At 72.0% G+C, this 43,528-nt stretch carries 27 protein-coding genes, 2 pseudogenes and 3 riboswitches; of the genes and pseudogenes, 19 read left to right on the plus strand and 10 right to left on the minus strand.

The features are described 5' to 3' along the window. The first annotated feature begins 127 nt into the window (after positions 1-127). The 7 genes from AB0H32_RS23540 (at position 128) to AB0H32_RS23570 (ending at position 7,072) form a co-directional block, all read left to right on the plus strand. Entirely contained in the window at positions 128-820 is a 693-nt protein-coding gene (locus AB0H32_RS23540; RefSeq protein WP_361123952.1) for an ABC transporter ATP-binding protein, read from the plus strand. Positions 821-1,044: 224 nt separating this feature from the next. Then, positions 1,045-3,600 (plus strand): sensor histidine kinase KdpD, encoded by a 2,556-nt coding sequence (locus AB0H32_RS23545; RefSeq protein WP_361123954.1) that lies wholly within the window; start codon positions 1,045-1,047, stop codon positions 3,598-3,600. Next, entirely contained in the window at positions 3,597-4,283 is a 687-nt protein-coding gene (locus AB0H32_RS23550) for a response regulator (protein WP_361123956.1), read from the plus strand. The genes AB0H32_RS23545 and AB0H32_RS23550 overlap by 4 nt, the downstream gene beginning before the upstream one ends. Positions 4,284-4,472: 189 nt before the next feature. Then, on the plus strand, positions 4,473-4,871 hold the full coding sequence (locus AB0H32_RS23555) for an OB-fold nucleic acid binding domain-containing protein (protein ID WP_361123957.1): 399 nt from the start codon (positions 4,473-4,475) through the stop codon (positions 4,869-4,871). A gap of 3 nt (positions 4,872-4,874) precedes the next feature. After that, entirely contained in the window at positions 4,875-5,642 is a 768-nt protein-coding gene (locus AB0H32_RS23560; protein ID WP_361123959.1) for a DUF3159 domain-containing protein, read from the plus strand. A gap of 278 nt (positions 5,643-5,920) precedes the next feature. Beyond that, complete coding sequence (locus tag AB0H32_RS23565) at positions 5,921-6,838, plus strand: hypothetical protein (protein ID WP_361123961.1); 918 nt, start codon at positions 5,921-5,923, stop codon at positions 6,836-6,838. Positions 6,839-6,874: 36 nt separating this feature from the next. Beyond that, positions 6,875-7,072: a hypothetical protein gene (locus tag AB0H32_RS23570; protein ID WP_361123963.1), complete on the plus strand. Its 198-nt coding sequence runs from the start codon at positions 6,875-6,877 to the stop codon at positions 7,070-7,072. 66 nt (positions 7,073-7,138) lie between these two features. On the opposite strand, the gene AB0H32_RS23575 is transcribed toward AB0H32_RS23570, so the two are convergent. Beyond that, positions 7,139-7,813, minus strand: a complete 675-nt coding sequence (locus AB0H32_RS23575) for a TrkA family potassium uptake protein (protein ID WP_361123965.1) — start codon at positions 7,811-7,813, stop codon at positions 7,139-7,141. Further along, positions 7,813-8,484, minus strand: coding sequence for a TrkA family potassium uptake protein (locus tag AB0H32_RS23580; RefSeq protein WP_361123967.1), 672 nt, complete (start codon positions 8,482-8,484; stop codon positions 7,813-7,815). Before AB0H32_RS23580 ends, AB0H32_RS23575 begins: the two co-directional genes overlap by 1 nt. 388 nt (positions 8,485-8,872) lie before the next feature. Between AB0H32_RS23580 and AB0H32_RS23585 the strand changes: the two genes are divergently transcribed. Both AB0H32_RS23585 and AB0H32_RS23590 read left to right on the plus strand, forming a co-directional pair. After that, complete coding sequence (locus tag AB0H32_RS23585; RefSeq protein ID WP_361123969.1) at positions 8,873-10,930, plus strand: APC family permease; 2,058 nt, start codon at positions 8,873-8,875, stop codon at positions 10,928-10,930. A 269-nt stretch (positions 10,931-11,199) separates the two neighbouring features. Next, positions 11,200-12,528 carry a TRAM domain-containing protein gene (locus AB0H32_RS23590; protein ID WP_361123971.1) on the plus strand — a complete coding sequence of 443 codons (1,329 nt, stop codon included), beginning with the start codon at positions 11,200-11,202 and terminating at the stop codon, positions 12,526-12,528. Positions 12,529-12,628: 100 nt separating this feature from the next. Here the strand turns inward: AB0H32_RS23590 and AB0H32_RS23595 are convergent, their stop codons facing one another. Together AB0H32_RS23595 and AB0H32_RS23600 are read right to left on the minus strand one after the other, a co-directional pair. Next, positions 12,629-14,293, minus strand: coding sequence for an allantoin permease (locus tag AB0H32_RS23595; RefSeq protein WP_361123972.1), 1,665 nt, complete (start codon positions 14,291-14,293; stop codon positions 12,629-12,631). A gap of 327 nt (positions 14,294-14,620) precedes the next feature. Beyond that, positions 14,621-15,862: a SpoIIE family protein phosphatase gene (locus AB0H32_RS23600; protein ID WP_361123973.1), complete on the minus strand. Its 1,242-nt coding sequence runs from the start codon at positions 15,860-15,862 to the stop codon at positions 14,621-14,623. Between the two features lie 675 nt (positions 15,863-16,537). Then, positions 16,538-16,659: riboswitch (cobalamin riboswitch) on the plus strand. An 83-nt stretch (positions 16,660-16,742) separates the two neighbouring features. Between AB0H32_RS23600 and AB0H32_RS23605 the strand changes: the two genes are divergently transcribed. The 7 genes and pseudogenes from AB0H32_RS23605 to AB0H32_RS23635 all read left to right on the plus strand — a co-directional run bounded on the left by AB0H32_RS23605 (position 16,743) and on the right by AB0H32_RS23635 (position 20,466). After that, a complete protein-coding gene (locus AB0H32_RS23605) occupies positions 16,743-17,150 on the plus strand; it encodes a (2Fe-2S) ferredoxin domain-containing protein (protein WP_361123998.1) in 408 nt (135 codons plus the stop codon). Positions 17,151-17,232: 82 nt separating this feature from the next. Further along, positions 17,233-17,443, plus strand: a pseudogene (locus AB0H32_RS23610) (acyl-CoA dehydrogenase family protein); the annotation flags it as partial. Continuing rightward, positions 17,440-18,516, plus strand: a complete 1,077-nt coding sequence (locus AB0H32_RS23615) for an enoyl-CoA hydratase/isomerase family protein (protein ID WP_361123975.1) — start codon at positions 17,440-17,442, stop codon at positions 18,514-18,516. The pseudogene AB0H32_RS23610 and the gene AB0H32_RS23615, both read left to right, overlap by 4 nt. A 151-nt stretch (positions 18,517-18,667) precedes the next feature. Next, positions 18,668-18,775 (plus strand): annotated as a pseudogene (locus tag AB0H32_RS23620) (enoyl-CoA hydratase); the annotation flags it as partial. 74 nt (positions 18,776-18,849) lie between these two features. Next, positions 18,850-18,994, plus strand: a riboswitch (cobalamin riboswitch). A gap of 36 nt (positions 18,995-19,030) precedes the next feature. Next, entirely contained in the window at positions 19,031-19,252 is a 222-nt protein-coding gene (locus tag AB0H32_RS23625; protein ID WP_031170427.1) for a CbtB-domain containing protein, read from the plus strand. Between the two features lie 21 nt (positions 19,253-19,273). Further along, on the plus strand, positions 19,274-20,026 hold the full coding sequence (locus tag AB0H32_RS23630) for a CbtA family protein (RefSeq protein WP_361123977.1): 753 nt from the start codon (positions 19,274-19,276) through the stop codon (positions 20,024-20,026). 92 nt (positions 20,027-20,118) lie between these two features. Further along, entirely contained in the window at positions 20,119-20,466 is a 348-nt protein-coding gene (locus tag AB0H32_RS23635; RefSeq protein WP_361123979.1) for a hypothetical protein, read from the plus strand. A 120-nt stretch (positions 20,467-20,586) separates the two neighbouring features. Here the strand turns inward: AB0H32_RS23635 and AB0H32_RS23640 are convergent, their stop codons facing one another. The 5 genes from AB0H32_RS23640 to aceA form a co-directional block, all read right to left on the minus strand. Next, positions 20,587-21,216 carry a histidine phosphatase family protein gene (locus AB0H32_RS23640; protein ID WP_361123981.1) on the minus strand — a complete coding sequence of 210 codons (630 nt, stop codon included), beginning with the start codon at positions 21,214-21,216 and terminating at the stop codon, positions 20,587-20,589. 266 nt (positions 21,217-21,482) lie between these two features. After that, the gene (gene metE / locus AB0H32_RS23645; RefSeq protein WP_361123983.1) at positions 21,483-23,807 is read right to left on the minus strand and encodes a 5-methyltetrahydropteroyltriglutamate--homocysteine S-methyltransferase; all 2,325 of its coding nucleotides are present in this window, start codon (positions 23,805-23,807) and stop codon (positions 21,483-21,485) included. A gap of 167 nt (positions 23,808-23,974) precedes the next feature. Further along, positions 23,975-24,166: riboswitch (cobalamin riboswitch) on the minus strand. 236 nt (positions 24,167-24,402) lie between these two features. Further along, the gene (locus AB0H32_RS23650) at positions 24,403-25,272 is read right to left on the minus strand and encodes a 3-hydroxybutyryl-CoA dehydrogenase (protein ID WP_361123985.1); all 870 of its coding nucleotides are present in this window, start codon (positions 25,270-25,272) and stop codon (positions 24,403-24,405) included. Further along, positions 25,269-26,861, minus strand: coding sequence for a malate synthase A (gene aceB, locus AB0H32_RS23655; protein WP_361123987.1), 1,593 nt, complete (start codon positions 26,859-26,861; stop codon positions 25,269-25,271). The genes AB0H32_RS23650 and aceB overlap by 4 nt, the downstream gene beginning before the upstream one ends. A gap of 95 nt (positions 26,862-26,956) precedes the next feature. Further along, positions 26,957-28,240 carry an isocitrate lyase gene (gene aceA / locus AB0H32_RS23660; protein WP_361123988.1) on the minus strand — a complete coding sequence of 428 codons (1,284 nt, stop codon included), beginning with the start codon at positions 28,238-28,240 and terminating at the stop codon, positions 26,957-26,959. Positions 28,241-28,614: 374 nt separating this feature from the next. On the opposite strand from aceA, the gene AB0H32_RS23665 reads away from it, so the two are divergent. Next, positions 28,615-30,105, plus strand: coding sequence for a short-chain fatty acyl-CoA regulator family protein (locus AB0H32_RS23665; protein WP_361123990.1), 1,491 nt, complete (start codon positions 28,615-28,617; stop codon positions 30,103-30,105). Between the two features lie 25 nt (positions 30,106-30,130). On the opposite strand, the gene AB0H32_RS23670 is transcribed toward AB0H32_RS23665, so the two are convergent. Then, complete coding sequence (locus tag AB0H32_RS23670; RefSeq protein ID WP_361123992.1) at positions 30,131-31,159, minus strand: methyltransferase; 1,029 nt, start codon at positions 31,157-31,159, stop codon at positions 30,131-30,133. Between the two features lie 549 nt (positions 31,160-31,708). Here AB0H32_RS23670 and AB0H32_RS23675 point away from each other — a divergent pair. Both AB0H32_RS23675 and AB0H32_RS23680 read left to right on the plus strand, forming a co-directional pair. Beyond that, entirely contained in the window at positions 31,709-32,362 is a 654-nt protein-coding gene (locus AB0H32_RS23675) for a DUF1707 domain-containing protein (RefSeq protein ID WP_361123994.1), read from the plus strand. Between the two features lie 762 nt (positions 32,363-33,124). After that, the coding region (locus AB0H32_RS23680) for a type I polyketide synthase (RefSeq protein ID WP_361123996.1) at positions 33,125-43,528 on the plus strand (10,404 nt) is incomplete at its 3' end.

Below are 43,528 nucleotides of genomic sequence, written 5' to 3' on the forward strand. Positions count from 1 at the left end.
GCGTCGTACGTCTTGAGCTGGCTCTCGTTGCCGCGGCCGCAGCAGGAGTAGTACGGGCTGGCATCCATGATGACCCGCCCCGCGGCGATACTGGCGCCCGGCCCACGGGGGACACGGGGGAGGCGCAATGAGTCAGGTGCTCACCGGGACCATGGTGCGCGTCGAGGGCGTCCACAAGTCCTACGGGCGCGGCGCCGCCGCCGTCCACGCCCTGCGCGGAGTCTCCTTCGAGGTCCCGCGCGGCGAGCTCGTCGCCCTCAAGGGACGCTCGGGCTCCGGCAAGACCACCCTCCTGAACATCGTCGGCGGACTCGACGCTCCCGACCGGGGGCGGGTCGAGGTCGACGGGCAGGACCTGGCCGCACTGGGCGAGAGCGGGCTGCTGGGGCTGCGCCGGGACCGGATCGGATTCGTCTTCCAGTCCTTCGGTCTCGTCCCGATCCTCACCGCCGCCGAGAACGTCGGCGTACCGCTGCGGCTGCGCCGGGCCGACCCGCGCGAGCGCGAGGAACGCGTCGACCTGCTGCTCTCCCTGGTCGGCCTCGCCGACCACGCCGCCCAGCGGCCGGGCGAGCTGTCCGGCGGCCAGCAGCAGCGGGTCGCCATCGCCCGCGCGCTCGCCAACCGCCCCGCGCTGCTCATCGCCGACGAGCCGACCGGCCAGCTGGACGCCGAGACCGGCCACGCCGTCATGGAGCTGCTGCGGGCCGTCGTCCACAGCGAGCAGGCCACCGCCCTGGTCGCCACCCACGACGCCACCCTGCTCGACCTGGCCGACCGGGTGCTGGAGCTGCGCGACGGCGAGATCGTGCGGCACTGACCGCCGTCGCCCGACCGCCTCGCCGGACCGCCTTCGCCGGACCGGAGTGCCGGATCCGGCGCGCGCGGTGGCCGCCGACGTCGCGCGCCCTCGCCGGAGCCGTCCTGCCACGTCAGAGTTGTGTCAAAGACCCCCGTTGACCGGGACCTCGTCGCTTTTGTCCACATCGTTGGCCGTAAGGTCGACGCTGCGTACGCAGCAGTCATCTGGAAGACAATGAGGCCATGGCACGCGGCAAGCTTCGGATCTACCTCGGCGCAGCACCCGGCGTGGGGAAGACCTACGCCGTGCTGTCCGAGGCGCACCGCCGTATCGAGCGGGGCACCGACTGCGTCGTGGCCTTCGTGGAGCACCACGACCGCCCGCGCACCGAGGTGATGCTGCACGGCCTGGAGCAGGTGCCGCGCAGACAGCTGGAGTACCGGGGCGGCACCTTCGGTGAGATGGACGTCGACGCGGTGCTGCGCCGCGCCCCCGCCGTCGCCCTGGTGGACGAACTCGCCCACACCAACATCCCCGGCTCCCGCAACGCCAAGCGCTGGCAGGACGTCGAGGAGCTGCTGGCCGCCGGCATCGACGTCGTCTCCACCGTCAACATCCAGCACCTGGAGTCGCTCGGCGACGTGGTCGAGTCGATCACCGGGGTACGGCAGCGCGAGACGGTGCCCGACGAGGTCGTGCGGCGGGCCGACCAGATCGAGCTGGTCGACATGTCACCGGAGGCGCTGCGGCGCCGGATGGCGCACGGCAACATCTACAAGCCCGACAAGGTCGACGCGGCGCTGTCCAACTACTTCCGGCCCGGCAACCTCACCGCGCTGCGCGAGCTGGCGCTGCTGTGGGTGGCCGACCGGGTCGACGAGTACCTGACCGAGTACCGCAGCGAACACCGGGTCTCCGCGATCTGGGGCTCGCGCGAGCGGATCGTCGTCGGCCTGACCGGCGGCCCCGAGGGCCGCACCCTGATACGACGTGCCGCCCGGCTGGCGGAGAAGGGCGCAGGCGGCGAGGTGATGGCCGTCTACATCTCCCGCAGCGACGGGCTGGTCTCGGCCTCCCCGAAGGAACTGGCCGTCCAGCGCACCCTCGTGGAGGACCTGGGCGGCACCTTCCACCACGTCGTCGGCGACGACATACCGGCCGCGCTGCTCGACTTCGCGCGCGGCGTCAACGCCACCCAGATCGTGCTGGGTTCCTCGCGCCGCAAGGCCTGGCAGTACGTCTTCGGGCCGGGCGTCGGCGCCACGGTCGCCCGGGAGTCCGGACCCGATCTCGACGTCCACATCGTCACCCACGGCCAGGTCGCCAAGGGCCGAGGGCTGCCCGTCGCCCGGGGCGCGCGGCTCGGCCGGGCCCGGATCATCGGGGGCTGGCTGGTGGGGCTGGCCGGCCCGGTGATCCTCGCGGTGCTGCTGAACACCGTCGACCTCGGCCTCGCCAACGACATGCTGCTGTTCCTGACCGTCACGGTCGCGGCGGCCCTGCTCGGCGGACTGCTGCCCGCGCTGGCCTCGGCGGCCTTCGGCTCCCTGTTGCTGAACTACTACTACACCCCGCCCCTGCACCGGCTGACCATCGCCGACCCGAAGAACATCGTCGCCATAGCGATATTCGTCGGCGTCGCCGTGTCGGTCGCCTCGGTGGTGGACCTGGCCGCCCGCCGCACCCACCAGGCGGCCCGGCTGCGCGCGGAGTCGGAGATCCTCTCCTTCCTCGCCGGGAACGTGCTGCGCGGCGAGACCGGCCTGGAGGAGCTGCTGGAGCGGGTCCGCGAGACCTTCGGCATGGAGTCCGCGGCCCTGCTGGAGCGCGCGGGCGACGTCGAGCCGTGGACCTGCGCGGGCCGCGCCGGCATGGGGCCGCCCCTGGAACGGCCCGAGGACGCCGACGTCGACGTGCCGGTCGGCGACCACATGGCGCTCGCGCTCACCGGCCGGGTGCTGCCCGCCGAGGACCGCCGGGTGCTCGCCGCCTTCGCCGCCCAGTCCGCCGTCGTCCTGGACCGCAGACGCCTCCAGGAGGAGGCCGACCGGGCCCGCACGCTCGCCGAGGGCAACCGCATCCGCACCGCCCTGCTCGCCGCCGTCAGCCACGACCTGCGCACCCCGCTCGCCGGGATCAAGGCCGCCGTCTCCTCGCTGCGCTCCGACGACGTGGCCTGGTCCGAGGAGGACCAGGCGGAGCTGCTCAAGGGCATCGAGGAGGGCGCCGACCGGCTCGACCACCTCGTCGGCAACCTGCTCGACATGTCCCGCCTGCAGACCGGCACGGTCACCCCGATCATCCGCGAGATCGACGTGGACGAGGTGGTCCCGATGGCCCTGGTCGGCGTGCCCGAGGACAGCGTCGAGCTGGACGTCCCCGAGACGCTGCCGATGGTCGCGGTCGACCCCGGGCTGCTGGAGCGGTCCGTCGCCAACCTGGTCGAGAACGCCGTCAAGTACAGCCTGCCCGGACAGCGCGTCCTGGTGTCCGCCAGCGCCCTGGTGGACCGGGTCGAGGTGCGCATAGTGGACCGCGGTCCAGGGGTGCCGGACGACGCGAAGGACCGCATCTTCGAGCCCTTCCAGCGCTACGGAGACGCCCCGCGCGGCGCCGGGGTCGGCCTCGGCCTCGCGGTCGCCCGCGGCTTCGCCGAGGCCATGGGCGGCACCCTGAACGCCGAGGACACGCCGGGCGGCGGGCTCACCATGGTGCTCAGCCTCCGCGCGGCAGGATCACGTCCCGAGCCGCTCCCCCTCGGGGAGTACAGCACAGAACCAGAAAGGCAGGCCCTATGACCCGGGTGCTCGTGGTCGACGACGAGCCGCAGATCGTGCGCGCCCTCGTGATCAACCTCAAGGCACGCAAGTACGAGGTCGACGCGGCCCCCGACGGCAGGACCGCCCTCGAACTCGCCGCCTCCCGCCACCCCGACGTGGTCGTCCTCGACCTGGGCCTGCCCGACATGGACGGCGTCGAGGTGATCAAGGGCCTGCGCGGCTGGACCCGGGTGCCGATCCTGGTGCTGTCCGCCCGCCACTCCTCGGACGAGAAGGTCGAGGCGCTGGACGCGGGCGCCGACGACTACGTCACCAAGCCCTTCGGCATGGACGAGCTGCTGGCCCGGCTGCGGGCCGCCGTACGCCGGGCCGAGCCGGTCGGGGCCGGAGACGACGACGTGACGACCGTGGAGACCGAGGGCTTCACCGTCGACCTGGCCGCGAAGAAGGTCAACCGCTCCGGCAGGGACGTACGCCTCACCCCGACCGAGTGGCACCTGCTGGAGGTGCTGGTCCGCAACACCGGCCGCCTGGTCAGCCAGAAGCAGCTGCTCCAGGAGGTGTGGGGGCCGTCGTACGGCACGGAGACCAACTACCTGCGCGTGTACATGGCCCAGCTGCGCAGGAAGCTGGAGACGGACCCGTCGCACCCTAAGCACTTCATCACCGAGCCGGGGATGGGGTACCGGTTCGAGCAGTGAGGGGCGGGGCGGCCGGGGAGCCGGGGGCTGCCCCCGCGGGGGCAGCGGCATCGCGGGGCGCCGGCCGGGACCGGTTCGAGAGGTGAGCGGTGACCGGGCCCGGGTGCGGGACGTGAGCGGTGACGCGGCCCGAGGGCGGGACGTGAGCTTCGCTACGGCGCTGTCGGCGTCCCCCGGTACGCTTCACGTATGACTGCTGTTCCTCGTTCCGGAAAGCCGGCCGGCCGGCTCCGGCGGATGCTCGACCGGCTCTCCTCGTCCCAGGAGGACCTGGAGTCCGAGGAGCTGCGTGAGGACGCCGAGACGACGGGCTGCACCCGGATCGGTGACTGTCTGGACCGCCAGATCGTCACCGTAACTGGTACCTTGCGCACGGTTACCCTGCGACCGCGCGCCGGAGTCCCTGCCCTGGAGGCGGAGCTGTTCGACGGCTCCGCCGCGCTGGACGTGGTGTGGCTCGGCAGGCGCTCCATCGTCGGCATAGAACCGGGGCGCAGGCTGATCGCATCGGGCCGGATCTCGATGAGCCGGGGCCGCCGTGTGCTGTTCAACCCGAAATACGAACTGCGACCCCTTGGACGGGAGTAGCCGGTGACGTCCCTCGACAAGCCGACCCAAGACGCCGGACAGGCTCAGACCGACGACGCCCGGGCGGTGACCGAGGCCGCGCTGTTCGAGGCGTTCGGCGGTGTCCGTGGCATGGTCGAGACGGTCCTGCCCGGTCTCCTCTTCGTCGCGATCTTCACGATCAACAAGGACCTGCACGTCTCGGCGATCGCCGCGCTGGCCGTTTCCCTGGTGCTGGTCGTCGTGCGGCTGGTGCGCAAGGACACCGTCAAGCACGCCTTCAGCGGCGTCTTCGGCGTGGCCTTCGGCGTCGTGTTCGCGATGTTCACGGGCAACGCGAAGGACTTCTACCTCCCCGGCATGCTCTACACGCTGGGTCTGGCGCTGGCCTACATCATCACGACCCTGTTCGGCGTGCCCCTGATCGGTCTGATCCTCGGCCCGGTCTTCAAGGAGAACCTCTCCTGGCGCACCCGCAACCCCGGCCGCAAGAAGGCCTATGCGAAGGCCAGTTGGGCCTGGGGCCTGATCCTGCTCGCCAAGTGCGCGATCCTCTTCCCGCTGTACTGGTGGGCCAACACCGCCCAGCTCGGCTGGGTCCTGGTCACCCTGAAGATCCCGCCGTTCCTGCTGGCCGTGTGGCTCACCTGGGTCTTCCTGGCGAAGGCGCCCGCGCCGATCGACGTGTTCGCGGAGATGGAGGCCGAGGAGCAGGCCGAGAAGGAGAGGAAAGCCGCGCTGGCCGCCGAGAACGGCGAGGCCGCGGGCGGACGGCACCGCCGGGAGGCGTAGGCGGCCGGTACACCACGCGTTCACCACGGCCCGGGACCTTCGAGGTCCCGGGCCGTCGGCATGCAATGAACGCCCGGGTTGTGGAGACGACTTGGGTACGATGACGCCACCGACCGGCCTGCAGAGGGGCGGGGGTCCTCAAGTGTGCGGTGCCCGGTGCCGCACAGGTGACTCGAGGGTGCGCAGCGCACCTGCTCTGCTGCAGCCAGTGTCGTCGTCCGATCCTTTCGGCATACCAACGCGCGCGTCAGTACCGGGTCTCGCGAGGCAGGAGAGGTATGTCCAAGACCTCGGCACGCACGGGGGCCAACCGGAGTTCCGTGCGCAACGCGGTGGCACATCGCCGCAAGGGATTCACCGGTGAGACGTTCGAGGCGGCGCTGGCCGGCATCGGCCGCCAAGACGCCATCGGGCTCGACGCCTGTTCCCCCGGGCAGCGGTCCTTCCGCGCTCTGCTGGCCCTCGGCCTCTTCAACGAGGGACTGGCGGCGGCCCTCCCGGGCACCTGGGGCAGCGCCCGCCTGAGCACCTATGACCCGGTCATGTCGCCGCGCTGGGGCGCACTGGTCATGATCGTCGAGCGGGCTCCGGACAACGTGACCGACCTGCTGGTGCCGGACGAGCACCAGAAGGGCGTGTGGAGTGTTCCGGGCCTCCGGCTCCTGGCGTACACGACACGTGGGGCAGGTACCTACCACCTGCAGCACGAGCCCACCGGCGCACGGCTGGTGGTGACGGGCAACCCGGGGGGTCCGCAGCCCGTTCGTGGCTGTGCCGTCGCACCCTGGCGAGACGCCAGGCGGGTGGGCGATCCGCTGACCGGGGCCGAGCGCCGGGCACTGGACGGCCTCCCCGCCATGACACCGGACGCCGAGGTGCTGCTGGCAGGACTCGTGTCCAGGTGCGCGCTCGAAGACCGACAGGAGAGGTGGGCGACCAGCTGGTCGTGGGATCCGCTCGGGCGATTGGGCCTGTCCGAGGAGCTGCGGCGGAGCAGGCACGGCGAGCGCCGTTTGTGGGGTGGGCGGAACACGTGGGAGCTCACGTGGTCGGGATATCCCTGGCCGGCAGATCTTGCCCGCGCGCTGACCCATCCCGTCGTGGGTGTCACCGGTGCAACCCTGCACCAGCATCGGGGCACATGCGAAGTGACGTACGGCAGCGCCGTGCTGACGATCAGGGAATGGCTGGTCTGAAGCGCGAGGGGCCGCTCTGTGCTGAGCATTCCGCAGATGCTGTTGGACGGGTTCCCGGTCTGGGCGAAGACGGTCGTGGTCGCCGTCGGGTTCCTCGGCGTCGTACTCCTCCGCATCGTGAACCGTGTGATTCCCCAGGACTCCCGGGACCGGCTCGCCTGGTGGCGGATGGTGCTGCGGCACCGGCGTGAGCGGCGTGCACCGGACCGTCACGGTGGCGAAGGGCGTTCCTGAGCGTCTGTGCGCGCAGGGCCCGGGGGATCGGTCGATCCCCCGGGCCCATTGCGGCAGAGCACGTGGCTAGCTCGCCGGATCCCGCCGCACCGACAGCAGCTCCTCCAGCTGCTCCTCGCGGGCCTGTGCGGCCACGAAGAGGAGTTCGTCGCCCGGCTCCAGGGAGTCCTCCTTGGAGGGGGTCAGGACGCGCGTACCGCGGATGATCGTGACCAGGGAGGTGTCCTCGGGCCACGGCACCTCGCCGACCTGGGTGCCGGCCAGGGCAGACTCCTCGGGCAGGGTCAGCTCCACGAGGTTGGCGTCGCCGTGGCTGAAGCGGAGCAGACGGACCAGGTCACCGACGCTCACCGCCTCCTCGACCAGGGCGGACATCAGACGCGGCGTGGACACGGCCACGTCGACGCCCCAGGACTCGTTGAACAGCCACTCGTTCTTCGGGTTGTTCACGCGGGCGACGACGCGCGGAACGCCGTACTCCGTCTTCGCCAGCAGCGACACGACCAGGTTGACCTTGTCGTCACCCGTCGCGGCGATGACCACGTTGCAGCGCTGGAGAGCCGCCTCGTCCAGGGACGTGATCTCACAGGCATCGGCCAGCAGCCACTCCGCCTGCGGCACCCGCTCCACCGAGATGGCGGTCGGGGCCTTGTCGATGAGCAGGACCTCGTGGCCGTTCTCCAGCAGCTCGCCCGCGATCGAGCGGCCGACGGCGCCGGCTCCGGCAATGGCGACCCTCATCAGTGACCGCCCTCCTCTTCCGGGCCTCCGGCGAACGCCGCCTCGACCTTGTCGACGTCGTCCGACCGCATCATCACGTGCACGAGGTCGCCCTCCTGCAGCACTGTCTGCGAGGACGGCACGATCGCCTCGCCCAGGCGCGTCAGGAACGCCACGCGCACGCCCGTCTCGTCCTGCAGCTTGCTGATCTTGTGCCCGACCCACCGCGGGGAGGCGTGCACCTCGGCGAGCTGCACACCGCCGGTGGGATCGCGCCACAGCGGCTCGGCACCCGAGGGCAGCAGACGGCGCAGCATCTGGTCTGCCGTCCAGCGGACGGTGGCCACGGTGGGGATGCCCAGGCGCTGGTAGACCTCGGCGCGGCGGGGGTCGTAGATCCGGGCGGCCACGTTCTCCACACCGAACATCTCGCGGGCCACGCGCGCGGAGATGATGTTGGAGTTGTCACCGCTGGAGACGGCGGCGAAGGCCCCGGCCTCCTCGATGCCCGCCTCGCGCAGGGTGTCCTGGTCGAAGCCGACTCCGGTGACCCGGCGGCCCCCGAATCCCGGGCCCAGCCGACGGAAGGCGGTGGGGTCCTGGTCGATCACGGCGACCGTGTGCCCCTGTTGCTCCAGGGTCTGGGCAAGAGCGGAACCCACTCTTCCGCAGCCCATGATGACGATGTGCACGACCGTCCTTCCGGTGTCCAAAAAGTTGCTGCTCAGCATCAGGGTCTCAGACCGACGCCCAAAGCTACACACGTGCGCTTCGGGGCGGGCACCCCTGTGCCGGTGTTTCCGGGATCACCGGAGCCGGACCACGCCGGCGCGTGATGCTGCGCACGCTGCACAAGGTCAGGATTCCGAGGCAGAGGAGGGCGACCGTCGCCCCGATCAGCTCTGCGGTCGCGGGCATGGAACCTCCGAAAGGCCGTGACAGGCAGGGTCTGCCATCTAGACACGGAGCGCGGACGGACCACGGAATCCGCAGTTCCGTGTGCCTCCGAGTTCACCCGTGAGGCAGATCTCAGACACCGGGTGGGCGGCTTCACCGTGGGAAGGCCTACGATCCTCTGTCGTGTCCAAACTGACCGACGTGCCCAAACGGATTCTGATCGGGCGCGCTCTGCGCAGTGACCGGCTGGGCGAAACGCTCCTGCCGAAGCGCATCGCACTCCCCGTCTTCGCCTCCGACCCGCTGTCCTCCGTCGCCTATGCGCCTGGCGAGGTCCTGCTGGTCCTGTCCATCGCGGGTGTGTCGGCGTACCACTTCAGCCCCTGGATCGCCGTCGCGGTCGTCGTGCTGATGTTCACGGTCGTCGCCTCCTACCGGCAGAACGTGCACGCCTACCCGAGCGGTGGCGGCGACTACGAGGTGGCCACCACCAACCTCGGCCCCAAGGCCGGCCTCACCGTCGCCAGCGCCCTGCTCGTCGACTACGTTCTGACCGTCGCCGTCTCCATCGCCTCCGGCATCGAGAACCTCGGCTCCGCGGTGCCCTTCGTCGTCGAGCACAAGGTGCTCTGCGCGACCGCGGTGATCGTGCTGCTGACCCTGATGAACCTGCGCGGCGTCAAGGAGTCCGGCAAGCTCTTCGCCATCCCGACGTACGTGTTCGTCGGCGGCGTCTTCATCATGATCGCCTGGGGCGCCTTCCGCGGCATGGTCCTCGGCGACACCATGCACGCCCCTACGGCCGACTACCACATCAAGGCCGAGCACCAGGGCCTGGCGGGCTTCGCCCTGGTCTTCCTGCTGCTGCGGGCCTTCTCCTCCGGCTGTGCCGCGCTCACCGGCGTCGAGGCCATCTCCAACGGTGTCCCGGCCTTCCGCAAGCCCAAGTCCAAGAACGCGGCGACCACGCTCGCCCTCATGGGCGGGCTCGCCGTCACCATGTTCTGCGGCATCATCGCCCTCGCCATGGCGACCAAGGTCCGCATGGCCGAGAACCCGGCCACCGACCTGATCCACAACGGCCACCCGATCGGCTCCGGCTACGTCCAGAACCCGGTGATCTCCCAGGTCGCCGAAGCGGTGTTCGGCAAGGGCAGCTTCCTGTTCGTCATCCTGGCGGCGGCCACCGCGCTGGTCCTCTTCCTCGCGGCGAACACGGCGTACAACGGCTTCCCGCTGCTCGGCTCGATCCTCGCCCAGGACCGCTACCTCCCGCGCCAGCTGCACACCCGCGGCGACCGCCTCGCCTTCTCCAACGGCATCGTGCTGCTCGCGGGCGCGGCGGCCCTGCTGACCGTCATCTACGGCGCCGACTCGACCCGTCTGATCCAGCTGTACATCGTCGGTGTGTTCGTGTCCTTCACCCTCAGCCAGACCGGCATGGTCCGGCACTGGAACCGCCACCTGGCCGTCGAGAAGGACCCCGCCAAGCGCCGCCACATGATCCGCTCCCGCGCGATCAACGCGTTCGGCGCCTTCTTCACCGGCCTGGTGCTGGTCGTCGTCCTGGTCACCAAGTTCACGCACGGCGCCTGGGTCGCCCTGCTGGGCATGTGCATCTTCTACGCGACGATGACCGCGATCCGGAAGCACTACGACCGCGTCGCCGAGGAGATCTCGGCCCCCGAGGGCCCGTCCGACGACAGCGTCCGCCCCTCCCGCGTCCACTCCGTCGTCCTCATCTCCAAGATCCACCGTCCCACCCTGCGCGCCCTGGCCTACGCCAAGCTGATGCGCTCGGACGGCCTGGAGGCGGTCACGGTCAACGTCGACGCGGCGGAGACCAAGGCGCTGCGCGAGGAGTGGGAGCGGCGCGGCATCGACGTACCGCTCAAGGTCCTCGACTCGCCGTACCGCGAGATCACCCGCCCGGTGATCGAGTACGTCAAGAGCCTGCGCAAGGAGTCCCCGCGCGACGCGGTCTCGGTGATCATCCCCGAGTACGTGGTCGGCCACTGGTACGAGCACCTGCTGCACAATCAGAGCGCCCTGCGGCTCAAGGGCCGCCTGCTGTTCACGCCGGGCGTCATGGTGACCTCCGTGCCCTACCAGCTGGCGTCCTCCGAAGCGGCCAAGCTGCGGGCCCGCAAGCGGCAGGAGTGGAGCGCGCCGGGCGCGGTCCGGCGCGGCCCGGCGGGCGAGCGGCCGAAGGAGAAGGAGCGGACGGCGGCCAAGGACTGAGACGGGCCGCGGCGCCTTGGGGCCGAGACGGGCTGCAGTGCCCCCGGAGCCGACCCGGGCCGGGGTGCCCCGGGGCCGAGGTGGGCTGCAGTGCCCTCGGACCGAGGCGGGCCGGGGTGCCCTGGTACCGACCCGGGCCGGGGTGCCCTCGGACTGAGACGGACCGAGGCAGGCTGGGGAGGCCGTAGACTGGTGGGCTGTTGTCGGGCCCGCCGGTCTGCGGCCGCTTCCTTCCCGCGTCTCTCTTCCCGATCTGGAGTCACCCCACCATGCAGGCAGAACCGACGAAGTCTCTGGTGGGCGAGGAGTACGAGGTCGAGATCGGCCCCGTCGCCCACGGCGGCCACTGCATCGCCCGTACGTCCGAGGGGCAGGTGCTGTTCGTCCGGCACGCGCTGCCCGGCGAGCGGGTGGTGGCCCGGGTGACCGAGGGCGAGGAGGGCGCGCGCTTCCTGCGGGCGGACGCCGTCGAGGTCCTGGAGGCCTCCAAGGACCGCGTCGAGGCGCCCTGCCCCTTCGCCGGCCCCGGCCGCTGCGGCGGCTGCGACTGGCAGCACGCCAAGCCGGGCGCCCAGCGCCGGCTGAAGGGCGAGGTGATCGCCGAGCAGCTCCAGCGGCTCGCGGGCCTCACCCCCGAGGAGGCGGGCTGGGACGGCACGGTCATGCCGGCCGAGGGCGACAAGCTGCCGGCGGGCGAGGTGCCGCAGTGGCGGACGCGGGTGCAGTACGCGGTGGACGCCGATGGCAACGCCGGACTGCGCCGCCACCGCTCGCACGAGGTCGAACCGATCGACCACTGCATGATCGCCGCACCCGGTGTCAGCGAACTCGGCATCGAGGACCGGGACTGGGCCGGCATGGTGTCCGTCGAGGCGATCGCCGCGACGGGATCCCAGGACCGCATGGTGATCCTGGAGCCACGGCCCGGCGCCCGGCTGCCGCTCGTCGAGCTCGACAGGCCCGTCTCCGTCATGCGCGTCGACGAGAAGGACGGGGGCATCCACCGCGTCCACGGCCGCGCGTTCGTGCGTGAGCGCGCCGACGACCGCACCTACCGCGTCGGCAGCGGCGGCTTCTGGCAGGTCCACCCGAAGGCGGCCGACACCCTGGTCAGGGCCGTCATGCAGGGCCTGCTGCCCCGCAAGGGCGAGATGGCTCTCGACCTCTACTGCGGCGTCGGCCTCTTCGCCGGCGCCCTCGCCGACCGCCTCGGCGAGAAGGGCGCGGTCCTGGGTATCGAGTCCGGCAAGCGCGCGGTCGAGGACGCGCGCCACAACCTGGCCGACTTCCCCCGGGTCCGCATCGAACAGGGCAAGGTCGAATCGGTCCTCCCGCGCACCGGCATCACCGAGGTCGACCTCGTCGTCCTCGACCCGCCCCGCGCCGGCGCCGGCCGCAAGACGGTGGAACACCTCTCCTCCCTCGGCGCCCGCCGCATCGCCTACGTTGCCTGCGATCCCGCTGCCCTGGCGCGGGACCTGGGGTACTTCCGCGAGGGCGGCTACCGGGTGCGGACGCTTCGGGCGTTCGATCTGTTTCCCATGACGCATCACGTGGAGTGCGTGGCGATTCTGGAGCCTGTTGAGAAGGGTCACTGACCTGCGACTTTGGTAGGCCGCTTCGGGGATGTGCCCGGGCGGTCCGGTTGGGACCGACGGGAAGTGGGCTCGCCCGTCGCCTGCGTCCGTGTCGCCTGCGCTAGGTCACGGACGGCAGCACGTGGTCGCCGATCTTGTCGGTGCTCAGGCAGAGGGAGCAGACGACGGCGTCGTGGGTGGCGCAGGCGGTCAGGTCCGGGCGTTCGTACGGCTGGTGGCAGACGTGGCAGTCGAGGGTGAGCGCGCTCGGGTTGCCGGCCGCGTCCAGCAGGGGCTCGTCGATGCCGTCGTCGGGGCGGCGGAGGTAGTACCCGCCCTTGGTGGCGATCGCCATCAGGGGGGTGAGGACGAAGGCGATGACGGCCGCGGCGACGGGGGAGTACGGCTGGAGGGTGTCGCCCAGCAGGTGGAAGTACATGGCGATGGACAGGCCGGAGGCGGCGACGAAGGCCACGACGCCGACGGGGTTGACGGCATGGAGCATGCCCCGGCGGAACTCCGGCTGGAGCGGGGACAGCTTCAGGAGGTACTTGTTGATGCCGATGTCGGTGGCGACGGTGACCACCCAGGCGATCGCACAGTTCGAGTAGAAGCCCAGGATGCTGTTGAGGAAGCTGAACATGTCGGCCTCCATCAGGGCGAGCGCGAAGCCCAGGTTGACCAGGACGAAGACCATGCGGCCGGGGTAGTGCCGGGTGACGCGGGTGAAGGAGTTCGTCCACGCCAGTGAACCGGAGTACGCGTTCGTCACATTGATCTTGATCTGGCTGATGACGACCAGCGCGACGGCGAGCGGGACGACCATCCAGGACGGCATCATCGCGTCGAAGGCGCCGCGGAACTGCTGGATCGGCTCGGTCGCGGCGGCCGGACCGACCTTCGCGAGGATGTAGACCGCGAGGAAGACGCCGATGGCCTGCTTCAGCGCGCCGAGCACCACCCATCCGGGGCCGGCCATCACCACGGCGGTCCACCAAGTGCGCTTGTTCTCCTCGGTCTTGGGCGGCATGAAGCGCAGGTAGTCGATCTGCTCGCCGATCTGCGCGATCAACGACAGACAGACGCCCGCCCCCAGCAGCACCGAGGCGGTGTTGACGCTGCCGTCGCCGTCCGTTCCGGCGTAGGAGAGGAAGCGGTCGACCGTGCCGGGGTCGTTCCCGATCAGGTAGACCAGCGGGCCGACCATCAGCAGCAGCCAGATCGGGGTCGTCCACACCTGGAGCTTGCTGAGCGCCTTCATGCCGTAGATCACGAGCGGGATGACCATGAGTGTGGAGACCAGATAGCCCAGCCAGAGTGGTAGTCCGAGGCCGAGTTTGAGGCCCTGGGCCATGATCGAGCCTTCGAGGGCGAAGAAGATGAAGGTGAAGCTGGCGAAGATGACGCTGGTGAGGACCGAGCCGTAATAGCCGAACCCGGAGCCGCGGGTGATCAGGTCGAGGTCGATGTTGTAACGGGCGCCGTAGTAGGCGAGGGGGAAGCCGGTGATGAAGATGACGACAGCGGCTACCGCGATGGCGACGAGCGCGTTCCCGGTGCCATGGGCCAGGCCGATGCCGGCGCCGATGGAGAAGTCGGCCATGTAGGCGATGCCGCCGAGCGCGGTGGTCGCCACGACCATGGGTGTCCAGCGGCGGTAACTGCGGGGCGCGAAACGGAGGGTGTAGTCCTCCAGTGTCTCCTTGACCGCCTGGTCGGCCGCGGACTTCGTCGTGCCTGCCGTCGCCGTGCCTGTCGTCGGCGGCCGTGACTCGGTGGTGCTCATGTCGCGCCTCCCGGTGGTGCTGGTGCGGGTGCTTCGGTGAAGGGAAGAGCCCCCGCACGGCGTCATCGGCATTGCGGGGAGCCGACGGACCGTCATACGTCGTGTGCAGCTGGGGGATACGACTCCGATCCCATGGCCGGTCACGCTAGGAAGCGGTTGTTACCTTCGGTTCCGGCTGTCGTGAACGCGACGTTTCCGGGAACTCACCTGTCGTCCGGCGTCCTTGGTCCAGTACCCGAGAAGCGAGGCCCGGCCGCTCTTGGTCGAGTTCCGTGGTCAGGAGGCCGTTCCCGGTGACGGTCGGCGGACCGGCGCGGGGGAAGTGGGCTACAGGCGGGCGACGATCAGGGCGATGTCGTCGTGTCCGCCGCCGCTGACGCCGAGGCGGGACAGCAGGACGTCGGCCAGGTGGTCGGGGCTGAGCCGGGCGCTGCCGGCGAGGGTGTCGGTGAGGCGGGCCAGACTGACGTCGATGTCCTCGTCGCGCCGTTCGACGAGCCCGTCGGTGTACAGGACGAGGGTGTCGCCGGGGGTGTAGGGCAGGGCGGCCTGCGGGCGCGGGACGTGGCGCAGGCGAGCCCCCAGGGGCGGGTCGGTGGCCTGGTCGAGCAGGACGAAGGTGCCGTCGGAGTGGAGCAGGACGGGTGGGAGGTGGCCGGCACTGCTGTAGGTGATGTGCCGACGGTGCGTGTCGATCACAGCCTTGACCGCGGTCGTGGCCAGGGCTCCTTCGACCGAGCGGGCATACAGGCCCAGTACCTCCATCGCCCTGGCCGGCTCGTGCAGAGCGCGGACGGCGGCGGACAGGGCGCTGCGCAGCATGCCCATGGCGGCGGCGGCCTCCAGACCGTGACCGACCACGTCGCCCACGGCGAGGGCGAAGTCGCCGTCGGGCAGGTCCACCACGTCGTACCAGTCGCCGCACACGTTCAGTCCTTTGGTGGCGGGCAGGTAGCGCACCGCGACGTTCTGATGCCGGTCCAGGTCCGGCGAGTGCATCATCGCTTCCTGGAGAGTGACGGCGACCTTCCTTTCCCGGGCATGGGCCTGCCGCAACTGCTCGTTCAACAGTTGCAGCTCCCGCGCCCGCGCATACAGTTCGGCCTCGATGGCCTCGCGCTCTCCGAGCGGCTGACCCGGTTGCGAGCGGCCGGCATGGGACAGCACGAACTCGGTGACGTCCTCCACCCGGTGGATGATCCATGCCACTTCTTCGTCGGGCCCGATCACCGGGGTGTTGACGGGGGACCACCACCGTTCCTCGAACACTCCGGGGCGGTGGGGCACGGGGATGTCGTACTTCTGCACCGCCATCGTGTCCGGCTGCTGCGAGCGCAGGACCCGGTGCAGGGAGGCACTGAGGTTGCGCACCCCGTCGGCGTCCGGGTCTGCCGGGTTGTCGGGGAACGCGTCGAAGAGGTACTGCCCGACCAGGTCTTCCCGGGCGCGGCCGGTCGCCCGGCAGTAGGCCGCGTTGACGTCGAGGATCACGAGATCGCGGCCCATGACGAGGTACGGGCTGGGCGTGGCAGCGAACAACGCCTGGTAGTCGATCGGCGCTGGGCTCACAGGCGCTCTCCCGTTCTCCTCCGACGCCCCCTCTCCGGTTCCACTATGCGCGTTGCCGATCACCACGCCAGTGGGACGCCGTCTCGGAGTGTCGGAGAACCGCTGGTCAGGGGCGACGCTGCGGCTCCTGCCCGCGCTCTCCTGGTCCCCAGGCCCGCACCGCGATGCCGGTGGGGCGGGCGGCCACCGCCACCAGGTGGCCGAGAGGGACTCCGGGGCCGCCGCGCGCCGTCCCGGCGGGCGGGTACGTACGTCAGGACCGCGCCCGGGAAGTCACCCATGACGAGCAGGGTGTCCTCCGGATGGGCGTACGCGGCCACCCCGGCCCTCTCCGAGGCCGGGCCCGTGGGAACGGCCGGGGTCGAGGCCGGTCAGCGGGTGACGGGGGTGAGCGGACGGTCGGCGTCGCGCGGACGCACTGCGGCATGCGCCAAGAATGTTTGCGCGAGTGTGCTGCGGCCGCTCCCGTTGTGCCGATGGGGCCGTGATCCACCCAACACCTTTTTCTGTCAAGGGAGTTCGCGCGCCGGGTGTTGGCTGTCGGGAACGTCTCCCCTGCACAGTGCGGCCCGCCGCCGGTGTGGGTGCCGGGGCCTGGCGCGATTCTCCAGGAGGCCGGATGACGGCGTCCCGTCGGCGGTGGGATGATGTCCGGCGACAAGGCGACGGCGATCCGAGGAAGCCGGTGTGAATCCGGTGCGGTCCCGCCACTGTGATCGGTGAGCGAGTTCCGACAGGCCACGGCCCGAGAGGGCGGGAAGGCCGGGACGAGCGACGACCCGAGAGCCAGGAGACTCACGCGGTCGCCTCCTCGACGGACACCGGGGCGGATCTCCCCGGGGAGGGGTGGTGCGGCATGCCCGGGAGGCCGGCCGAAGAGATGTCGGGTGACGAGGCGGCTGCGGGGGCAGCCGGACCGGCGCCGTGCCGCGTCGTCGTGTGCCGGGACTGCTGCTGCGGCAGTCCCAAGGTGACCAGCGTCGATCATGGGGCGCAGACCGCCCGGCTGCGTGCGGAGGTGCCCGTGCGCATCTCGGCCTGCCTCGACGTGTGCGAGCAGGCCAACGTCATCGTCGTACAGCCCTCCGCCGCAGGGCGGGCCGCCGGTGGCCGACCGGTCTGGCTGGGCCTGGTCAACGATCCCGACGCGACGCAGGACATCACCGACTGGGTGCGCGCGGGCGGGCCGGGCATCGTGCCCCTGCCGGAGATCCTCGGCCTCTACGCCTTCACACCACCGCGCCTTGCCGGGGCTTCCCAGGACCGGCGCGGCGCCGGCCTCCCCTGAGAGCGGAACCGGACGGCATGGGGCAGTCGCGAGGCACGGGGACACCCGGAACCGGGCCTGCCGCGCGGCGCGCCGGAACGGCACCGGGTACTCGGTGACCGGCCGTGCGCTCCAGCTGCCCAGGGGCTACGGCCACCTCGGCGCGTCCGGCATCGATCGGCGCGTCCGGTGCCGATCAGCGCGTCCAGCATCGAGAAAACGTCCGTGACCTGCGCGTCCACCAGATCCTGGAAGGAACCGACGAGATCATGCGTGTCATTGTGGCCCGCGGCCTGACGGAGGCTCTCGGATGAGCGGAACCGAAGAACCCGTCCTCCTGCACACCGCAGGGCGGGCCGCACACATCACCCTCAACCGGCCGAAGGCCATCAACGCACTGTCCCACCCGATGGTGCGCCGCATCGACGAGGCCCTGACCGCCTGGGAGCACGATCCGGCCGTGGAGACCGTGGTCGTCACCGGGGCGGGGGAGCGCGGGCTGTGCGCGGGCGGCGACATCCGCGCCGTCCACGACGACGCCCGCGACGGCGACGGCACCGCCTCGGCCGCCTTCTGGCGTGACGAGTACCGCCTCAACGCCCGCATCGCCCGCTACCCCAAGCCGTACGTCGCCCTGATGGACGGCATCGTCATGGGCGGCGGCGTCGGGATCTCCGCCCACGGCAGCGTCCGGGTCGTCACCGAGCGGTCGAGGGTCGCCATGCCCGAGACCGGCATCGGCTTCGTCCCCGACGTCGGCGGCACCTACCTGCTCGCTCTCACCCCGGGCGAACTGGGCACCCACCTCGCGCTGACCGGGGCGCAGATCGGTGCCGGCGACGCCCTGCTCTGCGGGCTCGCCGACCACTATCTGCCGTCCACCGGCCTCGACGCCTTCGTCGACGACCTCGCCGAGATGCCCGTACGAGACGCCCTCCGGCGCCACGTACAGCCGCCGCCGCAGGGTGAGCTGGCCGCCCGGCGCGAGTGGATCGACGCCTGTTACGCCGCCGGCACGGTGGAGGAGATCGTGCAGCGGCTGCTCGCCCACGGCGACCCGGCCGCGAAGGAGGCGGCGGAGACCCTTCTCACCAGGTCACCGACGTCTGTGAAGGTCACTCTGGCCGCCCTGCTCCGTGCCCGGCGCCTCGGTCCCCTCGAGCGCGTCCTCGACCAGGAGTACCGCGTCTCCTGCGCGGCCCTGAGCACGCACGACCTGGTGGAGGGCATCCGCGCCCAGGTCGTCGACAAGGACCGCAACCCGCGCTGGTCGCCCGCGACCCTCGCCGAGGTCACCGACGCCGACGTCGAACGCTTCTTCACCCCGCTCGGCGAGCACGAGCTGGGACTCGCCGGGCCCGGCACCGCCCCGGAGACGGCCTGGTGAGCCGAACCGTCGCGGGCGGCGTGCATGCCGAACTCGACGTGACCGCAGCGGTGTTGTATGCCGAGCGCCGCCCGGGACCGGTTCGGACAGCTGCGCATGCCGACCGTGGCGGCGGGGGCCGGACAGGCCGAGGCCATGGAGACGTCGCCGAGGCGTCCGCCGTGAACGGCGCTCATTCCACACGGTGTTCGCGACTGCCGACCGGAAGGCGGGCCTGGGCGCCCTCGGCGACGAGCGGCCCGCCGCGTTCCGTCACCGCTGCCCCGTCCGCCCCTGCCGCGGCCACCCGGTGCGAGAGGAAGATCACGCGGGGTGGACGCGGTCTTGGCCGTGCCCGCGTGGCGCGGTACGGTCTGTCCGATATCGACGACGGCGAGACGGAAGCCGGTGGAAATCCGGCACGGTCGCGCCACTGTATGCGAGACGCCTTGAGGAGCGCCTCGTGAGTCAGACCCGTGGCCGTCGTCCACTGCACCACCGAGATGGGACGCGAACTCCCAGAGGAGGTTCTGCCATGGCGCAGACCGTCGCCCAGCCGACAGCCACCACTCCCGTCGTTCCCGCCACGCTGCCGCTGAAGGCGATAGCTCCCTGGGCGGTCTTCTTCGGCATCCTGATGCTGGTCCTGCTCTACTTCGTCGGCGCCGAGCAGGGCGCCACCTCCGTGTTCAACGGCACGGACGTCCACGAATGGGTCCACGACGCCCGCCACCTGCTCGGCTTCCCCTGCCACTGACGCGAGGGACGCCGCACGCCCATGAACTCCGCAACGGTAAGAAATCTCCTCGTGCGGGGCATGCTCGCCGGCCTGGCGGCCGGCGTGCTCGCCCTGGTCGTCGCCTATCTCCTCGGTGAGCCGAACGTCGACAAGGCGATCGGCTTCGAGGAGGCGCACTCCCACGAGCACGAGATGGAAGTCGTCTCCCGCTCCCTGCAGTCCACCGCCGGTCTCGCCACCGGCGTCCTCGTCTACGGGGTCGCCTTCGGCGGTATCGCCGCGCTGGCGTACTGCTTCGCGCTCGGCCGGGTGGGCCGCTTCGGCCCGCGGGCGACCGCGCTGCTGCTGTCCGGCTGCGCGCTCGTCGCCGTGTACGTCGTCCCGTTCCTGAAGTACCCGGCCAATCCGCCGTCGGTCGGCAACCCCGACACCATCGGCAAGCGGACCACCCTGTACTTCCTGATGATGCTCCTCAGCGTGCTTCTCGCGATCGCGGCGACCATCCTCGGCAAGCGGCTCGCGCCGTCGCTGGGCACCTGGTGGGCGACCGTGGTTGCGGTGGCCTCCTTCGCCGTCGTGATCGGCCTGGCCTACGAGTTCCTGCCGGTCATCAACGAGGTGCCGAAGGACTTCCCGGCCACCCTGCTGTGGCGGTTCCGTCTCTCGGCCCTCGCCATCCAGAGCGTTCTGTGGGGCGGATTCGGGCTGCTCTTCGGTGAGTTGGCCGAGCGGCAGCTGAATCCCAAGCCGGCCGCGGCTCCTTCCGGGCGGACGGTTCCCGCCTCGAACTGACGGTTTTGGGACACGACAGGGCCCTTCGGAACCCTCCGGGGGCCCTTTCGCGTTCCCGGGACACCGGCGCAGGTGACGAGCGGAGGAGCCGAGTGGCCAGACGTCCCCAGCCACGCCACATCACTCTCGACGGCCGTGACGCGGTCGCTCTCACCGTCGAGGAGTACGAGCAGCTGATCGCCAGCCGACGGCAGATCGGCGGCCAGAGCGCACGGGTGCGGGTGCTGGCCCAGCAGGCGAAGCGGACCGAACAACTCCTGCGGGAGCTGGAGACGTTGGTCGACGACCCGGTGGACTGTCAGGAGGAGGACGGTACGCAGCCGTCGGCGTGCCCGGTGTCCGCCCGCCCCCACCGAGCCACGGAGTGGGACGCGCAGGCCCACTGCCTGCGCTGCACGATAGCGGCACTGCTGCGCCGGCACCGGGACGCGGCCTCCTGAACCACGGCACCCGCTCGGCCTGAGCCTGGCCCGCTCGGCCTCGGCTCGCCCAGCTCAGTCTCAGCTCGGCCGACTCGGCCTCAGCTCGGCCCCCTCCGTCGCAGCCCGGCCCGTTCCGTCTCAGCCCGCCGAGGTGCTGCCCGAAGAGGTCGCGCCCGAAGCGGTGTCCGGCACGCCGTCCGGCGCGGCCAGCGGCTGCCCGAGCCGCAGATTCCACCGGCCGGCCCGTCCACTGAGTTCCGTGACCGTCAGCGGCGGTACGTCGAGCCGCCAGAAGGCAGCCATGGGCAGGCCCAGGACGTGCACGACCGCAGCCCGCACGACCTCCGGCTCGACCACGGCGACCGTGCGTCCGTCCGTGTCCTGCGCGGACTCCAGCCAGCGCCCGACCCGCTCGCACACGTCCTGCACCGACTCCCCGCCGTGGTCCGCCCAGCCCGGTTCGGCGAGCCAGCGGCCCACCGCTTCCGGGTCGGCGGCCGCCACTTCCTCCAGAGTGCGGCCTCGCCAGCGGCCCACGTCCAGACCGTCCAGCTCCGGCGTCCGTGCACCGTCGAGGCCGAGCGCCGCCGCGGTCTCCCGGCAGCGCACGCTCGAGGACGTCAGCACACGGGCGGGCGAGGGCAGCGACCCGGCCGCCGAGCGGGCGCGGGCCGACCCGACGGCGTCGACCGAGTCGCCGTCGTAGAAGCGGGCGCACCGCAGCGACGGGCTCGTCGTGGGCGAGACGAAGGTGACGCGGCTGGTCACGTGGCTGTTCCTCCTGCGGTGGTCACGGGGTGCGGGCGGGCGCCACCGTGAATCCGGCGCGTGGGGCGGGGGGAGCCGAGCCCGCCGCAGGTGACGGTCTCGTCCCCGCCCTGCTGCGAACATAACATCCGCGGAATTCGCGGTTTTCGCAGATGGACAGCGCTGCGATGCGCGACGACGCCCGACCGCCGACCTGTGCAGCGAGCGGTTCCGGCGGTTCCTCGGCGGTCGGGGGCGCCCCCCCCCCGCCGGGGGCGGGCGGGGGCTTACGTGAACCCCGGCGACAGCGCCCCGCGGACCCGGCAGGCGGCCGCGACCAGGTTCTCCAGGGAGGCCCGGGTCTCCGGCCAGCCGCGGGTCTTCAGGCCGCAGTCCGGATTCACCCACAGGCGCTCGGCGGGGATCGCCTCAAGGCCCGTGCGCAGCAGCCCGGCGGCCTCCGCGGCGCTCGGCACGCGCGGGGAGTGGATGTCGTACACGCCGGGCCCGGCCTCGCGCGGGTAGCCGTGGGCGGCGAGCTCACGGGCGACCTGCATGTGGGAGCGGGCGGCCTCCAGGCTGATGACGTCGGCGTCGAGGTCGTCGATGGCCCGGACGACGTCACCGAACTCGGCGTAGCACATGTGCGTGTGGATCTGGGTGTCCGGGCGGACGCCGCCGGTGGTCAGCCGGAAGGCCTCCGTGGCCCATGCCAGGTACGCGGGACGGTCGGCGGCCCGCAGCGGCAGCGTCTCACGCAGCGCGGGCTCGTCCACCTGGATCACCGAAGTCCCCGCCGCCTCCAGGTCGTTCACCTCGTCGCGCAGGGCGAGGGCGACCTGGCGGGCGGTGTCGGCGAGCGGCTGGTCGTCGCGGACGAACGACCAGGCCAGCATGGTGACCGGGCCGGTGAGCATGCCCTTGACCGGACGGTCGGTGAGGGACTGGGCGTATGTCGTCCAGCGCACGGTCATCGGCTCGGGGCGGGAGATGTCACCGGCCAGGATCGGCGGCCGGACGTACCGGGTGCCGTAGGACTGGACCCAGCCGTGGTGGGTGGCGAGGTAGCCGGTGAGCTGTTCGGCGAAGTACTGGACCATGTCGTTGCGTTCGGCCTCGCCGTGCACCAGGACGTCCAGGCCGGCCTTCTCCTGGAAGGAGATCACCTCCTGGATCTCCGCCCTGATGCGCTCCTCGTACCCGGCGGTGTCGATCCGCCCGGCCCTCAGATCGGCGCGGGCCGTGCGCAGTTCGCCGGTCTGCGGGAAGGAGCCGATGGTCGTGGTGGGGAGCAGCGGGAGGCGCAGGTGGGCGCGCTGGGCGGCGGCCCGCTCCGGGTAGGACGCGCAGCGGCGCGCGTCGTCGAGGGTGACGGCGGTGGCGCGGGCGCGGACGGCCGGGTCGCGGGTGACGGCGGAGTTCGCGCGGGAGGCCAGGTCGGCACGGTTCGCGGCCAGTTCCGCGGCGATGGCGTCGGTGCCGCGGGCCAGGCCCTTGGCGAGGGTGGCGATCTCGGCCGTCTTCTGCCGGGCGAAGGCGAGCCAGCGCATGATCTGCGGATCGATGTCCCGCTCGGCCGACGTGTCGAGGGGGACGTGCAGCAGCGAGCAGGAGGCGGAGACGTCGACCCGGTCGGCCAGGCCCAGCAGGGTGCCGAGCACGGCGAGCGAGGCCGACAGGTCGTTCACCCAGATGTTGCGCCCGTTGACGACGCCGGCGACCAGCCGCTTGCCGGGCAGTCCGCCGACGGCGGCCAGCGCCTCCAGATGGGCGGCGGCCGCCTCGGTGAAGTCCAGGGCGAGCCCGTCGACCGGTGCCTCGGCCAGCACCGGCAGGGCCTCACCGAGCCGGTCGAAGTAGGAGGCGACCAGCAGCTTCGGCCGGTCGGTCAGGGCACCGAGGTCGCGGTAGGCGCGGGCGGCGGCGTTCAGTTCGGCCGGGGTGCGGTCCTGGACCAGGGCGGGCTCGTCGAGCTGTACCCACTCGGCGCCCGCCGCGTGCAGGTCGGCGAGGACCTCGGCGTACACCGGCAGCAGGCGGTCCAGCAGGATGAGCGGCTCGAAGTCCGCGGGCGCGCCGGGCGCGGGTTTGGCCAGCAGCAGGTAGGTCACCGGGCCGACCAGCACGGGGCGGGCCGCCAGTTCCAGAGCGAGTGCTTCCCGCAGCTCGGCGACCTGCTTGCCGGAGTCCGCCGTGAACACCGTGTCCGGTCCCAACTCGGGTACCAGGTAGTGGTAGTTGGTGTCGAACCACTTGGTCATCTCCAGCGGTGCGACGTCCTGGGTACCGCGCGCCATGGCGAAGTACCCGTCGAGCGGGTCGGAGGCGACGGCGGCACGGTGACGGTCGGGGATCGCGCCGACCATGACGGTGGTGTCCAGCACGTGGTCGTAGTACGAGAAGTCGCCGGTCGGCACCTCGTCGATGCCGGCGTCCGCCAGCCGCCGCCAGTTGGTGCGACGCAGACCGGCGGCGGTGGCGCGCAGGGCGTCGGCGGTCACGCGGCCCTTCCAGTAGCCCTCGACGGCCTTCTTCAGTTCCCGGTTCTGTCCCTGGCGGGGGTAGCCGTACACGGTGGCCCGTGCTGCCGCGGCTGCGGGCTTGGTGGTCACGGAGATCTCCTTCGCGAGATGAATCCCTGAGATCCCGGGGACGGGACGAGAGCGCGAAGGGGTGACGGACCGGACGGTACCGGCCCACGGCCGTCCGTTCGGTGTGTGCGCCGACCCGCCCTCGAGGTCACCGGGATGTCCGCGCACGAGTGGTCCCGCGCGCGGGCAGATGGCAGGTCTTCGGACTCGCGGGCACGTCCTCACGGGGGAGGACACCTACTGGCCGTCGCTTCCCGGGCCCTCCTCGGGCCCAGTGCGTATGACGGCGGTCGTTCCCGCTCACCGCTGCGGGGCAGTCCCGGATTCCCACCGGGTTCCCTCTTGCGACGCATCCCGCCTGGCGGACGGGGCGAACCAGCTGCACCGGTCAGCCTAAGGGACCGTCCAGGGACGTGGTGCACGATGCCCCGCATTCGGAAGGTGACGTGGGACATGCCGCCGCAGTGGGGAAACGGGCCGGGGCGGGAGGCGCCGCACGAGCGCTTCCCGCCCCTCCCCTGTGAGCAGCCGCCGGATCCCTCGGCCGGCCGCTGCCGTCCGGGCCTTTCGGCCCGCTCCTCGCCGCGGGCCCCTCAGCCCGGGCGCGCCGGTCCGCTCAGGACCGGCCGTACTTGTGGAACCCCCGCCCGGTCTTGCGGCCGAGCAGTCCCGCCTCGACCATCCGCTGGAGCAGCGGGGGAGGGGCGTAGAGGGGTTCGCGGAACTCGTCGTAGAGCGACTCGGCGATCGAGGCGACGGTGTCGAGGCCGATCAGGTCCGCGAGCCGGAGCGGCCCCATGGGGTGGGCGCAGCCCAGCTCCATGGCGGTGTCGATGTCGGCGGCGCCGGCGAAGCCGGACTCCGCCATCCGGACGGCCGCCAGCAAATAGGGGATGAGCAGCGCGTTGACGACGAAGCCCGCCCGGTCCCGGGAGCGGACGACCGTCTTGCCGAGAACTTCCGTGGCGAAGGACTCGACGGCGGTCACGGTCCCGGGTGCGGTGTGCAGGGAGGGCACGACCTCCACGAGCGGCAGCACCGGCACCGGGTTGAAGAAGTGCAGTCCCACGACCCGGTCGGCGCGGCCGGTGGCCATGCCGAGGCGCATCACGGGCAGGGAGGAGGTGTTGGTCGCCAGGACGGCCGACGGGTCCTCGACGATCTTGTCGAGGGCGGCGAACACCTCGGTCTTGGCGTCCGCGTTCTCGACGACGGCCTCGATGACGAGCTGCCGGTCGGCCATCTCCTCCAGATCGCCGGTGAAGACGAGGCGGGCGAGGGCGTCCTGCGCGGCGGACGGCTCCAGCCCGCCCCGCCGGACCGCGCGCTCCAGAGAGGCGGCCACGCGCTCGCGGGCGACGCGGGCGGCCGTGGCGTCCGCCTCGCAGACCACCGTGTCCAGTCCCGCCCGCGCGCACACCTCGGCGATGCCGGCACCCATCTGGCCGCCGCCGACCACCCCGACGCGCCGGATTCCGCCGCTCATGACCGGGGCTCCGCGCGCTGCACCAGATGGGCGGTGTAGGCGTCGGGCGTGAAGAAGAGCGGCAACTCGCCCGCCAGGGCGGTCCGTTCGAAGAGCGCGCGTACCTCGTCGACCGGCGCCCACGGGTACTCGGCGCCGAGCGCGGCGGCCTCCTCGTCGAGCAGCCGCAGGACCGTCTCCCGGTCGATCACCCGGTGCCGCAGCCACTGCCAGATCTGCACGCGGGCGATCTCGGCCGTGGCCGCGTCCTCCATGAGACCGTACAGAGCGACCGCGCCCTGCCCGCGCAGCCAGGCGGCGAAGTAGCGCAGCGCGACCGCGATGTTGGTGCGCACGCCTTCCGGGGTGGGCGGCCCGCCGCCCCGGCGCACCGACAGCAGGTCCGCGGCCGTCACCTCCACGTCGTCCCGCGTCCGGTCGATCTGGTGCGGCCGCTCGCCGAGGACACCGTCGAACACCTCACGGCAGACGGCGACCAGGCCCGGGTGGGCGACCCAGGAGCCGTCGAAGCCGGCCTCGGCCTCGCGCTCCTTGTCCAGCCGCACCTTGGCGAGGGCCGCCTCGTGGGCGGCCGGGTCCCTGCTCGGCACCTGCGCGGCCATGCCGCCGACGGCGTGCGCGCCGCGCCGGTGACAGGTACGCACGAGGAGTTCGGTGTAGGCCCGCATGAAGGGAGCCGTCATCGTGACCTTCGCGCGGTCCGGCAGCAGGAAGTCGGTGCGGTGACCGAAGGTCTTGATCAGGCTGAACAGGTAGTCCCAGCGGCCCGCGTTCAGGCCCGAGCTGTGCTCGCGCAGCTCGTAGAGGATCTCCTCCATCTCGAACGCGGCGGTGATCGTCTCGATGAGGACGGTGGCGCGGATCGTGCCGCGGGGAATGCCGAGGAGTTCCTGCGCGGTGACGAAGACGTCGTTCCACAGGCGGGCCTCGTAGCGGTTCTCCAGCTTGGGGAGGTAGAAGTACGGGCCGCGGCCGGCGTCGATCTGCCGCTGCGCGCAGTGGAAGAAGTACAGGCCGAAGTCGACGAGCGCGGCGGGCACGGGGGCGTCCTCGAACTCCAGGTGCTCCTCGTCCAGGTGCCAGCCGCGCGGTCGTACGACGATGGTGGCGAGCTGTTCGCCGAGCCGGTACCGCCTGCCGTCGCCGGTGGTGAAGTCGATGCGCCGCCGGACGGCGTCGAGCAGGTTGAGCTGGCCGCCGATCACGTTGTTCCAGGTGGGCGCGGTGGCGTCCTCGAAGTCGGCCATCCACACCCGGGCACCGGAGCTGAGGGCGTTGACCGTCATCCGGCGGTCCGGCGGGCCGGTGATCTCCACGCGGCGGTCGGTCAGGCCGGGGGCGGGCGGTGCGACCCGCCAGGTGGGGTCGGCACGGACGGCGGAGGTGACCATCGGGAAGTCGAGCGGGGAGCCGCTGGCCAGGCGGAGGATCTGCCGGCGGCGTTCTCGCATCAGGTCCCGGCGGCGGCCGGCGAACGCCGCGGTCAGCCGGCCGAGGAAGTCCAGGGCGGCGGGCGTGAGGATCTCGTCGTGCCGCTCGCCCAGGGGCGCGAGAACACGGACGTGGTGGGTCAGGGCACTGGTGGACATCGCTTCTCCTGCGGGCGGGGCGGAAGGCGGGGGTCGGACGGGGACGGTCGTACGACCCCCGCCGGGCCGGGGCGGGCCACAGGGCCCGGGCAGCCCTAGTGGAACTGCTCCTCCTCCGTGGAGCCGGCCAGGGCGGTGGTGGAGGAGGCGGGGTTGACGGCGGTGGAGACCAGATCGAAGTAGCCGGTGCCGACCTCGCGCTGGTGCCTGACGGCGGTGAAGCCGTGCGCCTGCGCGGCGAACTCCCGCTCCTGCAGGTCGACGTAGGCGGTCATGCCGTGCTCGGCGTAGCCGCGGGCGAGGTCGAACATGCCGTGGTTGAGGGAGTGGAAGCCGGCCAGCGTGATGAACTGGAACTTGTAGCCCATCGCGCCCAGCTCGCGCTGGAACTTGGCGATCCGGTCGTCGTCCAGCGCCGCCTTCCAGTTGAAGGACGGCGAGCAGTTGTAGGCGAGCATCTGGTCCGGGTACCGGGCGTGGATCGCCTCGGCGAACTCGCGGGCCTGCGCCAGGTCGGGCGTACCCGTCTCGACCCAGATCAGGTCGGCGTAGGGCGCATAGGCCAGCCCGCGCGCGATCACCGGAGCCATGCCGCCCCGGACCCGGTAGAAGCCTTCGGCCGTACGCTCCCCGGTGACGAACTCCGCGTCACGCTCGTCGACGTCGCTGGTCAGCAGGTTGGCGGCCAGGGCATCGGTGCGGGCGACGACGACGGTGGGAACGTCGGCGATGTCGGCGGCGAGACGGGCGGCGTTCAGGGTGCGGATGTGCTGCGAGGTCGGCACCAGGACCTTGCCGCCGAGGTGGCCGCACTTCTTCTCCGAGGCGAGCTGGTCCTCGTAGTGGATGCCGGCCGCGCCCGCCGCGATCATCGCCTTCGTCAGCTCGAAGGCGTTCAGCGGACCGCCGAAGCCGGCCTCGGCGTCGGCGACGATCGGCACCAGCCAGTCCGTCGTGCCGCCGGCGCCCTCGGCGGTGGCGATCTGGTCGGCGCGCAGCAGCGCATTGTTGATCCGGCGGACCACCTGGGGCACGGAGTTGGCCGGGTAGAGGCTCTGGTCGGGGTAGGTGTGGCCGGCCTGGTTGGCGTCGGCGGCGACCTGCCAGCCGGACAGGTAGACGGCCTGCAGACCGGCCTTGACCTGCTGGACGGCCTGGCCGCCGGTGAGCGCGCCGAGCGCATGGATGTAGTCCTGCTCGTGCAGTTGCCGCCACAACCGCTCGGCGCCGCGCCGGGCCAGGGTGTGCTCCTCGCGGACGCTGCCCGAGAGCCGGATCACGTCCTCGGCACTGTAGGTGCGCTCGATGCCTTGCCAGCGCGGGTCGGTGGCCCAGCGCTGCGCGAGCTTCTCGGCCGCCTGCGTCCTCGCCTCTGCCATGACTGTCACGTCTCCTCGGTCTGTGCCTGCTGCCAATCCCCCGGTCCGGACGAACAGGGGTGGCACGGTGTGTCGAAGAACTGGGATGCGGCCCGTCGTCACGCGGTGGACGGAGGTGAGCAACGCTGCCGGTCACGACCCCATCGGCGCCGGGATCTCCGACGTCAGGGCATGAATCGCGCCCCGGTTCCGAGCGGTGGTCGCCGGTGTCCGGCGGGCCGCACGGAAACTCTGACACTGGCACTGAGTGCCAACAACCGTGGATGCCTGCCAACTTCTGCGAATCTTCCGGTCATTGTTTGCCAAGTTTGCGAAGGGTCTCCGGCCGGTCCGCTCCCGTACGCTGACCGGAAGCCGGACGCGGAGGTCAACGGGTGAGCAAGACCTATGCGGGGGCGCGCCTGCGGCGCCTGCGCGAGGAGCGGCGCATGAGCCAGGCCGAACTGGCCCGCGTCCTCGCCATCTCGCCCAGCTACCTGAACCAGATGGAGCACGACTCCCGTCCGCTCACGGTCCCGGTCCTGCTGCGCCTGACAGAGACTTTCGGCGTCGACCCGGGCTTCTTCTCCGAGCGTGACACCACGCGCCTGGTCGCGGACCTCCGGGAGGCGCTGGCCGGGGAACTCGCCGAGGCCCGGGTCTCAGCCGCCGACCTGACGGACCTGGCCTCGCGGCTGCCCGCCGTCGCCCAGGTCCTGCTCGGCCTCGGCCGCCGCAACCACCTGCTCGCCGAGCGTCTCGCCGAGGCCACCGACGGCCGCGGGACCGCCCCCGAGCAGCCCCTCTCCCCCCACGAGGAGATCCGGGACTTCTTCTACCGCCGCCAGAACTACCTCCACGACACCGACCTCGCCGCGGAGGAACTCGCCCACGAGATCGGCATCCGGCCCGGCGACGTCGTCCAGGCCCTGACCGCCCGGCTCGCCGACCGCCACGGCGTCCGGCTGACCGGCGAGCGGGGCGACCATCTGCACCACTACGACGAGCCGACCCGCACCCTTCACCTGTCCACCCGCCTGCGCCCGGGCCAGCGCGCCTTCCGGATGGCCACCCAGCTCGCCCTGCTGGAGTACGGCGACGAACTCGACCGCCAGGCCGCCGAGGACTTCGCAGCCGACTCGCCGGCCCACGCCCTGGCCCGCATCGGCATCGCCAACTACTTCGCGGCAGCCCTGATCCTGCCGTACGGCGCCTTCCACGCGGCTGCCGAAGGGGTGCGCTACGACATCGAACGCCTCACCGACCGCTACGGCCTCGGCCACGAGACCGTCTGCCACCGCCTGAGCACCCTGCAGCGCCCCCGTCTGCGCGGGGTGCCCTTCTCCTTCGTCCGGGTCGACAGGGCGGGCAACATGTCCAAGCGCCAGTCGGCAACGGGCTTCCACTTCTCCCGGGCCGGCGGCACCTGCCCGCTGTGGAACCTCTACGAGGCGTTCGCCGCCCCCGGCCGCATCCACGTCCAGATCGCCGAAATGCCGGACGGACAGCGCTACTTGTGGACCGCCCGCGCCCTCACCCGGCACCGCGGCGGCTGGGGCGAACCCGGCAAGACCTTCGCCATCGGCCTGGGCTGCGAGATCCGCCACGCCCACCGCGTCGTCTACTCCGACGGCCTCGACCTCGCCAACGCCTCCGCCGCCACCCCCATCGGCATGGGCTGCCGCGCCTGCGAACGCCTCGAGTGCCCCCAGCGAGCCGCCCCGCCGCTCGGGCACCCGCTGCGGATCGACCAGAACACCAGCACGTTCGTGCCGTACCCGGTGGCGGACAGCACGGCCGGCAGGGCGGCGGCACAACGGCCGCACGGACCAGCGGGAAAGCCGGTCCGTGCGGCGCCGGCCCATGCCGACGGGGCCTCGTCGTGACCAACTGAAGGCAGAGAGCGGCGGGTCAGGCGTTCTCGGGCAGGACGCAGGCGATGACGCACAGGTCCGCCGGACACGGGGTGACCGACACGACCTCGAGTCCTGCCTCCGTCACTTCCCGGCGGATGTCGGCCTCGGTGCGCTCGCGGGCATCGGTCTCGCCGACCACCATCTTGATCACGTTGCGGAACGCGGCCCCGGAGTCGTGTTCCACCAACGGGTCGATGACCAGGAGCATCGGCTTGCGGTCCGGATCGGCACCGGCGCTCATCGCCGCCCGGATGTTGCCCAGGATCCGGACGCTGCTCTCCGAACTCCAGTCGTGGAGAACGTTCTTGATGATGTAGAGATCGCCGCCCTCCGGGACCTCACGAAGGATGTCCGAAGGCCGGTAGCTCAGCCGCTCGACGAGGTCCTCGTCGCCGGACTCACGCAGACCGGCCTCCGCCCGCCGGCACGTGTCCGGGCGGTCCACACAGACGCCCTTGAGGTGCGGGTGCGCCGCGAGAACGGTCTTCAGGAGCGCGCCGTTGCCCCCGCCGACGTCGACCACCGTGCGCACGTTCTCGAACGGGACGTGCTCCGCCAGCACCGTGCCGATCGGCCGGGCCCAGTCCTGCATCGCCAGGTCGAAGATCCGCGCGGTCTCGGCGTCCTTCTCCAGGTACTCGTAGAGCGAGACGCCGAACGCCTGGGGCATGACCGACGTGCCGTGCTGCACCGCCTGCGCGAGACCCCCGCTGGCCGCCTGGGCGTAGAGGCCGCACAGCAGCGCGGTCAGGTACCGGATCGACTCGGGGTGGTCGGTCCTGAGCTGCTCGGACAGGGGTGAGTTGGTGTACCGGCCCTCCCCGTCCTGTGCGAAGACCCCGAGGGCCGTCAGGGCCTTCATGAGGGAGACCAGCGCGTCGTGGTCGGCGCCGACGGCCTTGGCCAGCTCGGCGCTCGTCGCCGGGCCGTCCGCGAGGGCGTCCGCGACACCGAGGCGGGCGGCGGCACCGACCGTGGCGGACGTGAAGGACCCCATGACAAGACTCAACAACGACACTTCCATGCCCCTATTTCTCCCTCGGCTGGATGGCAGGACGGCACGACGCGGATGACAGGTCCGTGTTCTCAGCCGACGCTCCACCTGTTCGGAATGTCCCGCCCGTGTTCGGGATCTCTCGTCCCGCGGGCGTGCGACAGGAGACGGTGCCGGTCGGGCGAGTTCGCGAGGGGCCGGCCTCGCCTTGGAACAGATGTCGGGTACGGATGCCAGGCTGTCGTTGCGGTGTGCGGACGGGCGCACCGGTGATGGCCTCAAGGTGGGCCCTGCGCGGCACACGCTAGGGGAAGCCGGAGCTTCACGTCGCCTCGTTCAACTGCCTCGTCACCCTCGTGCTCGGCGAGTTCGGCGAGCCGTGACACAAATCCGCACGGAGTGTTGCTCCACCGGCGGCCCAAGATCCGTTCAGCCGCACGGACATGTCAGTTGAACAGAGACTTCGGATCGCGTTCACCCGAGCCGTGCACCGTTCTGCTTTGTGATATCCCTGTGGAGTTAAGGGAGTTGGCCGAAGTCGTCTTGCGATTCTTCCGGCGGGAGATCAGGCTGTGAGGCATGACCGATGACAAGCCGTCGAGCGATGACGGCGCCGAGGACGTGAACACAGCAGACCTGAGGGCTTCGGACGCCGACCGGGAACAGGTCGTGGAGATCCTCCGCGACGCCACGGGGGACGGCCGGCTCACAGCCGAGGAACACGACGAGCGCGTGGAGGCGGCGCTGAAGGCCCGCTACGTCAGCGAGCTGGCCGCGCTGACCCGCGATCTGCCGAACTCTCCCGTCGAGCAGCAGACACAGTCCGCGGGTGCTTTGCAGGCCAAGGACGTCGTGGAGATCAACCAGCGATGGGGCACGCTGCAGCGGTCCGGCTCCTGGGCGGTCCCGCGCCGTCTGGACATCCGTATGCACGGAGGCGACGTCAAGCTCGACTTCACCGAGGCCGTGATCGGCCACGACGCCCTGGACATCGATGTCGACCTGAGCATCGGCGGCAACCTGATCCTGATCGTCAGGCCGGGCATCGCGGTGACGACCAGCGAGCTGACGGTGGGCGTCGGCGAGGTGAAGAACCGCCAGCCCGGCTCCGACGCGGAAGCGCCCGTCGAGCTGCGTGTGAACGTGACCGGCCGGGTCCGCGGCGGCGACGTGGTGATCAGGCACCCGCGGCGGACGCTCGGGCAGTGGGTCCGCGGAGAGAGCGCGCTCTGACGACGTCCGCGCAGGGCACCTGCCTCCCCTTGTCCTAGGACGGAACAGCGTGCGCCCAGCGTCTCGCGGGGATCCTCGACGGGGCCCTGCCCGCCGGGCCCGCCCCCCCCCCCCCCCGCTGGGGCGGGTGGCGGGGGGGGGGGGGGGGGGCGGCCCGCCCCCCCCCCCCACCGCCGTGGTGTGTCGGCCCCGCGACCCTCTGGTCCCGGAATACAGGGCCGTGGTATTTATGCGACCGGTATTATGTGCGTTCTCGCGGATCGAATGCCGGATTCTTCGCCGCATGCGGGCGGTTCAAGTGTTCAACTGCTGCGTTGCGAGGCCCACTGAGGGCCGACTATGTTCCAGTTATCGGTGAGCCTGGGCTCCAGCGCCTTATTCGCATCACTCGGTGTCTTTGCCCGAAATTATTGAGGACGTAACTTGCGGCAATCGCGAGGTGGCGGGTTGTAGGGATAAGTTGTCACTGGCTCCGGGTCGGAAGAGCCGACGACGGGTCGGTGCCCCGGACAAGCGGTGCAATACCTTGGAATGGTTGTCGCGACGGGGTGAACAGAGTCGACGAGAATTGCCTCGTCGTCGGCCGCGGCGGGTGATTCGGTCCCTGTCGCAGTAAGAACGTGCCAGATCTCTCTGCCGGTCCTGTGCGTTCCTCCTTCGTGTGCCTGAGTACCAATCTGCGTAATTTCCGCGGTAACCCCGCAGCGCAGCCGCGCAGATCAGAAGTGGCATATCCTCGGCAAGCAGGGATGGCGGAAGTAAATGGCCAACGAAGACAAGCTCCGCGATTACCTCAAGCTCGTGACGGCTAATCTGCGCCAGGTCCGCCGTCGACTGGCTGAGGTCGAGGAGCGGAGCCAGGAGCCGATCGCGATCGTCGGCATGGGCTGCCGCTTCCCCGGCGGGGTCAAGTCCCCCGAGGAGCTGTGGGAGCTGCTGGCCACGGGAACGGACGCGATCGGCCCGTTCCCGCAGGACCGCGGCTGGGACCTGGACAACCTCTACGACCCCGACCCGGATCACCCGGGCACCTCGTACGCCCGCCACGGCGGATTCGTGTACGACGCCGCCGAGTTCGACGCCGGGTTCTTCGGGATCAGCCCGCGCGAGGCGCTCGTGATGGACCCCCAGCAGCGCCTGCTGCTGGAGGTGTCCTGGGAGGCCCTCGAACAGTCGGGCATCGACGCCGCCTCCCTGCGCGGCAGCCGCACCGGAGTCTTCGCCGGCGCCTACAGCCAGGGCTACGGCACCAACCCCTCGGCGGAGTCCGGAGGTTCGGAGGGCCATCTCCTCACCGGCATCGCAACCAGCGTCCTGTCGGGCCGACTGGCGTTCACCTTCGGCCTGGAGGGCCCGGCCGTCACGATCGACACCGCGTGCTCGTCCTCCCTGGTGGCACTGCACCTGGCCGCACAGTCGCTGCGGGCGGGCGAGTGCTCGCTGGCGCTGGTCGGCGGCGCCACGGTGATCGCCTCCCCGTCCGTGTTCGTGGGCTTCTCCCGGCAGCGCGGGATGTCGGTGGACGGGCGCTGCAAGTCCTTCAGCGCGACGGCGGACGGCTCCGGCTGGGGCGAGGGCGTCGGCGTCCTCGTCGTCGAGAGGCTCTCGGACGCCCGCCGCAACGGGCACAACATCCTGGCCGTGATGCGCGGCTCCGCGATCAACCAGGACGGCGCCTCCAACGGCCTGACCGCGCCCAACGGTCCCTCGCAGCAGCGGGTGATCCGGGCCGCGCTGGCCGCCGCCCAGCTGTCGCCCGCCGACGTGGACGTGGTGGAGGCCCACGGCTCGGCGACCACGCTCGGCGACCCGATCGAGGCCGACGCCCTGCTGGACACCTACGGCCAGGAGCGCCCCGGCCGGCGGCCGTTGTGGCTGGGGTCGGTGAAGTCGAACATCGGGCACCCGCAGGCGGCGGCCGGCGTGGCGGGCGTCATCAAGATGGTGCTGGCGCTGCAGCACGAGCAGCTGCCGCGGACGCTGCACGTGGACGAGCCCTCGCCGCATGTGGACTGGTCGGCCGGTGAGGTCCGGCTGCTGACCGAGCCCGTGCCGTGGCCCACCGGCGAGCGGGTGCGCCGTGCGGGTGTGTCGGCGTTCGGCATGAGTGGCACCAACGTGCACATCATCCTGGAGGAGGCCCCGGCCCGGACGGGCGAGGTGACGGCCGCCGAGGACGAGGGCGCCGGGGATTCCGGCCCGGCGGAGACGGCAGAGGGCGCCGTCGCCACCGAGGCCGCCGCCACCGAGGTCGAGCCGGTGGTCGTGCCCGTGGTGGTCGAGACGGACGGGTTGTCGGCCTGGGCGGTCTCCGGCGGGTCGGCCGAGGGTTTGGCGGCGCAGGCGGGTCGGTTGCGGGAGTGGGTTGCGGCCCGGCCGGGGCTTGAACCGGCGGATGTGGCGTGGTCGTTGGCGGCGACGCGGTCGGTGTTCGAGCACCGGGCTGTGGTTCTGGGTGGTGACCGTGCGGGGTTGACGGCGGGTCTGCAGAGTGTTGCGGCAGGCGGGTCTGCGGATTCGGTGGTGTCGGGTGTGGCGCGGTCGGGTGTGCGGACGGTGTTCGTGTTCGCGGGTCAGGGTTCGCAGTGGGTGGGCATGGGCCGGGAGTTGGTGGGGTCGAGTCCGGTGTTCGCGGCGCGGTTGGCGGAGTGTGAGGCGGCGTTGGCGTCGCATGTGCCGTGGTCGCTGAGTGATGTTCTGGCGGGTGTGGAGGGTGCGCCGGGGCTGGATCGTGCGGATGTGGTGCAGCCGGTGTTGTGGGCGGTGATGGTGTCGCTGGCTGCGGTGTGGGAGGCGGCGGGTGTGGGTCCGGATGCGGTGGTGGGGCATTCGCAGGGTGAGATCGCGGCGGCGACGGTGGCGGGGATGTTGTCGTTGGAGGACGGTGCGCGGGTGGTGGCGGTGCGCTCGCGTGCGTTGTCGGGTTTGTCGGTGCAGGGGTCGATGGTGTCGGTGGTGATGCCGTCGGAGTCGGTGCGGGAGCTTGCGGAGGGGTGGGGTGAGCGGTTGTCGGTGGCTGCGGTGAATGGGCCTGCGGCGGTGGTGGTTTCTGGTGAGCCGGGGGCGTTGGGTGAGTTCGAGCGGGAGCTGGCGAAGCGGAAGGTGTTGCGCTGGCGTATTCCGGAGACGGATTTCGTTGCGCATTCTCCGGCGGTGGAGTCGTTGGCGGCGGTGCTGGAGGAGGAGCTTGCGGGGATCGTTCCGCGGGCGGGCCGGGTGCCGATGGCGTCGACGGTCACGGGTGAGTGGGTGTCGGGTACCGAGGTCGATGCGGGTTACTGGTTCGCGAATCTGCGGCGGATGGTGCGCTTCGAGGAAGCCGTACGGGTCCTGCTCGACGGCGGTTACGGGGCGTTCGTGGAGGTGTCGCCGCATCCGGTGCTGACCGCTGCGGTGATGGAGACCGCCGAGGACGCGGGAGTCGCCGGTGTGCCCGTGTTGGGCACGCTGGAGCGTGACAACGGCGGTGCCCCGCGGCTGATCAGGTCGCTGGCGCAGGCGTACGCCGCCGGGCTGCCGGTCGACTGGACGAAGGTGCTGCCCGCGGGCGACACGGTGGAGCTGCCGACGTACGCGTTCCAGCACGAGCGTTTCTGGCTCAGGTCCGCGACCGAGACCGCCACGGTGAGGGGCGGGGACGGCGCGGACACGGCGGCGCAGGCGCAGTTCTGGGGGGCGGTCGAGGCCGGGGACCTGGCCCGGATCGCCGACACGCTGGCCATCGAGGACCAGCGGCATCTGGCCGAGGTGCTGCCCGCGCTGGCGTCCTGGCGGCGCCGGGAGCGGGACCGGTCGGCGACCGAGGGCTGGCGCTACCGCGTGACATGGACGCCGGTGGCGGTGCAGAGCCCGGGTGCGCCGTCCGGGAGCTGGCTGCTCGTCGCCCCGGCCGGCGCGGCCGGTGACGACCTGGCGCAGCAGTGCAGGGCCGCGCTGACCGCCCGCGGGGCCGAGGTCGTCGTGGCCGAGGTGCCGGCCGAGGCCGTGGACCGGACCGGTGCGGCCGCCGCGCTCGGCGAGGCGATGCAGCGTGCGGGCACGGAGTCCGCCGGGCTGTCCGGCGTGCTGTCGCTCCTCGCGACGGACGAGACGCCCGTACCGGCCCACCCGGTGGTGCCCGGTGGCCTGGCCGCGACGCTCGCCCTGGTGCAGGCCCTCGGCGACACGGGCGTGACCGCACCGCTGTGGGTCGTCACCCGCGGCGCCGTCGCGGCCACCCCGGGCGAGGCGCCGGCCGGCCCGGCGCAGGCACAGGTGTGGGGCCTGGGCCGCGTCGTCGCACTCGAACACCCGGACCGGTGGGGCGGGTTGATCGACATGCCCGCCATCGTCGACGACCGTGCCGCGGCGCGGCTGGCGGCGGTGCTGTCCGGCTGCGGTGAGGACCAGGTCGCGATCCGGCAGACCGGACTCCTCGGCCGCAGGCTGACCCGCGCCCCGCAGTCCCCCGGCTCCGCGACGCCCTGGAGGCCGCGCGGCAGCGCGCTGATCACCGGTGGCACCGAGGCGATCGGCGGGCATGTCGCGCGGTGGCTGGCCGAACGCGGCGCGCCCCGGCTCGTGCTGACCGGCCCCTCCGGGCCCGCTGCCCCCGGCGTCGCGGCGCTCGTCGCCGAACTGGCCGCCCGGGGCACCCGCGTGGACGTCGTGTCGTGCGACACCGGGGTCCGTGCCGACCTGGCCGCAGTGGTGGCCCGGACCGGGGCGACCGGCCCCGCGCTGTCCTCGGTGGTGCACCTCGCGGAGACCATCGACGACCGGCCGATCGACGACGTCGACATCGCGGAACTCGCCCCGGTGCTCGCGGTCAAGGCGGGCGCGGCAGCCCTGCTGGACGAGCTGACCGCGGACCTGGACCTCGACGCGTTCGTGCTGTTCTCCTCGGTCGCCGCCGTCTGGGGCGGCGGCCAGCAGCCCGGATTCTCCGCGGCGAATGCCTTCCTGGACGCGCTGGCGGAGAGCCGCCTGGCCCGGGGGCTGGCAGCGACCTCGGTGGCCTGGGGCCCGTGGAGCATCGGCGCGATGGCCTCCGCGGACGACGGAGCCCAGCTGGAGCGGCGCGGACTGCGCCTGATGAGCCCCGCTCCGGCCATCCGGATGCTGGCCCGGCTCCTGGACGGCGGCGAAGGACCGGCGGCGGTCGTGGACGTGGACTGGGCGCGGTTCGCGCCGCCGTTCACGCTGCGCCGGCCCAGCCCGCTGATCGAGGACCTGGCCGAGGTCAGGCAGGCCCTGGACGCCGCGGACACGGCCGGCGGCGGAGCGGCCGGCGATCCGGACGCGAGCACGACCCTGAAGCGGCAACTGGCGGACCTCTCCGCCTCCGAGCAGGACCGGATCCTGGTCAGCCTGATCAGGACCGAGGCCGCAGCCGTGCTCGAGTACTCCTCCCCGGAGGCCATCGGCAGCGGCCGGGCCTTCAGCGACCTGGGGTTCGACTCCCTGACCGCCGTCGAACTCCGCAACCGTCTGGGCTCCGGCACCGGGCTGAAGCTGCCCGCGACGCTGCTCTTCGACTACCCGAACCCGGCGGTGCTGGCCGGATACCTGCGGTCCGAGCTGCTCGGTGTCCGCACCGTCGGCACGGTCGCGCCGGTGACCGCAGCGGCGGCGGACGACGATCCGGTGGTGATCGTCGGCATGGGCTGCCGCTTCCCCGGCGGAGTCAGGAACCCGGAGGAGCTGTGGGAGCTGCTCGACTCGCGCACGGACGCGATCGGCGCGTTCCCGCAGGACCGCGGCTGGGACCTGGACAACCTGTACGACCCGGACCCGGATCAGGCCGGAACGGCCTACGTGCGCCAGGGCGGGTTCGTCTACGACGCCACCGGGTTCGACGCCGGGTTCTTCGGGATCAGCCCGCGTGAGGCGCTGGCGATGGACCCGCAGCAGCGGCTGCTGCTGGAGGTGTCCTGGGAGGCCCTGGAGCGGGCGGGCATCGCCCAGTCGTCGCTGCGCGGCAGCCGGACCGGCGTGTTCGCGGGAGCGAGCTTCGCCGGATACGCCGTCACCGCACCCGCCGAGGGCCTGGAGGCACACCTGCTGACCGGCACCACGACCAGCGTGGTCTCCGGCCGGGTGGCCTACACCTTCGGCCTGGAAGGCCCGGCGGTGACCATCGACACCGCCTGCTCCTCGGCGCTGGTGGCGCTGCACATGGCCGCCCAGGCGGTGCGCTCCGGCGAGTGCGAACTGGCGCTGGCCGGAGGCGCGTTCGTCGCGGCCACCCCGGACCTGTTCGTCTGGGTCAGCAAGCAGCGAGGCCTCTCGCCCGACGGCCGCTCCAAGTCGTTCTCGGCCGCGGCGGACGGCATGGGCATCGCCGAGGGCGCGGGCATGATCGTCCTGGAGCGCCTGTCGGACGCCCGCCGCAACGGGCATCCGGTGCTGGCGGTGGTGCGCGGCTCCGCGATCAACCAGGACGGTGCCTCCAACGGTCTGACCGCGCCGAACGGGCCCTCCCAGCAGCGGGTCATCCGCGAGGCCCTGGCCGGCGCCCGGCTGTCGCCCGCCGACGTGGACGTGGTGGAGGCGCACGGCTCCGGCACGGTCCTCGGCGACCCGATCGAGGCGCAGGCGGTGATCGCCACCTACGGCCAGGACCGGCCGGAGGGACGGCCGTTGTGGCTGGGCTCGGTGAAGTCCAACATCGGTCACACCCAGGCCGCGGCCGGTATCAGCGGCGTCATCAAGATGGTGCTGGCACTGCAGCACCGGCAGTTGCCGGCGACGCTGCACGCGGACGAGCCCTCACCGCACGTGGACTGGTCCGCGGGCGAGGTGCGGCTCCTGTCGGAGCCGAAGCCGTGGCAGGTGGACGGCAGGCCGCGCCGGGCCGGCGTGTCCTCGTTCGGCGTCAGCGGCACCAACGCCCACATCATCCTCGAAGAAGCACCCGAGCCGGCAGACGCCCAGGCCCCCGCGGACAACGACGACGCCGGGGCACCGCAGGCCCCCTCGGTCGTCGACGCCCCCGGAACCTGCTCCTGGGTCGTGTCCGGGCGGACGGCGGACGGGATGCGCAGGCAGGCGGCCCGGCTGGCGGAGTACCTGGCGGCCCGGCCCGGCCTGGACCCGGCGGACGTGGCGTGGTCGCTGGCCAGGACCCGGTCGGTGTTCGAGTACCGGGCCGTGGTGACCGGCAGCGGCCGCGAGGAACTGGCCGAGGGCCTGGCCGCGGTGGCGGCCGGGGAGCGCGGTCCCGGGGTCGTCGCCGGGACGGCCGCGGCGGCCGAAGCGAGCGAGCCGGTCTTCGTCTTCCCCGGCCAGGGCGCCCAATGGGCCGGCATGGGCCGGGAACTGATGGACTCCTCCCCGGTGTTCGCGGCCCGGATCGCCGAGTGCGCCGTGGCCCTGCAACCCCATGTGGACTGGTCGCTCACCGACGTGCTGAACGGCGCCGACGGCGCGCCCGGCCTGGACCGGGCCGACGTGGTGCAGCCGGCACTGTGGGCGGTGATGGTGTCGCTGGCCGCCGTGTGGGAGGCGGCGGGCGTCACGCCCGGTGCGGTCGTGGGCCACTCCCAGGGCGAGATCGCGGCGGCCACGGTGGCCGGGATCCTGTCGCTCCAGGACGCGGCCGAGGTCGTCGCGATCCGCAGCCGGGCGCTGTCCGGGCTCGGCACCGGCGGCGGAATGCTCTCGGTCGTGATGCCCGTCGCGGCGGTGCGCGAGCTGCTGGCCCCGTGGGGCGACCGACTCGCCGTGGCCGCGGTCAACGGGCCCGCCGCCACCGTGGTCTCCGGCGAGAGCGACGCCCTCGCGGAGTTCGGTGCCGAACTCGCCGCCCGGCGCGTCATGCGGTGGCCGATCCCGGTGACCGACTTCGTGGCGCATTCGGCCGGAGTGGCGGAACTGGCCGGGGTCCTGACCGAGCGCCTGGCGGGGATCCGGCCGGGCGCCGGACGCCTCCCCCTGTTCTCCACCGTCGAATGCCGCTGGATGAACGGCACCGAGCTGGACGCCGAGTACTGGTACGCCAACGTCCGCCGGACCGTCCGCTTCGACGAGGCGATCCGGGAACTGGCCGCGGCCGGGAACCGGACCTTCGTCGAGGTGTCTCCGCAGCCGGTGCTGACCACCGGGATCGCCGAGACGATCGAGGACATGGGCACGGCCGGCCTCCCCGTGATCACCGGAACGCTGGACCGCGAGAACAGCGGCCCGCGCCGCCTGCTGACCGCCCTCGCCGAGGTGCACGTGGGCGGCACCTGCGTCGACTGGCACAAGGTGCTGCCCGCCGGACGCCGCACCGACCTGCCCACCTACGCCTTCCACCACCAGTCGTACTGGCTCGGAGCCTCCCGCACGTCCGCGTCGGCGGCAGCCGGCGGCGACGGCGCCGAAACGGCCGCCGAAGCCCGGTTCTGGGCTGCGGTCGAGGGCGGGGACCTGCACCACCTCGCCGACACGCTGGCCGTGGACGGACAGCGGTCCTTCAGCGACGTACTGCCCTCGCTGGCGGCCTGGCGACGGCGCGAGCGGGAACGGGACGTCACCGGGAACTGGCGCTACCGGATCACCTGGACCCCCGTCACCGACCCCGCACCGGTCACCCTGTCCGGCACCTGGCTGGTGGCCGTCCCCGCGAACCCGTCCGGCCGCACCGGGGAACTGGCCCAGGCGTGCATCCGGGCGCTGACCGCCCGCGGTGCCCGCACCGAGGTCGTCGAGGTCGAGGCGGGCACGGCACGGCGCGAGCTGCTGGCCGCCGGCCTCACCGCGGCCCTGCAGGCCCGCGCCGAGGGGGAGACGCCCGCCCGAGCGGCCGCCGTGGTGTCGCTGCTGGCCTTGGACGAGACGCCCACCGAGGCATGGCCCGTGGTGCCCGCCGGACTGGCCGGCACCCTGACCCTGCTCCAGGCGCTGTCCGACGCCGGGATCACCGTCCCCCTGTGGATGCTCACCCATGGGGCGATCGCCACCGGTCCCGGTGAGGCGCTGACCAACCCGGTGCAGGCCCAGGTCTGGGGACTCGGCCGGGTCGTGGCCCTGGAACAGCCGGACCGCTGGGGCGGCCTGATCGACCTGCCCGCCGTGTTCGACGAACGCACCGCGAGCCGCTTCTGCGCGGTGCTCGCCGGCCGCGACGAGGACCAGGTGGCGCTGCGCCCCGCGGGCATCCTGGCCCGCCGCCTGACCCGGGCCCCGCAGCCCGGGGCAGGGCAGGACTGGACCCCGCGCGGGACCGTGCTGATCACCGGCGGCACCGGTGCGATCGGCACACACGTGGCCCGCTGGCTGGCCGGCCGCACCGAGCGGCTCGTCCTCGCCAGCCGGTCCGGACCCGCCGCCCGCGGCGTCGCGGAGCTGGCCGCGAGCCTGGCAGCCGCCGGCACCCGGGTCGACATCAGCACCTGCGACAGCGCCGAGCGCGCCGACCTGTCGGGTGCCATCGACCGCATCGCCGCGGACGGACCGCCGCTGACCGCGGTCCTGCACACCGCGGGCGTGCTCGACGACGGCGTGCTCGACCGGCTCGACGCCGAACGGCTGAGCACCACGCTCGCGGCCAAGGCCGCGGGCGCCACCTACCTCGACGAACTGACCGCGGACCTGGACCTCGACGCCTTCGTGCTGTTCTCCTCGGCCGCAGCCACCTTCGGCGGCGCGGGCCAGTCCAACTACGCGGCCGCCAACGCGTTCCTGGACGGACTGGCGGAGAACCGGCGGTCCCGCGGCCTGCCCGCGCTCTCGGTGGCCTGGGGCCCCTGGGCCGGCGAGGGCGTGTCCCAGGCCACCGACGCCGCCCGGCAGCGGCTGCGCCGCAACCGCTGGGAGGTCCTGATGGACCCGGACCTGGCGGTCAAGGCACTGGGCGGCGCACTGACCGGCACGGACACCGTCCTGACCGTGATGGACCTCGACTGGCCCACGCTCGCCGCCGCTCCCGGCGCGGCGGACATGCTGGACGTACCGCTCCTGCGCGACCTGCCGGACGTCCGGCAGCTGAAGGCGTCGCCGGCAGAGAGCAGCGGCCCCACGGCCGAGGGAGAGCTGGCCGGGCGGCTGACCGAGCTGTCCCGCGCCGAGCAGGACCGGATGCTCGTGGACACGATCCGCGGCGAAGCCGCAGCGGTGCTCGGCTACGCGAGTTCCGACGAGGTCGAACCGACCCGGGCCTTCAGCGAGCTGGGCTTCGACTCCCTGACCGCGGTCGAGCTGCGCAACCGGATCGCCACGGTGACCGGGCTGCGGCTGCCCGCCACGCTGCTGTTCGACCACCCCACCCCGGCGGTGCTCGCCGATCACCTGCACACCACGCTGCTCGGAGCCCTCTCCGACAGCACGGCCACCCCCGAGACGACGACTGTCACGGCCGTCGACGACGAACCGATCGCCGTGGTGTCGATGAGCTGCCGCTTCCCCGGCGGCGTCAACTCCCCGGCAGAACTGTGGGAGTTGCTGGCCACGGGTGGTGAGGGCATCTCGGGCTTCCCGCAGGACCGAGGATGGGACACCGACGCCCTGTTCGACCCCGATCCCGCACACGCCGGGACCACCTACTCCCGCGAGGGCGGATTCCTCCACCAGGCGTCCGAGTTCGACGCCGGATTCTTCGGGATCAGCCCGCGCGAGGCGGTGGCGATGGACCCCCAGCAGCGGCTGCTGCTCGAACTGTCCTGGGAGGCACTGGAGTCCACCGGACTGGACCCGGCCTCGCTGCGCGGCTCGCGCACCGGCGTCTTCATCGGCGGATACTCGTCGAACTACGCGATGGCCAGCATGCACCTGGACACGCAGAACGGCGCCGGGCAGCTGGAAGGCCACCTGGTCACCGGCAACGCGACCAGCATCATCTCCGGCCGGGTGTCGTACGTACTGGGCCTGGAGGGCCCGGCGGTCACGGTGGACACGGCGTGTTCCTCCTCGCTGGTGGCGCTGCACATGGCCGCGCAGGCGGTGCGCTCCGGGGAGTGCTCGCTTGCCCTGGTCGGCGGAGTCTCGGTCATGGCGACGCCGTGGGAGATGGTGGGCTTCGCCCGCCAGCGCGGACTCGCGGCGGACGGCCGCTCCAAGGCGTTCTCCGCGGCCGCCGACGGCATGGGCATGGGCGAGGGCGCCGGCATGATCGTCCTGGAGCGGCTGTCGGACGCCCGGCGCAAGGGCCACGAGGTGCTGGCGGTGGTGCGGGGCTCCGCGATCAACCAGGACGGTGCGTCGAAC

Origin of the sequence: Streptomyces sp. NPDC020362, assembly GCF_040642095.1 — a bacterium.
Classification (GTDB): Bacteria; Actinomycetota; Actinomycetes; order Streptomycetales; family Streptomycetaceae; genus Streptomyces.

Excerpts from the sequence above, each read along its gene's own strand:
- AB0H32_RS23540 (WP_361123952.1), top strand. The coding sequence starts at position 128 with ATGAGTCAGGTGCTCACCGGGACCATGGTGCGCGTCGAGGGCGTCCAC.
- AB0H32_RS23545 (WP_361123954.1), top strand. The coding sequence starts at position 1,045 with ATGGCACGCGGCAAGCTTCGGATCTACCTCGGCGCAGCACCCGGCGTG.
- AB0H32_RS23550 (WP_361123956.1), top strand. The coding sequence starts at position 3,597 with ATGACCCGGGTGCTCGTGGTCGACGACGAGCCGCAGATCGTGCGCGCC.
- AB0H32_RS23555 (WP_361123957.1), top strand. The coding sequence starts at position 4,473 with ATGACTGCTGTTCCTCGTTCCGGAAAGCCGGCCGGCCGGCTCCGGCGG.
- AB0H32_RS23565 (WP_361123961.1), top strand. The coding sequence starts at position 5,921 with ATGTCCAAGACCTCGGCACGCACGGGGGCCAACCGGAGTTCCGTGCGC.
- AB0H32_RS23570 (WP_361123963.1), top strand. The coding sequence starts at position 6,875 with ATGCTGTTGGACGGGTTCCCGGTCTGGGCGAAGACGGTCGTGGTCGCC.
- AB0H32_RS23575 (WP_361123965.1), bottom strand. The coding sequence starts at position 7,813 with ATGAGGGTCGCCATTGCCGGAGCCGGCGCCGTCGGCCGCTCGATCGCG.
- AB0H32_RS23590 (WP_361123971.1), top strand. The coding sequence starts at position 11,200 with ATGCAGGCAGAACCGACGAAGTCTCTGGTGGGCGAGGAGTACGAGGTC.
- AB0H32_RS23595 (WP_361123972.1), bottom strand. The coding sequence starts at position 14,293 with ATGAGCACCACCGAGTCACGGCCGCCGACGACAGGCACGGCGACGGCA.
- AB0H32_RS23605 (WP_361123998.1), top strand. The coding sequence starts at position 16,743 with ATGTCGGGTGACGAGGCGGCTGCGGGGGCAGCCGGACCGGCGCCGTGC.
- AB0H32_RS23615 (WP_361123975.1), top strand. The coding sequence starts at position 17,440 with ATGAGCGGAACCGAAGAACCCGTCCTCCTGCACACCGCAGGGCGGGCC.
- AB0H32_RS23625 (WP_031170427.1), top strand. The coding sequence starts at position 19,031 with ATGGCGCAGACCGTCGCCCAGCCGACAGCCACCACTCCCGTCGTTCCC.
- AB0H32_RS23630 (WP_361123977.1), top strand. The coding sequence starts at position 19,274 with ATGAACTCCGCAACGGTAAGAAATCTCCTCGTGCGGGGCATGCTCGCC.
- AB0H32_RS23650 (WP_361123985.1), bottom strand. The coding sequence starts at position 25,272 with ATGAGCGGCGGAATCCGGCGCGTCGGGGTGGTCGGCGGCGGCCAGATG.
- aceB (WP_361123987.1), bottom strand. The coding sequence starts at position 26,861 with ATGTCCACCAGTGCCCTGACCCACCACGTCCGTGTTCTCGCGCCCCTG.
- aceA (WP_361123988.1), bottom strand. The coding sequence starts at position 28,240 with ATGGCAGAGGCGAGGACGCAGGCGGCCGAGAAGCTCGCGCAGCGCTGG.
- AB0H32_RS23670 (WP_361123992.1), bottom strand. The coding sequence starts at position 31,159 with ATGGAAGTGTCGTTGTTGAGTCTTGTCATGGGGTCCTTCACGTCCGCC.
- AB0H32_RS23675 (WP_361123994.1), top strand. The coding sequence starts at position 31,709 with ATGACCGATGACAAGCCGTCGAGCGATGACGGCGCCGAGGACGTGAAC.